Annotated in this window: 62 protein-coding genes (2 of these 62 running past the window's edge); 34 read left to right on the forward strand and 28 right to left on the reverse strand. The window is 70.5% G+C overall.

The annotated features are described in order from the left end of the window. The 3 genes in view from ABD295_RS15075 to ABD295_RS15085 are tightly spaced (at most 28 nt apart) and all read left to right on the forward strand, a layout consistent with a single transcriptional unit that may run on beyond the window. On the forward strand, positions 1 to 455 hold the 3' portion of the coding sequence (locus ABD295_RS15075; protein WP_344304604.1) for a sulfotransferase. 322 nt of this gene lie to the left of the window's left edge; only the last 455 of its 777 coding nucleotides appear in the window; the start codon falls outside the window, past its left edge; its stop codon occupies positions 453 to 455. Positions 456 to 483: 28 nt separating this feature from the next. Then, positions 484 to 1656, forward strand: coding sequence for a dTDP-4-amino-4,6-dideoxygalactose transaminase (gene rffA / locus ABD295_RS15080; RefSeq protein ID WP_344304605.1), 1173 nt, complete (start codon positions 484 to 486; stop codon positions 1654 to 1656). 7 nt (positions 1657 to 1663) lie between these two features. Further along, positions 1664 to 2365: a class I SAM-dependent methyltransferase gene (locus tag ABD295_RS15085; RefSeq protein ID WP_344304606.1), complete on the forward strand. Its 702-nt coding sequence runs from the start codon at positions 1664 to 1666 to the stop codon at positions 2363 to 2365. On the opposite strand, the gene ABD295_RS15090 is transcribed toward ABD295_RS15085, so the two are convergent. After that, positions 2362 to 3585: a polysaccharide biosynthesis protein gene (locus ABD295_RS15090; RefSeq protein WP_344304607.1), complete on the reverse strand. Its 1224-nt coding sequence runs from the start codon at positions 3583 to 3585 to the stop codon at positions 2362 to 2364. The two genes, ABD295_RS15085 and ABD295_RS15090, sit on opposite strands and share 4 nt — an antisense overlap. Positions 3586 to 3694: 109 nt before the next feature. On the opposite strand from ABD295_RS15090, the gene ABD295_RS15095 reads away from it, so the two are divergent. From ABD295_RS15095 to ABD295_RS15110, 4 genes are read left to right on the forward strand one after another with little or no spacing between them, the layout of a single operon-like run. Further along, positions 3695 to 4087 (forward strand): YciI family protein, encoded by a 393-nt coding sequence (locus ABD295_RS15095; RefSeq protein ID WP_344304608.1) that lies wholly within the window; start codon positions 3695 to 3697, stop codon positions 4085 to 4087. After that, positions 4071 to 5303: an RNA polymerase sigma factor gene (locus ABD295_RS15100; protein ID WP_344304609.1), complete on the forward strand. Its 1233-nt coding sequence runs from the start codon at positions 4071 to 4073 to the stop codon at positions 5301 to 5303. Before ABD295_RS15095 ends, ABD295_RS15100 begins: the two co-directional genes overlap by 17 nt. Before the next feature lie 50 nt (positions 5304 to 5353). After that, positions 5354 to 6424, forward strand: coding sequence for a DNA recombination protein RmuC (locus ABD295_RS15105; protein ID WP_344304610.1), 1071 nt, complete (start codon positions 5354 to 5356; stop codon positions 6422 to 6424). Continuing rightward, positions 6421 to 6873 (forward strand): DUF6542 domain-containing protein, encoded by a 453-nt coding sequence (locus ABD295_RS15110; RefSeq protein WP_344304611.1) that lies wholly within the window; start codon positions 6421 to 6423, stop codon positions 6871 to 6873. The genes ABD295_RS15105 and ABD295_RS15110 overlap by 4 nt, the downstream gene beginning before the upstream one ends. Before the next feature lie 125 nt (positions 6874 to 6998). Here ABD295_RS15110 and ABD295_RS15115 read toward each other — a convergent pair whose 3' ends face one another. Then, positions 6999 to 7625: an L-threonylcarbamoyladenylate synthase gene (locus ABD295_RS15115; RefSeq protein WP_344304612.1), complete on the reverse strand. Its 627-nt coding sequence runs from the start codon at positions 7623 to 7625 to the stop codon at positions 6999 to 7001. A 7-nt stretch (positions 7626 to 7632) separates the two neighbouring features. Beyond that, positions 7633 to 8634, reverse strand: a complete 1002-nt coding sequence (locus ABD295_RS15120; RefSeq protein WP_344304613.1) for a 4-hydroxy-3-methylbut-2-enyl diphosphate reductase — start codon at positions 8632 to 8634, stop codon at positions 7633 to 7635. A 143-nt stretch (positions 8635 to 8777) separates the two neighbouring features. On the opposite strand from ABD295_RS15120, the gene xseA reads away from it, so the two are divergent. Together xseA and ABD295_RS15130 are read left to right on the forward strand one after the other, a co-directional pair. Further along, entirely contained in the window at positions 8778 to 10016 is a 1239-nt protein-coding gene (gene xseA, locus ABD295_RS15125) for an exodeoxyribonuclease VII large subunit (protein ID WP_344304614.1), read from the forward strand. Next, complete coding sequence (locus ABD295_RS15130; protein WP_344304615.1) at positions 10013 to 10243, forward strand: exodeoxyribonuclease VII small subunit; 231 nt, start codon at positions 10013 to 10015, stop codon at positions 10241 to 10243. Before xseA ends, ABD295_RS15130 begins: the two co-directional genes overlap by 4 nt. Here ABD295_RS15130 and ABD295_RS15135 read toward each other — a convergent pair. After that, a complete protein-coding gene (locus ABD295_RS15135) occupies positions 10240 to 10818 on the reverse strand; it encodes a DUF4245 family protein (protein ID WP_344304616.1) in 579 nt (192 codons plus the stop codon). The two genes, ABD295_RS15130 and ABD295_RS15135, sit on opposite strands and share 4 nt — an antisense overlap. A gap of 35 nt (positions 10819 to 10853) precedes the next feature. Here ABD295_RS15135 and ABD295_RS15140 point away from each other — a divergent pair, with 35 nt between their 5' ends. Beyond that, entirely contained in the window at positions 10854 to 12137 is a 1284-nt protein-coding gene (locus ABD295_RS15140; protein ID WP_344304617.1) for an SLC13 family permease, read from the forward strand. Positions 12138 to 12289: 152 nt separating this feature from the next. Beyond that, complete coding sequence (glpX, locus tag ABD295_RS15145; protein ID WP_344304619.1) at positions 12290 to 13312, forward strand: class II fructose-bisphosphatase; 1023 nt, start codon at positions 12290 to 12292, stop codon at positions 13310 to 13312. On the opposite strand, the gene ABD295_RS15150 is transcribed toward glpX, so the two are convergent. Next, a complete protein-coding gene (locus ABD295_RS15150) occupies positions 13277 to 14098 on the reverse strand; it encodes an alpha/beta fold hydrolase (protein ID WP_344304620.1) in 822 nt (273 codons plus the stop codon). The genes glpX and ABD295_RS15150 overlap by 36 nt on opposite strands. A 26-nt stretch (positions 14099 to 14124) precedes the next feature. Between ABD295_RS15150 and ABD295_RS15155 the strand changes: the two genes are divergently transcribed. Next, positions 14125 to 15102 (forward strand): alpha/beta fold hydrolase, encoded by a 978-nt coding sequence (locus ABD295_RS15155; RefSeq protein ID WP_344304621.1) that lies wholly within the window; start codon positions 14125 to 14127, stop codon positions 15100 to 15102. Positions 15103 to 15201: 99 nt separating this feature from the next. Here the strand turns inward: ABD295_RS15155 and ABD295_RS15160 are convergent, their stop codons facing one another. The 4 genes from ABD295_RS15160 to ABD295_RS15175 all read right to left on the reverse strand — a co-directional run bounded on the left by ABD295_RS15160 (position 15202) and on the right by ABD295_RS15175 (position 19879). Next, the gene (locus tag ABD295_RS15160; protein WP_344304622.1) at positions 15202 to 16293 is read right to left on the reverse strand and encodes an ABC transporter ATP-binding protein; all 1092 of its coding nucleotides are present in this window, start codon (positions 16291 to 16293) and stop codon (positions 15202 to 15204) included. Between the two features lie 147 nt (positions 16294 to 16440). Continuing rightward, positions 16441 to 17364: a carbohydrate ABC transporter permease gene (locus ABD295_RS15165; RefSeq protein WP_344304623.1), complete on the reverse strand. Its 924-nt coding sequence runs from the start codon at positions 17362 to 17364 to the stop codon at positions 16441 to 16443. Next, on the reverse strand, positions 17361 to 18542 hold the full coding sequence (locus tag ABD295_RS15170) for a carbohydrate ABC transporter permease (RefSeq protein ID WP_344304624.1): 1182 nt from the start codon (positions 18540 to 18542) through the stop codon (positions 17361 to 17363). Before ABD295_RS15170 ends, ABD295_RS15165 begins: the two co-directional genes overlap by 4 nt. Further along, positions 18539 to 19879: an ABC transporter substrate-binding protein gene (locus ABD295_RS15175; protein WP_344304625.1), complete on the reverse strand. Its 1341-nt coding sequence runs from the start codon at positions 19877 to 19879 to the stop codon at positions 18539 to 18541. The genes ABD295_RS15170 and ABD295_RS15175 overlap by 4 nt, the downstream gene beginning before the upstream one ends. A gap of 200 nt (positions 19880 to 20079) precedes the next feature. Between ABD295_RS15175 and ABD295_RS15180 the strand changes: the two genes are divergently transcribed. Continuing rightward, positions 20080 to 22209 carry an alpha-galactosidase gene (locus ABD295_RS15180; RefSeq protein WP_344304626.1) on the forward strand — a complete coding sequence of 710 codons (2130 nt, stop codon included), beginning with the start codon at positions 20080 to 20082 and terminating at the stop codon, positions 22207 to 22209. Here ABD295_RS15180 and ABD295_RS15185 read toward each other — a convergent pair. Further along, on the reverse strand, positions 22189 to 22857 hold the full coding sequence (locus tag ABD295_RS15185) for a DUF1707 SHOCT-like domain-containing protein (protein ID WP_344304627.1): 669 nt from the start codon (positions 22855 to 22857) through the stop codon (positions 22189 to 22191). The two genes, ABD295_RS15180 and ABD295_RS15185, sit on opposite strands and share 21 nt — an antisense overlap. A gap of 43 nt (positions 22858 to 22900) precedes the next feature. On the opposite strand from ABD295_RS15185, the gene ABD295_RS15190 reads away from it, so the two are divergent. Beyond that, positions 22901 to 24592: a fumarate hydratase gene (locus ABD295_RS15190; RefSeq protein ID WP_425574086.1), complete on the forward strand. Its 1692-nt coding sequence runs from the start codon at positions 22901 to 22903 to the stop codon at positions 24590 to 24592. A gap of 674 nt (positions 24593 to 25266) precedes the next feature. After that, on the forward strand, positions 25267 to 25587 hold the full coding sequence (locus tag ABD295_RS15195) for a TFIIB-type zinc ribbon-containing protein (protein WP_344304629.1): 321 nt from the start codon (positions 25267 to 25269) through the stop codon (positions 25585 to 25587). Positions 25588 to 25986: 399 nt separating this feature from the next. On the opposite strand, the gene ABD295_RS15200 is transcribed toward ABD295_RS15195, so the two are convergent. Further along, a complete protein-coding gene (locus ABD295_RS15200) occupies positions 25987 to 26865 on the reverse strand; it encodes a MerR family transcriptional regulator (protein ID WP_344304630.1) in 879 nt (292 codons plus the stop codon). A 114-nt stretch (positions 26866 to 26979) separates the two neighbouring features. Here ABD295_RS15200 and ABD295_RS15205 point away from each other — a divergent pair, with 114 nt between their 5' ends. Further along, positions 26980 to 27291, forward strand: a complete 312-nt coding sequence (locus tag ABD295_RS15205) for a hypothetical protein (protein WP_344304631.1) — start codon at positions 26980 to 26982, stop codon at positions 27289 to 27291. 59 nt (positions 27292 to 27350) lie between these two features. Next, positions 27351 to 28037 (forward strand): spermidine synthase, encoded by a 687-nt coding sequence (locus tag ABD295_RS15210; RefSeq protein WP_344304632.1) that lies wholly within the window; start codon positions 27351 to 27353, stop codon positions 28035 to 28037. On the opposite strand, the gene ABD295_RS15215 is transcribed toward ABD295_RS15210, so the two are convergent. Then, positions 28007 to 28525, reverse strand: a complete 519-nt coding sequence (locus ABD295_RS15215; protein WP_344304633.1) for an SRPBCC family protein — start codon at positions 28523 to 28525, stop codon at positions 28007 to 28009. The genes ABD295_RS15210 and ABD295_RS15215 overlap by 31 nt on opposite strands. After that, entirely contained in the window at positions 28522 to 28872 is a 351-nt protein-coding gene (locus ABD295_RS15220) for an ArsR/SmtB family transcription factor (protein WP_344304634.1), read from the reverse strand. Before ABD295_RS15220 ends, ABD295_RS15215 begins: the two co-directional genes overlap by 4 nt. A 53-nt stretch (positions 28873 to 28925) precedes the next feature. On the opposite strand from ABD295_RS15220, the gene ABD295_RS15225 reads away from it, so the two are divergent. After that, complete coding sequence (locus ABD295_RS15225) at positions 28926 to 30311, forward strand: class II fumarate hydratase (protein WP_344304635.1); 1386 nt, start codon at positions 28926 to 28928, stop codon at positions 30309 to 30311. An 82-nt stretch (positions 30312 to 30393) separates the two neighbouring features. Beyond that, positions 30394 to 31101, forward strand: coding sequence for a class I SAM-dependent methyltransferase (locus tag ABD295_RS15230; protein WP_344304636.1), 708 nt, complete (start codon positions 30394 to 30396; stop codon positions 31099 to 31101). Between the two features lie 54 nt (positions 31102 to 31155). Here the strand turns inward: ABD295_RS15230 and ABD295_RS15235 are convergent, their stop codons facing one another. From ABD295_RS15235 to ABD295_RS15245, 3 genes are all read right to left on the reverse strand, one after another. Continuing rightward, positions 31156 to 31821, reverse strand: coding sequence for an aggregation-promoting factor C-terminal-like domain-containing protein (locus ABD295_RS15235; RefSeq protein WP_344304637.1), 666 nt, complete (start codon positions 31819 to 31821; stop codon positions 31156 to 31158). A 325-nt stretch (positions 31822 to 32146) separates the two neighbouring features. Continuing rightward, a complete protein-coding gene (gene phoH2 / locus ABD295_RS15240; RefSeq protein ID WP_344305455.1) occupies positions 32147 to 33439 on the reverse strand; it encodes an RNA 5'-3' helicase PhoH2 in 1293 nt (430 codons plus the stop codon). A gap of 385 nt (positions 33440 to 33824) precedes the next feature. Continuing rightward, positions 33825 to 34601 carry an isoprenyl transferase gene (locus ABD295_RS15245; protein WP_344304638.1) on the reverse strand — a complete coding sequence of 259 codons (777 nt, stop codon included), beginning with the start codon at positions 34599 to 34601 and terminating at the stop codon, positions 33825 to 33827. A gap of 70 nt (positions 34602 to 34671) precedes the next feature. Between ABD295_RS15245 and trhA the strand changes: the two genes are divergently transcribed. Both trhA and ABD295_RS15255 read left to right on the forward strand, forming a co-directional pair. Continuing rightward, positions 34672 to 35391 (forward strand): PAQR family membrane homeostasis protein TrhA, encoded by a 720-nt coding sequence (gene trhA / locus ABD295_RS15250; protein WP_344304639.1) that lies wholly within the window; start codon positions 34672 to 34674, stop codon positions 35389 to 35391. Positions 35392 to 35449: 58 nt separating this feature from the next. Beyond that, complete coding sequence (locus ABD295_RS15255) at positions 35450 to 35824, forward strand: hypothetical protein (protein ID WP_344304640.1); 375 nt, start codon at positions 35450 to 35452, stop codon at positions 35822 to 35824. Here the strand turns inward: ABD295_RS15255 and ABD295_RS15260 are convergent. Further along, the gene (locus ABD295_RS15260; RefSeq protein ID WP_344304641.1) at positions 35817 to 37790 is read right to left on the reverse strand and encodes a thioredoxin domain-containing protein; all 1974 of its coding nucleotides are present in this window, start codon (positions 37788 to 37790) and stop codon (positions 35817 to 35819) included. The genes ABD295_RS15255 and ABD295_RS15260 overlap by 8 nt on opposite strands. Before the next feature lie 127 nt (positions 37791 to 37917). On the opposite strand from ABD295_RS15260, the gene ABD295_RS15265 reads away from it, so the two are divergent. The 3 genes from ABD295_RS15265 (at position 37918) to ABD295_RS15275 (ending at position 39323) form a co-directional block, all read left to right on the forward strand. After that, entirely contained in the window at positions 37918 to 38139 is a 222-nt protein-coding gene (locus tag ABD295_RS15265; RefSeq protein ID WP_344304643.1) for a hypothetical protein, read from the forward strand. Between the two features lie 123 nt (positions 38140 to 38262). Beyond that, positions 38263 to 38628: a hypothetical protein gene (locus ABD295_RS15270; protein ID WP_344304644.1), complete on the forward strand. Its 366-nt coding sequence runs from the start codon at positions 38263 to 38265 to the stop codon at positions 38626 to 38628. Further along, complete coding sequence (locus ABD295_RS15275) at positions 38628 to 39323, forward strand: site-specific integrase (protein ID WP_344304645.1); 696 nt, start codon at positions 38628 to 38630, stop codon at positions 39321 to 39323. Before ABD295_RS15270 ends, ABD295_RS15275 begins: the two co-directional genes overlap by 1 nt. 60 nt (positions 39324 to 39383) lie before the next feature. Here ABD295_RS15275 and ABD295_RS15280 read toward each other — a convergent pair whose 3' ends face one another. Genes ABD295_RS15280 through ABD295_RS15285 form a run of 3 tightly spaced genes read right to left on the reverse strand, consistent with a single transcriptional unit; the run spans position 39384 to position 40958 of the window. After that, entirely contained in the window at positions 39384 to 40322 is a 939-nt protein-coding gene (locus ABD295_RS15280; RefSeq protein WP_425574136.1) for a class I SAM-dependent methyltransferase, read from the reverse strand. After that, entirely contained in the window at positions 40220 to 40435 is a 216-nt protein-coding gene (locus ABD295_RS21255; RefSeq protein ID WP_425574088.1) for an Eco57I restriction-modification methylase domain-containing protein, read from the reverse strand. The genes ABD295_RS15280 and ABD295_RS21255 overlap by 103 nt, the downstream gene beginning before the upstream one ends. A gap of 1 nt (position 40436) precedes the next feature. Further along, on the reverse strand, positions 40437 to 40958 hold the full coding sequence (locus ABD295_RS15285) for a hypothetical protein (protein ID WP_344304647.1): 522 nt from the start codon (positions 40956 to 40958) through the stop codon (positions 40437 to 40439). A gap of 356 nt (positions 40959 to 41314) precedes the next feature. Here ABD295_RS15285 and ABD295_RS21260 point away from each other — a divergent pair, with 356 nt between their 5' ends. After that, positions 41315 to 41464, forward strand: a complete 150-nt coding sequence (locus ABD295_RS21260; protein ID WP_425574137.1) for an SHOCT domain-containing protein — start codon at positions 41315 to 41317, stop codon at positions 41462 to 41464. A gap of 172 nt (positions 41465 to 41636) precedes the next feature. On the opposite strand, the gene ABD295_RS15290 is transcribed toward ABD295_RS21260, so the two are convergent. Further along, complete coding sequence (locus ABD295_RS15290; RefSeq protein ID WP_344304648.1) at positions 41637 to 42035, reverse strand: hypothetical protein; 399 nt, start codon at positions 42033 to 42035, stop codon at positions 41637 to 41639. Continuing rightward, positions 42032 to 42619, reverse strand: a complete 588-nt coding sequence (locus ABD295_RS15295; RefSeq protein ID WP_344304649.1) for a nucleotidyltransferase family protein — start codon at positions 42617 to 42619, stop codon at positions 42032 to 42034. Before ABD295_RS15295 ends, ABD295_RS15290 begins: the two co-directional genes overlap by 4 nt. Before the next feature lie 771 nt (positions 42620 to 43390). Between ABD295_RS15295 and ABD295_RS15300 the strand changes: the two genes are divergently transcribed. The 5 genes from ABD295_RS15300 to ABD295_RS15320 all read left to right on the forward strand — a co-directional run bounded on the left by ABD295_RS15300 (position 43391) and on the right by ABD295_RS15320 (position 46515). Then, positions 43391 to 44095, forward strand: coding sequence for a hypothetical protein (locus ABD295_RS15300; protein ID WP_344304650.1), 705 nt, complete (start codon positions 43391 to 43393; stop codon positions 44093 to 44095). 232 nt (positions 44096 to 44327) lie between these two features. Continuing rightward, complete coding sequence (locus ABD295_RS15305; RefSeq protein WP_344304651.1) at positions 44328 to 44846, forward strand: DUF488 domain-containing protein; 519 nt, start codon at positions 44328 to 44330, stop codon at positions 44844 to 44846. After that, on the forward strand, positions 44843 to 45166 hold the full coding sequence (locus ABD295_RS15310) for an MGMT family protein (protein WP_344304652.1): 324 nt from the start codon (positions 44843 to 44845) through the stop codon (positions 45164 to 45166). The genes ABD295_RS15305 and ABD295_RS15310 overlap by 4 nt, the downstream gene beginning before the upstream one ends. Positions 45167 to 45381: 215 nt before the next feature. Continuing rightward, entirely contained in the window at positions 45382 to 45936 is a 555-nt protein-coding gene (locus ABD295_RS15315) for a V-type ATP synthase subunit D (RefSeq protein ID WP_344304653.1), read from the forward strand. A gap of 162 nt (positions 45937 to 46098) precedes the next feature. Then, complete coding sequence (locus tag ABD295_RS15320; protein WP_344304654.1) at positions 46099 to 46515, forward strand: ATP synthase beta subunit C-terminal domain-containing protein; 417 nt, start codon at positions 46099 to 46101, stop codon at positions 46513 to 46515. A gap of 601 nt (positions 46516 to 47116) precedes the next feature. Here the strand turns inward: ABD295_RS15320 and ABD295_RS15325 are convergent. Further along, positions 47117 to 47512, reverse strand: a complete 396-nt coding sequence (locus ABD295_RS15325) for a VOC family protein (protein WP_344304655.1) — start codon at positions 47510 to 47512, stop codon at positions 47117 to 47119. Positions 47513 to 47546: 34 nt separating this feature from the next. Here ABD295_RS15325 and ABD295_RS15330 point away from each other — a divergent pair, with 34 nt between their 5' ends. Then, positions 47547 to 48167, forward strand: a complete 621-nt coding sequence (locus ABD295_RS15330) for an SAM-dependent methyltransferase (protein WP_344304656.1) — start codon at positions 47547 to 47549, stop codon at positions 48165 to 48167. Here the strand turns inward: ABD295_RS15330 and ABD295_RS15335 are convergent. Then, the gene (locus ABD295_RS15335) at positions 48121 to 48396 is read right to left on the reverse strand and encodes a hypothetical protein (protein WP_344304657.1); all 276 of its coding nucleotides are present in this window, start codon (positions 48394 to 48396) and stop codon (positions 48121 to 48123) included. The genes ABD295_RS15330 and ABD295_RS15335 overlap by 47 nt on opposite strands. A gap of 12 nt (positions 48397 to 48408) precedes the next feature. After that, positions 48409 to 49290 carry a mycothiol conjugate amidase Mca gene (mca, locus tag ABD295_RS15340; RefSeq protein ID WP_344304658.1) on the reverse strand — a complete coding sequence of 294 codons (882 nt, stop codon included), beginning with the start codon at positions 49288 to 49290 and terminating at the stop codon, positions 48409 to 48411. Positions 49291 to 49322: 32 nt separating this feature from the next. Between mca and ABD295_RS15345 the strand changes: the two genes are divergently transcribed. Both ABD295_RS15345 and greA read left to right on the forward strand, forming a co-directional pair. Beyond that, positions 49323 to 49724 carry a DUF4307 domain-containing protein gene (locus tag ABD295_RS15345; RefSeq protein ID WP_344304659.1) on the forward strand — a complete coding sequence of 134 codons (402 nt, stop codon included), beginning with the start codon at positions 49323 to 49325 and terminating at the stop codon, positions 49722 to 49724. Between the two features lie 182 nt (positions 49725 to 49906). Next, complete coding sequence (gene greA / locus ABD295_RS15350) at positions 49907 to 50398, forward strand: transcription elongation factor GreA (RefSeq protein ID WP_344304660.1); 492 nt, start codon at positions 49907 to 49909, stop codon at positions 50396 to 50398. Between the two features lie 65 nt (positions 50399 to 50463). Here greA and ilvA read toward each other — a convergent pair whose 3' ends face one another. Both ilvA and ABD295_RS15360 read right to left on the reverse strand, forming a co-directional pair. Continuing rightward, the gene (ilvA, locus tag ABD295_RS15355) at positions 50464 to 51687 is read right to left on the reverse strand and encodes a threonine ammonia-lyase (protein ID WP_344304661.1); all 1224 of its coding nucleotides are present in this window, start codon (positions 51685 to 51687) and stop codon (positions 50464 to 50466) included. Further along, the gene (locus ABD295_RS15360; RefSeq protein WP_344304662.1) at positions 51684 to 53006 is read right to left on the reverse strand and encodes an AI-2E family transporter; all 1323 of its coding nucleotides are present in this window, start codon (positions 53004 to 53006) and stop codon (positions 51684 to 51686) included. The genes ilvA and ABD295_RS15360 overlap by 4 nt, the downstream gene beginning before the upstream one ends. A 74-nt stretch (positions 53007 to 53080) precedes the next feature. On the opposite strand from ABD295_RS15360, the gene ABD295_RS15365 reads away from it, so the two are divergent. Continuing rightward, positions 53081 to 53704 (forward strand): hypothetical protein, encoded by a 624-nt coding sequence (locus ABD295_RS15365; RefSeq protein WP_344304663.1) that lies wholly within the window; start codon positions 53081 to 53083, stop codon positions 53702 to 53704. Here ABD295_RS15365 and ABD295_RS15370 read toward each other — a convergent pair. Then, a protein-coding gene (locus ABD295_RS15370) for a glutamate mutase L (protein ID WP_344304664.1) crosses the window boundary here: on the reverse strand, positions 53691 to 54510 show its 3' portion. It continues 557 nt past the right edge of the window; the window shows 820 of its 1377 coding nt (coding positions 558-1377); its start codon lies off the right edge, out of view — the gene reads right to left on this strand; its stop codon occupies positions 53691 to 53693. The genes ABD295_RS15365 and ABD295_RS15370 overlap by 14 nt on opposite strands.

Here is a 54510-nt window from a genome sequence, read left to right on the forward strand (position 1 = left end):
CCCGGGCGGTGTCGAACTGGCAACTGAGCACCACCCACGGGTTCGAGACGCGTCCGCTCGAGCAGGCGCTCGAGGACAACCTCGACGGACCGCAGGAGTGGGACCCCGCGAAGACGTCGGTGTCGCCGTTCGCCTACCTCGAGCGCGGTCTCTACGCCCGGCAGCTGGCACCGTGGCGGGACGCGTTCGGCGACCGCCTGCGGGTGCTCGTGCTGGAGGAGCTCCTCGCCGATCCCACGAGCGGTGCGAGCGGCCTGGCGACGACGTACTCCTGGCTGGGTGTTCACCCGGAGTTCCGTCCGCCGTCGCTCGGCAGGCAGGTCAACCGGTCCAGGGTCGAAGCACCCCGTCTAGGGTCGGTGTTGACGGCTCGCCTCCGTGGGTACTTCTCAGGAAGCGACGGGGAGCTCGAGACCTTCCTCGAGCGCCCACTGCCGTGGTCGAGACAGCAGTGAACCCAGCACGCCCCCTCGGAGGAGCCCGTTGAGCCAGTACGCGAACCCGGAATGGCCGATCCGTTTCAACGTCCCGGACTACGGCGACGCGGAGGCGGAGTACGCCCGCGAGTCGCTCCTCGGCGGAGGGAGCACCTCCGCCAACGGGCAGTTCAGCCACAAGGCCGTGGAGATCCTGCAAGCCGAGACCGGTGCTGCCGAGGTGCTGCTCACCACCTCCTGCACCGCTGCGCTCGAGCTGTCCGCGATGCTGCTCGACCTGGGTCCCGGTGACACCGTGATCGTGCCGTCGTTCACCTTCACCTCGTCGGCTCTCGCCTTCGTGCGGCAGGGCGCGCGGATCCTCTTCTGCGACATCGAGCCGCGCACTCTCGGGCCCGACCCGGCCTCGGTGGCCGCCCTGCTCGACGACTCGGTGAAGGCCGTGGTGCTGGTGCACTACGCCGGCATCGCCTGCGACGTCGAGGGCATCCGGGAGGTGCTGAAGGACCGCCCCGACGTGGCGGTCGTCGAGGACAACGCGCACGGCCTCTTCGGTCGCTGGCGCGGCGAACCCCTCGGCACGCTCGGGAGGTTCGCGACGCTAAGCTTCCACGACACCAAGAACTTCATCTGCGGCGAGGGCGGCGCCCTCGTCGTCAGCGACACCGCCGACGTCGACCGTGCCTGGGTGCACTACGACAAGGGCACCGACCGGCAGGCGTTCTTCCTCGGACAGGTCGACAAGTACTCCTGGCGCGACAACGGCTCCTCCTTCGGGCTCGCCGACCCGTTGGCCGCGGTCCTGCTGGCCCAGCTCGAGCGGCGTGAGTCCATCCAGTCCCGACGCCGGGCGGTGCACGAGCGGTACGCCGCCGCGCTGGCGCCGAACGCCGACGAGCTGGGGCTGCAGCTGCCCGTCGTGCCGGACGACGTCGAGCCGGCGTACCACCTCTTCCACGTGCTGCTGCCCGAGGCGTCGATGCGACGTGCGGTGATGAGCGACCTGAAGCGGAAGGGCATCGAGTCGGCGTTCCACTACGTCCCGTTGCACGACTCCGACGGCGGCGAGCGGTTCGCGGCCCGGCCGACGGAGTGCCCAGTGAGCATCGACGTGAGCAGCCGCCTGCTGCGGTTGCCCTTCCACAACTCGCTGACCCCGGACGAGTGCGACCGCGTGGCCGAGACGCTGCTCGCATCGGTGGCGGGCCGGCGCTCTTGATCGAGCAGTGACGCACCAGCCTGGCTCGTCGTCGGTCGAGGCGCCGGACTACTGGTGGTTCGCGGCGCGGGCCCGGTTGCTCGAGGCCGCCCTCGCTCCCTACCTCGGCGCCCCCGCGCGGCTGCTCGACGTGGGCAGCGCCGACGGACCCTCCGCCGCCTGGATGCGCGGCGACCACACGCACGTGACGCTCGACCTCGACGCGCGCGGCCTCACTGCCGGACGTGGCGTCGTCGGCGCGCTGCCCCACCTGCCGTTCGCAGACGGGTCGTTCGACGTGGTCGCCGCGTTCGACGTCGTGGAGCACGTCGAGTCCGAGGCCGCGGCCCTCGACGAGCTCGCCCGCGTGCTGTCCTCCGGTGGACGGCTGCTGGTCTCGGTGCCGGCCTACCAGTGGGCCTGGTCGCACCACGACGTCCGCGCGGGCCACTACCGCCGCTACACCCGGCCGCGCATCGTCGCCGCGGTCGAGCGAGCAGGGCTCACGGTCGAGCGGGCGACGTACGCCTTCGGCGCGGTGTTCCCGCTCTTCGCCGGCCAGCGGCTGCTGCAGCGCGTGCGCTCCGGCCCGCCGGCCGAGAGGCTCCCGTCGGTGCACCCGGTGCTCGACCGGGTGCTGCGCGGTGCCTCCGCCGCCGAGGCCCGCGTGCTCCCCCGGGTCGACCTGCCGTTCGGCTCGTCGGTCCTGCTGGCCGCGACGAGACCCTAGGGCGACGAAGGCCGGCCCGCGAGGCTGAGCCCCAGCCAGGCGACGGCCTCGACCACGACGAACGCCACCACCACGCGGTCCAGCGAGTCGTCGACGAGCGCGTACGCCGCGGCGCCGGGCACCAACGCCACCACCCACGCCAGCGCGATCGAGGGGGCGCGGTCGTGCGCCATCGCCAGCACCGTGAGGACCAGGCCCGCCACGGCGACGGTCGTGCCGACCGCGACGAGGGCGCTGGGCCTCCCCGCAAGGGCGGCGTCGGCACCGAAGACCAGCCGGAGGGCGGGGGGTCCGAGCAGTCCGCCCACCAGAGCGGCGAGCGGTGCCGCGACGACAGTGGCGGCGACGACGCCGCGGTGCAGCCGCCGCACCCGGTCGGTGCGGCCGCCCACGACGAGGTCGGTGACCCGGGTGGTCAGCGCCGACACCTGCCCCACGGCCAGGGTGTAGGGGGCTCGGAAGAGCGCCAGGCCGGCGAAGAGCGCGGTCACCTCCGCCGGCGCTCCACCACCGAGCGCCAGCACCACCGGCCCACCCGTCAGCACGGCCTGGCCGACCAGCTGTCCGCCCGCGGCCCCGCCCAGGAACGCCGCCGACGGCCGCGCGGCACCGGACCCGCGAGGCCGCCACGCGGACGGCCACGCAAGGCAAGCGGCGTACCCGGCCAGCAGGGCGAAGCCGTACGCCGCCGGCGACCGCGAGCCGACCGCGACCAGCAAGGCCGCCACCAGGCACCGCAGGGCGTTCTCGGCGACCAGGACGGCACCCACGGCGCCGAACCGTGCCCGCGCCGCGAGCAGGCCGCGCACCAGCCCCATGAGCCCCGACAGCGCCGTCACGGCGCCGACGAGCAGGGGGAACGCACCGATCCCGTCGAAGAGCGTCTCGCGGAGCAGCCACGCCAGGAGCCAGGACGCCACCGACGCCAGCAGCACGAGGAGCACGACGCGCGGCAGCGCCCCTCCGACCGGTCCCTCGCTGCCGTCGGCCGTGACGGACCTGGCCACCCAGTGCTGCACCGGGAAGGTCACGCCCGCGGCCGCGAAGCCCCACCACGCCCACAGCACCGATACCGGGGCCGCGTCGGTGGCGCCCAGCGCTCGCGTCACCACCGCGAAGAAGACGTAGGCCAGGACGCCGCTCACGATCGAGCCGACCGCCAATGCCGTGGCCCCGGACCGGGCCCGAGAGGAGGCGCTGGGCGGAGCGGAGGCGGGCATCATGGAAGATTCTTCCGCATCCGACCTCCAAGGACGTCGAACGGCGTCGCACGGCTCCGACGTACCGGGTGAGACGCCGACGAGCGGCGTCCTGACGAGAGGAACCGACGTGAAGTACGTGATCCTGATCCACTCCAACCCCCAGCCCTGGGGCCACCCGACCCAGCTGCTCACCGACGAGGGCCGTGCGCTGGGCCAGGAGTACCACGACAGCAGCGATCGCGACTTCGATGCACTGATGGAGGAGCTGTCGGCCAACGGCGAGTTCGTGTTCGCCGAGGCGCTCGCCGACCCTGCCTCGAGCACGCTCTACGCCTGGAACCCCGACGGCCACGTGGCCACCGACGGGCCGTACGCCGAGACCAAGGAGCAGCTCGCGGGCTTCTTCGTCGTCGAGTGCGCCACCCGGGCGCGCGCCGAGGAGATCGCCGCGCACTTCGCCCAGCCGGGTGGGACCGTCGAGCTGCGTCCGGCCATGTGGGGCGATGGCGACGACTCCTGAGGTCCGCCCTGCGGCGTACGAGGACGTGTGGCGCGACGCCACGCCGCACGTCCTCGCCGCCCTGCTGCGCAGGTACGGCGACCTCGAGACCGCCCAGGACGCCGTGCAGGAGGCACTGCTCGCTGCCGCGCGCCAGTGGCCCATGGACGGGACGCCGGCCGACCCGCGTGCCTGGCTGGTGCGGGTCGCGTCGCGGCGCCTGGTCGACGCCTGGCGGTCCGACACCGCGCGGACCGCTCGCGAGGAGGCGACCTGGCGGGCAGAGCCGGTGCCGCCCGGACCGGCCTCGGAGCGCGACGACTCGCTGGCCCTGCTGCTGCTGTGCTGTCACCCGGCGCTGAGCCGGCCGTCGCAGGTGGCCCTGACCCTGCGCTCGGTGTCCGGGCTGAGCACGGACACGATCGCGCGCGCGTTCCTGGTCCCCCAGAGCACGATGGCGCAGCGCCTGTCCCGGGCGAGGGCTCGGCTGCGCGAGGTGGGCGCGCCGTTCGCGGTCCCCCCTCCCGCCGAGCTCCCGGACCGGGTGGTCGCGGTGGCCCAGGTGCTCTACCTGGTCTTCACCGAGGGCCACACCGCCACCAGCGGGACCGGCCTCACCGACGTCTCACTGGCCGAGGAGGCGATCCGGCTGACCAGGAGGCTGCACGCGCTGCTGCCCGGTGAGAGCGAGGTGACCGGCCTCCTGGCCCTGATGCTGCTCACGCACGCCCGACGCGCGGCCCGCACGGCTCCGGACGGCGCGCTCGTACCCCTCGCCGAGCAGGACCGCACCCAGTGGGACCGCGCCCTGGCCACCGAGGGCGTCGCGCTCGTCGAGGCGGCGCTCCCTTCAGGACCGGTCGGGCCCTACCAGCTCCAAGCGGCCATCGCCGCGGTGCACGCCGATGCCGTGACCCCCGCCGAGACGGACTGGGCGCAGGTCGTCGCCCTCTACGACATGCTCGCAACCCTGTCGCCGAGCCCGGTGGTCTCGCTCAACCGGGCGGTCGCGGTCGCCGAGACCGAGGGAGCGGAGTCCGCCCTGGCCCTGGTCGGACCGTTGCTCGACGAGCCGGCGCTGCGCCGCCAGCACCGGGTGCATGCCGTGCACGGCCACCTGCTCGACCGACTGGGCAGGGCCGACGAGGCCAGGGCGGCGTACGCCGAAGCGGCCCGGCTCGCCACGAGCGTGCCGGAGCAGCGCTACCTGCAGGCGCGCGCGGCCTCGGGGACCTGATCCCACCCTGTCTTGGAGGACTTGTCGGTGGGCTCGTCCATGCTCGGGCCATGGACTTCTCCGCGCTGCTCCCGCTGGCTGTGGGCCTCGCCCTCGGCGCGCTCGTCGGCGTGCTGTGGGCGCGCTCGCGACCGCTCCCGGACGAGGTCGAGCGGGTCGGCGACCAGGCGGTCGTACGTGAGGGCCTCGAGCGGCTGCACGACCAGCTGCGCGACCTGGAGCACAACCGGGCGAGCTGGCAGGGCCAGCTGGCCCAGCAGGTCGACGACATGCGCCACAGCACCGACCTGCTCCGCGGCGAGACGCGCTCGCTCTCCACGGCGCTGCGCCGGCCGCAGGTGCGCGGGCGTTGGGGCGAGATGCACCTGCGCCGAGCCGTCGAGCTTGCGGGGATGGTCGCGCACTGCGACTTCAGCGAGCAGGTGCGACTCGACGACGGGGCAAGGCGGCCCGACCTGGTGGTCCATCTCGCCGGCGGCCGCGAGCTGGTCGTCGACGCCAAGGTGCCGTTGGACGCCTTCCTCGACGCCTGTGCCGCCGACGACGACGAGGCGCGGGAGACGCACCTGCGCCGGCACGTCGCCCAGCTGCGCAGCCACGTCGACCAGCTGTCCACGAAGCGCTACTGGCGGTCGTTGGCCGGCACGCCCGAGTTCGTCGTCATGTTCGTCCCGGCCGAGGCGTTCCTGTCGGCGGCGCTGGAGGTCGAGTCCGGCCTCCTGGAGCACGCGGCGTCCCGCCAGGTCGTCCTCGCGACGCCGACGACCCTGATCGCGCTGCTGCGCACGGTGTCCCAGGGGTGGAGCCACGAGGCGCTCACCGACCAGGCCCGGGAGATCCAGCAGCTCGGTCGCGAGCTCCACGAGCGCCTCGGCACGCTCTCCAGCCACCTCGACCAGGTGGGGCGCTCGCTCAACGCGGCCGTCGGCCACTACAACCACGCGATGGGATCGCTGGAGTCGAGGGTGCTGGTCAGCGCGCGCCGGCTCGGCGACCTTCCGGGCCCCCGCCAGGTGGAGTCGGCGGCGCGATCCGCGCCCGTCAGGCTCCACGCTCCCCACCACGGGCACCGGCGAGGCTCCGACGACGAGACCGGGTCCGCCCCTACGGTGGCGATGTGAGCGGCGTGACGAGCGTGCGCACCGAGCCAGGACCAGGCCACCAGCAGGCGGCCTGGCCGGCGGGGCGCGACCCCGGCGGGCAGGTCGTGGCCCTCGGCTTCGCCCTCACGCTGTCGGCCGTCGCGATCGACCTCGTGATCTCGGGCGAGCTGTCGCTCTTCTTCGACCTGTGCTTCGTCGCGTCCTGCCTGCTGCTCGCCTGGCTGGTGCGCCCCCGCGACTTCTTCACGGTGGGCGTGCTCCCGCCGCTGCTCATGCTGGGGGTCTTCATCCTGGCCGGGATCGCCAAGCCCGGCCTGATCGCGCACCCGTCCGACGGGGTGGTGCAGGCCGTCGTGTCCGGGCTCTCGGTCCACGCCCCGGCGCTCGTCGCCGGCTACGCGCTGGTCCTGGGCAGCCTGGCGTACCGCGCCCGCAAGGCACGAAGGCCCATCGCTCACTTGCTGTGACCTCGCAGCCGAGCGTGAGGAACGAGCGCTCGGCGTGGGCGAGGTCAGGTTGAGCAGCCGCACGCCTGAGCCTGCGAAGGCGTGGTCGGCGTGTCGAAGCTCGCTGCTCGACCACCGAGCTGAGGTCAGGCTTCGAAGCGGCCCGCGTCTCCCGCGCCGTACCGCAGGATCTCCGGCACGTCCTCCGACCAGTCCACGACCGTGGTCGGCTGCGGCAGCACGTCCTCCCCGGTGTCGACGACCAGGTCGACGCTGTTGTCCAGCTCCTCCTTGACCTCCCAGCCAAGGGTGCGCGGCTCGGTCTCCCCAGGCAGGATCAGCGTCGAGGTGAGCAGCGGCTCGCCGAGAGCGGCCAGCAGCGCGTGCACGAACCGGTGGTCGGGGATCCGCACGCCCACGGTGCGCTTCTTCGGGTGCATCAGCCGGCGCGGCACCTCACCGGTGGCCGGCAGGATGAAGGTGTAGGGGCCGGGAGTGGCTGCCTTGATCGCCCGGAACGCGTGGTTGCCGACGTGCACGAACTGCCCCATCTGGGCGAACGAGTCGCACATCAGGGTGAAGTGGTGGCGGTCGTCGAGCTCGCGGATGCGCAGGATCCGGTCGCGGCCGTCGCGGTTGCCCAGCTGGCAGCCGAGCGCGTAGCCGGAGTCGGTGGGGTAGGCGATCAGCGCGTCGTCGTGCAGGGCGTCGACCACCTGCTGGACCAGGCGCGGCTGCGGGTCGACCGGGTGGACGTCGACGTAGCGAGCCACGACCCGGTCAGCTCTTCGACGCGGCGCGCAGGTCGCGGCGCAGCTCGGGTGGGAGGGCGAAGATCAGGCTCTCCTCGGCGGAGTGCACCGCCTTGGCGTCGGGGTAGCCGCGCTCGGCGAGGAAGGCGAGCACGCCCTCGACCAGCTCCTCGGGGACGCTCGCCCCGGAGGTGACGCTGACGGTGCGGACGCCGTCGAGCCAGGCCTCGACGATCTCGGAGGCGTCGTCGACGCGGTACGCCGCGGCGGCGCCGGCCTCCAGCGCCACCTCGACCAGCCGCACGGAGTTCGACGAGTTGCCGCTGCCGACCACGATGACCAGGTCGGCGTCCTTGGCGATCTCCTTGACCGCGAGCTGACGGTTCTGCGTGGCGTAGCAGATGTCGTCGCTCGGCGGGTCGAGGAGCTGGGGGAAGCGCTCGCGGATCGCGGCGACGGTCTCGAGGGTCTCGTCGACCGACAGCGTGGTCTGGGACAGCCAGGCCACCTTGGCGGGGTCACGGACGACGATCCCGGCCACGTCGGCGGGCGACTGGACGAGCTGGATGTGCTCGGGGGCCTCGCCGGCGGTCCCCTCGACCTCCTCGTGGCCCTCGTGGCCGATCAGCAGGATGTCGTAGTCGTCGGCGGCGAAGCGCTTCGCCTCGTGGTGCACCTTGGTCACCAGGGGGCACGTGGCGTCGATGGTCTTGAGCGAGCGGACCTCGGCCTGGCGGTGCACCTCGGGCGAGACCCCGTGCGCGGAGAAGACGACCGTCGCTCCCGCGGGGACCTCGTCGAGCTCCTCGACGAAGATCGCCCCGCGCGCCTCAAGGTCGGACACGACGTGCTTGTTGTGCACGATCTGCTTGCGCACGTAGACGGGCGAGCCGTAGAGGTCGAGCGCCTTCTCGACGGTGATCACTGCGCGGTCGACGCCGGCGCAGTAGCCGCGCGGTGCCGCGAGCAGGACCTCGCGCTCGGCCTCGTCCGGCGAGAGGACGCGCGGCTGACCCAGGTCGATGCTCATGGTGCGAGTCTACGGAGGCCGGCCCATCCCGCCGAGTCGGCGCTACGTCGACCTCTAGGCTGCCGAGTCGGCGTGAAGTCGACCGCCGTCGCTCGACCAAGCGCCGACTCGGCTGGTCGGCGCCCGACGTTAGGGTCATGGCCGTGGCCTTGGAGACCTCCCTCGCAGCACCGGCACCGGTGCGCCAGATCGCTGCCGCGATCGATGGGTGGATCGACAAGCTGGGAGCGGTCTGGGTCGAGGGCCAGATCGCCCAGGTCACTCGCCGCCCCGGCCTGGGCACCGTCTTCATGACGCTGCGCGACGCGGTCGCGGACATCTCGATCCCGGTGACCTGCGCCCGCAGCCTCTTCGACAGCCTCGACCCGCCGGTCGTCGAGGGCGCCGGGGTCGTGATCCACGCCAAGCCGTCCTACTACCCCAACCGCGGCACGCTCTCCCTCTACGCCCGCGAGATCCGCATGGTGGGGCTGGGCGAGCTCCTCGCCCGCCTCGAGCGCCGTCGTCAGCTGCTCGCCGCCGAAGGGCTCTTCGCGCCCGAGCTCAAGCGGACGCTGCCCTTCCTGCCGGCCTGTGTCGGCCTGGTCACCGCACCCAAGAGCGCGGCCGAGCGCGACGTGCTCGACAACGCGCGCCGCCGATGGCCCGGAGTCGAGTTCCAGGTGGCCTACGCCGCCATGCAGGGCCCGCGCGCGGCCACCGAGGTGATGGAGGCGCTGGACCGGCTCGAGCGCGACCGACGGGTCGACGTGATCGTCGTGGCGCGCGGCGGCGGGTCGGTCGAGGACCTGCTGCCGTTCTCCGACGAAGCCCTCGTGCGCGCGGTCCACCGGCTGCGCACACCGGTGGTGTCCGCCATCGGCCACGAGCAGGACCAACCGCTGCTCGACCTGGTCGCCGACGTGCGCGCCTCCACCCCGACCGACGCGGCCAAGCTGGTCGTCCCCGACGTCGCCGACGAGCTGCGCGGCGTCGCGTGGGCGCGGGACCGGGTGCGCACCCTGGTCGAACAGCTCCTCCAGCGCGAGCAGCTCGGTCTCGACACGCTGCGCTCGCGGCCCGCTCTCGCCGCCCCGGTGTCGCTCATCGAGGCCCGCGAGGCCGAGGTCGACCAGCTTCGCGAGAGGGCGCGGCGCTCGTTCCGGCACCGTCTCGACCGCGCCGAGGACGACCTGGGTCACCAGGTCGCCCGCGTCCGTGCCCTCTCACCGCTCGCCACCCTGCGTCGCGGCTACTCCGTGCTGCAGGACGCCGACGGGCACGCCGTCACCTCCGTGGCCGAGCTGGCCGCGGGCTCCGGCGTCACGGCCAGAGTCGCCGACGGTCGCGTGCACGCGACCGTGACCGGCGTCGACCTGCTACCCACCGAGGAAGACAGATGACCGACGACACGACCCCTGGCACCACGGGCGACACGACGGGTGAGCAGCCCACCTACGAGCAGGCCCGCGAGGAGCTGATCGAGGTGGTCCGCACGCTCGAGGCGGGCGGCACCACGCTCGAGGAGTCCCTCGCCCTGTGGGAGCGCGGCGAGGCGCTGGCCAAGCGCTGCCAGGAGGCCCTCGACGGGGCCCGCGCGCGCCTGGACGCCGCCGCCCCGAAGGACTAGCCGCGCTCGAGGGGTGCCTGCGTCAGCTCGGTGACCAGCTGCTCGAGATCGGCGGGCGGCGCCGAGCCGAAGACCAGCAGCCACTCCCCGCCGACCTGGGCGGCGTACGCCGTGTCCCCGTCGGGGTCGGCGAACGTCCGCCACTCCCCCGCGAGGTCGCTGTCGATCGCGACGGCGTCGCCCTCGCTCGCCTCCTCGTCGACGTACGTCGCCACCAGCTCGTCCAGGTCCGTGCCGGGCTCGAGCACCTGGCGCAGGCTGACGTAACGGCCGGCGTCGGTGAGCAGCGAGATCGTCCACACCTCGCCGGACTCGACGTTGGTGGCCTCCCAGCCGCGCGGCAGCTCCGCGGGGTAGACCACGTCGAGCCCCGCGGCCTGGGCCAGCCGGACCGTGCCGAGGTAGTCAACCGGCTCGGGGTGCACCTCCGGGTCGTCGCGGATCAGGCTGCGCAGCACGACGAAGGCGCCCACCAGAAGGACCAGGACGATCATCGACCCGACGAGCCCGCCGAAGGACCGCTTGTAGCGTGCCGCGGTGCCGGTCGGCTCCTCCTGAGGCTGGGTCTGGGTCACCTCGCGATTGTCCCAGGGCCGTAGCGTTCGCGGTTGTGCAGCCCCACCTCGCCGCGTCGCTCGAGTGGGTGCCGGTCGTCGCGCTCGTGGTGCTGCTGGCCACCGCCGTGGGTCACCCGCGCGGACGGATCGAGGCCGTCGTCGCCGTGGCGGCGGCGGGCGCGACGATGGCGGCCGGCGGGCTCGACTGGGTCGGGGTCCGCGGCGTGGTCGAGCACCTCGGCCCGGTGGTGCTCTTCCTCGTCACGATCCTGGTGGTCGGCGACGTGTGCGCCAAGGCGGGCGTCTTCGTGCGCGCCGCAGGCGTCGTCGCGCGCTGGGGCAAGGGCCGTCCGGTCGTGCTGATGTCGGGAGTGTTCCTGCTCGCGGCCCTCGTCACCGTCGTGCTCAGCCTCGACGCCACCGTCGTGCTGCTGATGCCGGTCGTGGTCGGCGCCGCTGTCGCGTCCGGCCTCTCGCCCTGGCCGAACGCCCACACGAGCCTGCGGATGGCCAACTCCGCCTCGTTGCTGCTGCCCGTCTCCAACCTCACCAACCTGCTCGCCCTGCACCACCTGCGGCTCTCCTTCGCAGGCTTCGTGGCCGCGATGGCCCCGGTGCTGGCCGTCGTGCTGTTGGTCGAGTACGCCGCCCTGCGCTGGCTCTTCCGCGCCGACCTGCGCACGTCAGCAGTCGAGCCCGTGGCCGAGCCCGTGGCCGAGCCCGAGCCCGTGGCCGAGTCCGTGTCCGACCAGGAGACGGGCTTCCCGATCGTCGTGGTCGGCGTGATGCTGGCCGGCTTCGTCGTCGTCGGCCAGCTCGACTGGCACCCCTTCTGGGTGTCCGGTGCCGCCGCCGTGGTCCTCGTCGCCTGGGCACGCACCCGCGCGCTCGTCGTCGGTCGCGACGTCCTGGGCGCGGCCCACCCCGGGTTCGCCGTCCTCGTGCTGGCGCTGGGCATCGTCGTGGCGGCCCTCGCCGACGGCGCGCTCGGCGACCTGGTGCGCCACGCCCTGCCCGGCTCGACGTCGTACGCCGGCCTGCTCCTCATCTCGCTGGTCGCGACCCTGCTCTCGGCGCTGGTCACCAACCTCTCGGCGACGCTGCTGCTGGTGCCGATGCTCGAGCCGCTCGGCACCGTCGCGGTCCTGGCCGCCCTCCTCGGCCTCAACATCGGCTCCGGCCTGACCTGGACGGGCTCGCTGGCCAACCTGTTGTGGCGTCGGGGCCTGAAACGCCTCGACCTGGCGCCCACCACCTGGCACTTCCACCGCGTCTCGCTCGTGGTGACGCCCCTGTCGCTGGTCGCCGGGGTCACGGTTCTCGCGCTGCTCCACTAGTGGCCGCAATCGTTCAATTGTTTGGTTGTTGCCCCTGATCGCGCCGAAACAGGGCCGCAACTCAGCAATTGCGCGGTTGTTGCCCCCGTGAGAGGTCCTCGGCGAGAGTCCGAGGGTCCGAGGGTCCGGCCCCGGATCGCTAGAGTGCGCCCATGGAGCCCTTGCCGCCGGAGACCGTCCACAAGGAGCCGCCGGACCGCAACCTGGCCATGGAGCTGGTGCGGGTCACCGAGGCCGCGGCGATGGCTGCGGGCCGCTGGGTCGGCCGGGGAGACAAGAACGGCGCCGACCACGTCGCCGTCGAGGCGATGCGCGCCACCATCTCCGGGGTCAGCATGAGCGGCACGGTGGTCATCGGCGAGGGCGAGAAGGACGCCGCCCCGATGCTCTACAACGGCGAGGAGGTCGGCGACGGCATCGGCCCGCCCTGTGACGTCGCGGTCGACCCGATCGACGGCACGACGCTCACCGCCAAGGGCATGAACAACGCGATCGCGGTCCTGGCCGTCGCCCCGCGGGGCACGATGTACGACCCGTCCGCGGTGTTCTACATGGAGAAGCTGGTGGCCGGTCCCGGGGCCGCCGACGTCGTCGACATCCGGCTTCCCGTGGCGGAGAACATCCACGCCGTCGCCAAGGCCAAGGGCTCGGCCCCCGAGGACGTCACTGTCGTGCTGCTCGACCGTCCTCGGCACGAGCAGCTCGTCGACGACATCCGAGCGACCGGGGCGCGCATCAAGTTCATCGTCGACGGCGACGTCGCCGGCGCGATCATGGCCTCCCTGCCGGACACCGGCATCGACCTGCTGCTCGGCATCGGCGGCACCCCGGAGGGCATCATCGCCGCCTGCGCGATGAAGTGCACCGGCGGCGTCATCCAGGGCAGGCTGTGGCCGCGCGACGACGAGGAGCGGCAGAAGGCGCTGGACGCCGGCCACTACCTCGACGACGACCACATCCTCTACACCGACGACCTGGTCACCGGCGACGACTGCTTCTTCTCCGCCACCGGCATCACCGACGGCGAGCTGATGAAGGGCGTGCGCTACCGCGCGGGCGGCGCGACCACGCACTCGCTGGTGATGCGCTCACGCAGCGGCACGATCCGCTCGATCACGAGTCACCACCGGCTCTCGAAGCTACGCGACTACGCCGCCGTCGACTTCGAGCACTGACGAGGTCGATCGCAGGGCAGCCAGCACGACGTCGGCCACGCGGGGGTCGAAGGCCATCCCGGTGTGGGACGCGGTGACCTCGACGGCGCGGGCCAGAGGGTCGATGCAGGCGCGCCAGTCGACGATGCCGTCGCGCCGAGAGTAGACCGCGGTGAAGGCGACGCCCTCGGGCAGCGGCGCGCGGGCCTCGTCGAAGCTCGCCTGCGCGCAGGCGCCGGCGACGCAGTCCTCCGCCAGCAGACCCGGCAGACCGGCGCGGCTGAGCCGGACCAGCAGCTCGATGCTGCGGGTCAGCGAGGCGTGGTGGGCTGCAGGCGCGAGCATCGGGCTGCCCAGGGTGACGATCCCGGAGACCAGGTCGGGCCGGCGTACGGCGAGACCGCGGGCCAGCATGCCGCCCAGGCTGTGCCCGACGACGGTCACCTTGCTCCCCCGCCGCTCGGCGACCGACTCCAGACGCTGCTCGAGGAGCCCGGACACACCCTCCGTGCAGCCCGCGTTGACGCGGATGTGCGAGCCGTAGGTGCGGTAGCCCTCCTGCCGCAGCCGCCGCGACAGCAGCCCCAGGGACCCGTCGCCGGCCAGGAAGCCGGGGACCAGGACCACCGGCTGGCCCTCACGGGCCGCCCCGGCAGCGTACGGCTGCGAGCGGCGGGACCGGTGGTCGGCCCAGGTCCGGAGCAGGTAGCGCCCACCCTCCCCGACGACGCTCGCTTCCCGGAGCGCGGCGACCACGCCGGGGCTGCTGAAGCCCTCGGGCAGGAGGAACGGCGCGAGCGAGCTCACGCTTAGGACAGTAACCTGTTCTACCTATGGACATGCGCGCATCGAGGAAGGTCCAACCGAAGAGCCAGCCCCCGGAGACGACGGTCTCGGAGGAGCGGTTCGCGGCCGTCGCGGACGGCGTCGAGCTCTGCTACCAGACCTTCGGCACGCCACCCGGTGACGGGGGGACCGGAGAGCCGCTGCTGCTGATCATGGGCCTCGGCGGCCCGATGACCTGGTGGGACGAGCGGCTGTGCCGGCTGCTGGTCGCGCGCGGCTTCTTCGTGATCCGCTACGACAACCGCGACACGGGTCGCTCGTCGCGACTGCGGGGCCGGGTCACCCGCGCCGCGATGCTCCGCGCCTTCGCCGGGCGGCCGTTGCCGCAGGGGCCGGCCTACACGATGGACGACCTGGCCCGCGACGCCGTCGGGCTGCTCGACCAGCTGGGCCTCGACTCCGCCCACGTGCTGGGCGTGTCGATGGGCGGAATGATCGCGCAGACGATGGCCATCGAGCACCCCGACCGCGTCCGCTCGCTGACCAGCGTGATGTCCACGACCGGCAAACGCTCGGTCGGCTGGCAGCACCCGCGCCTGCTGCCGGTGCTGATCTCCCCGAGCGGCTCGAGCCGTGAGGCGTACGTCGCCCGCTCGACGCTCGTGTGGGGGTTGATCGGCTCGCCGGCGTACCCGCCCACCGCCGACGAGATCCGCGAGAAGGCGCTGACGACCTACGAGCGCGGCATCAGCGCCTCGGGGGTGCTGCGCCAGATGATGGCGGTGCTGACCCAGCCCAACCGCGGCCCGCGCCTGCGCCAGCTGAGCATCCCGACGCTCGTCGTGCACGGCACCGCCGACCGGATGGTGCACGCATCCGGGGGCCGGGCGACCGCCGCTGCCGTCCCGGGCGCCGAGCTGCTGCTGATCGACGGCATGGGCCACGACCTGCCCTCGGCGCTGTTCGAGACCTTCGCCGACGCCGTTCGGCGTACGGCTGACAGGGCCACTCCTTTCGGTGGTTGAGGAGGAGCCGCTAGCCAGGCGACGCCACGAAACCTCCGCGCACGACAGCGGCGCCCGACCACAGTGGTCGGGCGCCGCTCACGTCTCACCGGGTGTCGATCAGTCGGACAGGCGCTCGCCGGTCTCGGTGTCGAACACGTGCACGTTCTGCGGGTCGGTGGTGACGTAGATCGTCTGACCCTTCTGCACGTGGTCGCGACCGGTGACCCGGACGATCACGTTGCCAGGCGTGCCCTCGACGTCGGACGTGCCGTACACGAAGCCGTCCGCGCCCAGCTCCTCGACGACGGTGACCCGCACGGGCAGGCCGCCCTCGTTCTCGGAGACCAGGCGCCACGCCTCGGGCCGCACGCCCACGGTGATCCTGCTGTGCTGGGCGCCCAGCTGCTGGGAGGCCGCGGGGTCGACCGGCACGAGGTAGTTGCCGATCTGCGCCTTGCCGTCCTTGGAGGTCGCCTCGATGAGGTTCATCTGCGGCGAGCCGATGAAGCCGGCGACGAAGAGGTTGACCGGCTTGTCGTAGAGCTTGAGCGGGGTGTCGACCTGCTGGAGGACACCGAGCTTCATGACGGCGACCCGGTCGCCCATCGTCATGGCCTCGACCTGGTCGTGGGTGACGTAGACGGTGGTGACGCCCAGGTCGGCCTGGAGCTTCGCGATGTCGGTGCGCGTCTGCACGCGCATCTTGGCGTCGAGGTTGGACAGCGGCTCGTCCATGCAGAAGACCTGGGGCGACCGCACGATCGCCCGGCCCATCGCGACCCGCTGGCGCTGCCCGCCGGACAGTGCCTTCGGCTTGCGCTCGAGGAACTCCTCGAGACCGAGGATCCGGGCCGCCTCGGCGACGCGCTTCTTGCGCTCCTCGGCGGGGACCTTGGCCATCTTGAGCGCGAAGGCCATGTTGTCGGCGACCGTCATGTGCGGGTAGAGCGCGTAGTTCTGGAACACCATCGCGATGTCCCGGTCCTTCGGCGGCACGTGGGTGACGTCGCGGTCTCCGATGAAGATCTTGCCGTCGTTGATCTCCTCCAGGCCCGCGAGCATCCGCAGGGAGGTGGACTTGCCACATCCCGACGGGCCCACGAGGACCATGAACTCGCCGTCCTTGATCTCGAGGTCGAGGCCGGGTACGGCGGGCGCGTCGGCCCCGGGGTACCAGCGCTGAGCCTTCTCGAAGGTCACTGTTGCCATGTTGACTTCTCTCCTTCACCGGCAGGTACGTGCCGGACGATCCGTAGTGAAGTGACGCACGTCACGCTAGCGGGACGTGCTCTCCGCGCACCAGACCGCTGGGGGTGTACCCGGCGGGCCGGTGCGTGGAGAGTCTGTGGAAACCGGTCAGCCCTTGACCGCGCCGGCCGTCAGTCCCCGCACGAAGAACCGCTGCATCGTGAAGAACACGAGGAGCGGCACCAGCATGGAGATGAACGCCGCTGCGGTGAGCAGCTCCTGGCCCTGACCCTGGGTGCCGAGCAGGCCCTGCACCTCGACGATCACGGTGGAGTTGCTCGCGGACAGGAAGAGCTTGGCGATGAGCAGGTCGTTCCAGACCCACAGGAACTGCAGGATCGCGAACGCCGCCAGCGCCGGGACCGACATCGGCACGATCAGCTTCCAGAAGGTCTGGAAGTGGGTCGCCCCGTCGATCTTGGCCGACTCGATGATCGTCTTCGGCAACGTCGCCATGTAGTTGCGCAGCGTGTAGATCGCCAACGGCATGCCGAAGCCCGTGTGCAGGAGCCACACGGCGATGTACTGCCCCGAGATGCCGAGCCCGCGCGGGCCCAGCAGGTCGAGCATCGGGCCGAAGGCCACCTGGATCGGCACCACCAGCACCGCCACGATCGCGATGAAGATGACGTCGCGACCGCGGAAGTCCATGAAGGTGAACGCGTACGCAGCGAACGCCGCGAACATGATCGGGATGATCGTCGCCGGGATGGCCACCACGAGGCTGTTGATGAAGCCGTCGCTGATGTTGGTGCCTTCCCAGACCCCGCGGTAGTTGTCGAAGGTCCAGCCGCCGTTCCAGAGGGCCGTCCACCATCCCGTGGTCGCAGCGTCCTCCCGCGACCGCAGCGAGGTGACGAGCAGCCCCAGGGTCGGGACGGTCCAGAGCAGGCACAGCAGGATCATCGACACGATGGCCACGGCGCTGCGCGGACGCCCGTCCGCCATCAGCTTGCTTCCCTGCGGCCGCTTCGGCGTCGAGTCGTCCCGGGTCGTCTCCGCGAGCTCGACCCCAACCGTCTGGTTGCTCATCGGTTCGCCTCCTCTGCACGGAAGTGCCGGACCTGGTACCAGAGAACGGGCAGCACCAGGACGAGCAGCACCACCACGACCGCGGAGGCCCGGCCGGCCTGGTCGTTGGCGAAGAGCTCGTTGAAGAACAAGTTGGCGATGACGTTGGTCTTGTCCCGCCCCTGGCCCTTGAGCACGTAGACGATGTCGAAGACCTTCAGCACCAGGATCACCACGGTGATGAAGACGGTGATCAGCGTGCCCTTGATCTGCGGGACGACGACCTGCATGAAGATCTGCCACTCCGTGGCGCCGTCGATGCGCGCCGCCTCGATGGTGTCCTCCGGGACGCCCTTGATCGCCGAGGACAGCAGGATCATCGCGAAGCCGACCTGCAGCCAGATCAGGATCACCATCAGCAGGATCGAGTTGAGACGTCCTGTGGAGATGTCGAGCCAGGCCTGGGGCGACCCGCCCAGCGTCGTCCAGATCGCGTTCAGGAGGCCGATCTGCTGGTCACCGCTGCTGTAGTCGTAGACGAGGTTCCAGATCGTCGAGGCCCCCACGAACGAGATGGCCATCGGCAGGAAGATGGTGCTCTTCGAGATCTTCTCGCCGCGCGCCGACAGCTTGTCGCTGAGGACGGCGACCATGAGGCCGAGCAGAACCGTCACGACCGGGACGATCAACAGCCAAAGCAGGTTGTTGAAGATCGAGATGCGGAACTCGCTGTCGCCGAAGATGTCGACGTAGTTGTCAAACCCTATGTATTCGGTGCTGTCGGCGTTGGCGAAGGAGTAGTTGATCGTCTGCACCGTCGGGTAGAGCAGCATCAACGTGATCAGGCCCAGCCCCGGCAGCAGGTACGCATAGGGGTAGACCCGTTCAGCGGTCTTCTGCGGCAGACCCTCGATCGCCATGTTGAGGAAGAAGAACAACACGTACGCGCCGCCGACGCCGGCGACGAGGGCGATGACGCCGATCAGGATCTTGCTGTCGAAGAACCATCCGGGCTTGTAGGCGAAGGCCAGGAAGAGGTTCCCGAGGAACCAGCAGGTCAGGACCAGACCGGCGATGCCGATCGCGATCATGGCCGGCCGGGCGCCGCCGGCTGCGGACGGCTCCGGACCCTCTGCGACGGGTGCGGTCTGTCCGTCCGCTGGAGGCGGTGGCGTGGGCTTGGTCTCGACGTCGCTCATGAGGTCGGCCAGGAGTCTTCGATGGCGGTCGTCGCGTCCTCGGAGGACTCGCCGTTCAGCCACTTGACCATCTCGGTCCAGAAGGTGCCGGACCCGACGCTCTTGGGCATGACGTCCGAGGCGTCGTAGCGGAAGACCGAGGCGTTGGCGGCGATCTCGGCCACCGTGCGGGTCGTCTCGTCGGGGTAGTTGCTCGCGTCGAACGTGGCGTGCGGCGAGAGCCAGCCACCCGCTTGCGCCCACTCGGCGCCGAACTGGTCGGAGGTGAGGAACTCCATCACGGCCTGTGCGTCCTCGTCGTTGCCGTTGAAGAGCGCGGCGATGTCACCACCACCCAGCACCGGGGTGCCCTCGTAGCCACCCTCGTAGGGCGGGAAGACGAACTGGCCGACCTCCTCGTCGAGGTTCGCCTGCACCTCCTCCGGGTAGAAGCCGGTGACGAAGTTGCCCTGTCGCTCCATCCAGCACTTCGGCGGGTTGTCGAACGAGGGCAAGCCGGCCTCGGAGAACGGGGTGTTGAGGACGCCGCGGACCCCGCCGTAGACCAGGTCGGGGTTCTTGGCCAGGTCGCCGAAGATGTCGAGGGACTCGACGATCGCGGGGTCGTTGAACGGGATCTTGTGGGTGACCCACTGGTCGTAGACGTCAGGTCCGGCAACGCGGAGGACCATCTCCTCGAGCCAGTCGGTGCCGACCCAGCCGGTGGCGGCCTCGGACTCCCAGCCCATGCACCAGGGGGTCTGGCCGTCGTCGACCAGCTGCTGACTGAAGTCCATCAGCTCCTGGTAGGTCGCGAACTCCTTGGGGTAGCCCGCCTCGTCCCACGCCTTCTTGGGGTACCAGACGACGCTCTTGATCGCCATCCGCATCGGGGCGCCGTAGACTCGGCCGTTGAGCCGGGCGGACTCCAGGAAGCCCGGGACGAGGGTCTCGTCGAGCTTGTCGTAGTCGAGGAAGGTGTCGATCGCCTGGATCTTGTCCTGACCCGCCAGCTCCAGCAGACCGCCGGGCTGCGGGAAGAACCCGATGTCGGGCGCGTCGCCCGAGTTGACCTTCTGCTTGATGGTGGTGGTGAAGTCGGAGTCGGCGGTGTACTCGATGTCGATCCCGCTCTCGTCCTCGAAGGCTGCGAGGGAGGCCTCGAAGGCCTCCTGCTCGGCGCCACCGAAGGCGCCGAGGATGGTCACGGTGCTGTCCCCGTCGGGCTGTGCGTTGTCCGCGACGACGCCGCCGACACCCCCTTCGCCCCCGCCGCCGGGCTGCTGGAGGCATCCGGAGGCCCCCACCACCATGACCGCGGCAAGCCCGATACCGGCCAACCTGCGTCGCGCTGTCATCCTGACTCCTCACGATTCGTCTGGATCAATGACTGCCCCACTTCCCCCACGTGCTTGGGAGTGCCGCCGACGCTGTGGCGCAGGTCACCTCAACGCTCTGTCTACTGCACCCCCCGTCACTCTGTCCACGACGACCACGCCGCTCGCGCGCCTCGTGAACCTGCCAGCGGCGCCGGCAAGCTTCGTGGTAAGGCTGCGGCATGTTGTTCCCTGGCGCGACATCCGATCAGCGTCGTACGACGGTCGAGCTGGCCCTCCTCACCGACCGGCTCCCCGTGGTCACCTGGTGTGGGCTCGGGGGGTCCGACCTGGCCGGAGAAGCCGTGCCGCCCGTGCCCGGCGGACCCGGGATGCCTCTGCTCGGCGAGCACGCGCACGGGCTCTTCACCCGGCCGCACCTGCGCGGCCACCGGCTCGACGGGAGCGCCTGGTCCACCCGCTTCGGCACCGACGACGTGACCGTCGACGGTAACCGGCTCGTGCTCACCGCGCACGACCCGGGCGCCGGGCTGGTGCTGCGCACCGAGGCGGAGTCCCTGGTGGGAGGGGTGCTGCGGATGCGGCACCACCTGACCAACGACGGTCCGGACGACTACCTCCTCGAGGGACTCGAGGTCGTGCTGCCGGTGCCCGACCATCTCGTCGAGGTGCTCGACCTCACCGGCCGGCACGAGCGCGAGCGCAGCCCGCAGCGGCACGGGGTCGCCGACGGGGTGTGGCTGCGGGAGGGGCGCGGCGGCCGGCCGGGTCTCGACGCCGCGACGATGGTCGTCCTCGGGACCGAGGGGTTCTCGACCACGCGGGGCGAGGTCCTCGGCGTGCACGTCGCCCACAGCGGCAACTCGGTGCTCCGCGTCGAGCGAGGCGCGGCGTCCGGCACGACCGCGGGTGGCGGCGAGCTGCTGCTTCCCGGCGAGGTGGTGCTGGCCCCGGGAACGACGTACGCGACCCCCTGGGTGGTCTTCGGCGCAGCCGAGGACGGGCTCGACGGACTCGCCGCGTCCTGGCACACGTGGCAGCGATCGCTGCCGGCCCACCCGTCGTCGGTGTGGCCCGGCGGGCAGCCTGTGGTGCTGAACGTGTGGGAGGCGGTGTTCTTCGACCACGACCTGGACCGGCTGAAGGCGATCGCCGACCGCGCAGCACGGGTCGGCGTGGAGCTGTTCGTGCTCGACGACGGCTGGTTCCGGGGTCGCCGCGACGACCGCGCGGGGCTGGGCGACTGGTGGGTCGACGAGGCCGTCTGGCCGGCCGAGCAAGGCGGCCTCGGTCCGCTGGTCGAGCACGTGCGCGGTCTCGGGATGGGCTTCGGGCTGTGGTTCGAGCCCGAGATGGTCAACCCCGACTCCGACCTCTTCCGCGAGCACCCCGACTGGGTGCTGGCGGTGGGTGACCGCCTCCCGTTGGAGGAGCGCTACCAGCAGGTGCTCGACCTGACCCGGCCCGAGGCCTGGCAGCACGTCTTCGACCGGATGGACGCGGTCCTGTCGGCGTACCCCGTCGACTACGTGAAGTGGGACCACAACCGCGACCTCCTGGAGGCAGGCTCGTCGACGCGCGGCGGTGCTGCCGCGGCGCGAGACCAGGACGCGGCCTACCACCGGCTCCTGGACGCGCTCCGGGCCGCGCACCCCGGCGTGGCCTGGGAGTCCTGCGCCTCCGGCGGCGGCCGCATCGACCTTTCGTTGGTCGAGAAGGTGCAGCGTTTCTGGACCTCCGACATGACCGACGCCCTGGCCCGCCAGCAGATCCAGCGGTGGACCACGCAGCTGATCGCCCCCGAGTACGCCGGCGCGCACGTCTCGTCGCCGACCTCGCACACCACGGGGCGGACCCTGTCGCTGGACTTCCGCGCCGCGACCGCGCTCTTCGGGTCGTTCGGCATCGAGTGGGACCTGTCGTCGGCGTCGGAGGACGAGCTCGCGTCGCTGGCCGGCTGGGTGACGCTCTATCGCGACCTGCGCGGGTTGCTGCACTCGGGGCGCGTGGTCCGGCCTGAGTCGTCCGACCCCACGGTGCTGCTGCACGGGGTCGTGGCCTCCGACCGTTCGGAGGCGCTGGTGGCGCACGTGCAGCTCGACGAGTCCGCGCACAACCGCGGGGTGTGGGTCCGCGTCCCGGGGCTCGATCCGGCGGCGTCGTACTCACTCGCCTGGGAGGGCCCGGTGACGCTCAGCAAGGTCTCCAAGTCGGCCGACCTGCACCCCGACGGCCCGACGGCGGGCCTGCCGCGGACCGGCGCGGACCTGGCGAGCCGGGGCTTCTGGATGCCCCGGCGACGTCCTGAGACCGTGACGCTGGTGCGGGTGTCAGTGGTAGCGTCGCCTTAGGATCCCCCGCGGCTCGTCGCCCGGCATGGCCTTGCGGGTGACCGTCACGCCGGCCATCAGCGCGACGCCCTTGACCCGCACCACGGGCGAGTCGGGCGTGAGGTTGGCCGGCACCCGGGCCCGACCCTGGTCGAAGCCGCCCATGATGCCGACGCCCTCGACGACGACGTCGGTGTGCTCGTTGACGATGATGTCGATGCCGCCCCAGATCGCGTTGGCGTAGATGACCGTCTCGCGGGCGCTGAAGACCGCCTCGCGCAGGTCGAGGTCGACGCCTCCGCAGAACGCGAACGCCGTGTAGCGCTCGCCCACCTGCCACACGCCCCGCCGCGTCGCGCCGCTCAGCACCGCGATCGACGTGGTGTGGCTGGCGGCGCCGACCGGCACGGGCGCGGTCGCGGGACGCGGCACCGGGGCTTGCGGGCCGCCCGCGACAGGCAGGTCGACGGTGATGGGGACCAGGTCGGAGTAGGTCTTCGCGGCGTACGCCGCCTCGAGCCGCTCGTCGAGCTCGTCGAGGTCGAGGCGACCCTCGCCCGCTGCCTCGCGAAGGATCTCGGCGACCTTGTGCCGATCCTCGTCGGAGACGCGCAGGTTCGCCGGATCGCCTGGTGAGTACTGACCGCGGGGCTCGACGGGACCAGCCATGGCGGTCAGCCTACGACGGACGGCCAGCGATAATCTCGACGCCGTGACCGCCGCCGAGTTCGCCTACTCCGACCTGCTGCCCATCGGCGCCGACGACACGCCCTACCGGCTCGTCACCACCGAGGGCGTCTCGACCTTCGAGGCGGGCGGGCGCACGTTCCTCCAGGTGTCGCCGGAGGCGATCCGGCTGCTCACCGCGGAGGCCATGCACGACATCGCGCACTACCTCCGCCCCGCGCACCTGGCCCAGCTGCGCCGGATCATCGACGACCCGGAGGCGTCCGGCAACGACCGCTTCGTGGCGCTCGACCTGCTCAAGAACGTCAACATCTCCGCCGGCGGCGTGCTCCCGATGTGCCAGGACACCGGCACCGCGATCGTGATGGGCAAGAAGGGCGAGGGCGTGGTCACCGGCGCCGACGACGGCGAGGCCGTCTCGCTCGGGGTGTACGACGCCTACACCAAGCTCAACCTGCGGTACTCCCAGCTCGCGCCGCTGACGACGTACGACGAGAAGAACACCGGCACCAACCTGCCCGCGCAGGTCGAGATCTTCTCGACGCCCGGCGGTGCGGACACCAAGCCCGAGTACAAGTTCCTCTTCATGGCAAAGGGTGGCGGCTCGGCGAACAAGTCGTTCCTCTACCAGGAGACGAAGGCGATCTTGAACCCGCAGCGGATGCTGCAGTTCCTCGACGAGAAGATCCGCTCGCTCGGCACGGCCGCGTGCCCGCCGTACCACCTGGCCGTCGTCATCGGCGGTACGTCGGCGGAGTACGCGCTCAAGACCGCCAAGCTCGCGTCGGCCCACTACCTCGACCACCTGCCCACCCAGGGGAGCACGGCCGCCCACGGGTTCCGGGACCTCGAGCTCGAGCAGCAGGTCTTCGAGCTGACCCAGTCGTTCGGGATCGGGGCGCAGTTCGGCGGCAAGTACTTCTGTCACGACGTCCGGGTGGTCCGGCTGCCGCGCCACGGCGCCTCGTGCCCGGTGGCGCTGGCCGTGTCGTGCTCCGCGGACCGGCAGGCGCTCGGCAAGATCACCGCCGAGGGTGTGTTCCTCGAGCAGCTGGAGACCGACCCTGCCAAGTACCTCCCCGACCCCGCCGAGGCCGACCTCATCTCCGGTGGCGAGGTCGTGCAGATCGACCTGAACCAGCCGATGGACGAGATCCTCGCCGAGCTGTCCCGGCACCCGGTGAAGACCCGGCTCTCCCTGACGGGCCCGCTGGTGGTCGCCCGCGACATCGCCCACGCCAAGATCAAGGAACGCCTCGACGCCGGTGAGGACATGCCGGCGTACCTGCGCGACCACGCCGTCTACTACGCCGGACCGGCCAAGACCCCCGAGGGGATGGCGTCGGGCTCGTTCGGCCCGACCACGGCGGGACGCATGGACTCCTACGTCGAGCAGTTCCAGGCCGCGGGCGGGTCGAAGGTGATGCTCGCCAAGGGCAACCGCTCCAAGGTCGTCACCCAGGCCTGCGGCACGTACGGCGGCTTCTACCTCGGCTCGATCGGCGGCCCCGCCGCGCGGCTGGCCCAGGACTGCATCAAGTCGGTCGACGTGCTGGAGTACCCCGAGCTCGGCATGGAGGCGGTCTGGAAGATCGAGGTCGAGGACTTTCCCGCCTTCATCGTCGTCGACGACAAGGGCAACGACTTCTTCACCGACCCGTCGGGCGCCGTCACCGTCCCCATCACTGGCCTCAGGGTCCGCTCGGCAGAGAAGTAGGCCGCTCAAGCGCTTCGACGGCGGTTCACCGGACACCCCCGCTCGGCCAACGCCTGCTCGACCTGGGCGAAGAAGTCGTCGGCGGCAACACGCAGCCCCCGCAGTGGCAGTCGGAGGACATCGCGTTGCCTGGGGCCACGTGGTTGTGCCGCAGCGCCGGGTCTGCCTGATCTCAAGGCCGCTGACACGACGGACGCGCGCGCCGCGCGGCACGGACAAGCGGATCGGCTCGTGGGAGTAGTGCTTCAATCCCGACGCCACCAAGGCGGAGGCTCCGTCGAGGATGCCCGAGGCCCCCCCTCGAACACCGCTGCCCAGAGACGCGCACGCTCCACGGCCCGGTGTGCAGGGCAACGGACTGGGAGTGAACCCATTGCCACCTGCCTGCGCGCACCTGGGCACGTACGAGGCCGCGTGAGGCCGGCGGCGTACAGCTGCTCTCGTGCGACTACGCCCGCCTGCTCGGCCGCGAGCGCAAGCACCAGCTCCATCGGCGTCATGCGTAGAACCGTGTCTGGTCACCAGCTTTCCGCCACTGCGCCCGGCCACGCCTGTGGAGAAAGCCCGGGAGGTCATACGACTTGGCTGCTCCGACGACCGGGACGCATGGCGTTGTAGGGAACCGGGACGGTCGGCTGCTCGTTCGACCGGGTAACCGACCCCTGGAGGACCACATGCAGTGCCCGACCGACCAGACCGTGCTCGTGATGAGCGAGCGCAGCGGGATCGAGATCGACTACTGCCCCACTTGCCGAGGCGTGTGGCTCGACCGTGGCGAGCTCGACAAGATCATCGAGCGCGCGGAGGCGCAGGTGGCCCCGAGTGCCGCGCCCGCCGCGCCGCAGCCCAGCTCCTACGAGCGGGAGCGCGACGACCGGCGCCAGCACTTCGACCAGCGCTATGCCAACCCGCAGCAGGGATATCCGGCGCCGTATCAGGGTGGGCGGGCGGGTAGGAAGAAGAAGGAGAGCTGGCTCAGCGAGCTCTTCGACTGAGAAGGAGTCCTAGCTGGCTGTAGGTCACGTCAAGTCTGGGGTTGGGCGTAGGTGGTCGGCTCCGGGTCCCCGGAGCTGATGATGGTTCTTGTTGGTCGGCAGTGCCGGCTGTGGGGTGCTGGGTGCTCACGCTGACATCGGACACCCCGTGCGGGGCTTGAGCAGCGGGGTGCGCGAGGCATCCGTCACCGAGAACGCGAACTCGGTCTTGCCGACATCGATCGCAACCACGACCGTCGAGGAACACACTGGTAGAGCTTGCACAACCATCGGACCCACCTCCGGAGGGGCGCCAGAAGGCCACGGCGCAGCAGACGCCCAACCTTCAGATGAATGGAACCTGTCGGTCCCTTCCAAGCACCTCCGGAGGTGTCCGTGAAGGACTAACCCCGACCTATATCAGCCGATCAGCTGCGCGGCGAGGTCGCGCGCGGCGGGGCCGAGCTGGTGCCCGAGCGGCCGACTGCCTTCGACGCCGACATGGTCCTGGTGCCGGCCACCGAGGTGCACGGCGATGTCGGGGTACGCCGCCCGCAGCGACGCCACCGTGTCGCGGACCGCGGCGATGTCGTCGGAGGAGGGCACGCCGATCACCACGGCGTCGGGCTGGTCACCGTTGAGGGCCACGACCCAGCTCTCGGGGGGCAGGTCGCCGCCGACGTACACGACGTCGATGCCCACGCGCCGCAGCATCGCCGCGAAGGCGAGCACGCCCAGCTCGTGCCGTGAGCCGCGGGCCAGCCCGACGATCACCCGGGGCGCCCCGCTCGGCACGGGCAGCGCGTCGAGCACGCCCGCCAGGCGACGGTTCACCGTCGCGCTCACGAAGTGCTCACCCGCGACCGACACGGTCCCTCGGTGCCAGGCGTCGCCGAGCGCGTGCAGCGCCGGCATCAGCCAGCCGTCGACGACCTCCTCGAAGGTGCCGCGCCCGAAGGCCTCGTCCAGGACAGCAGCGAGCCGGGCGCCGTCGAAGCCCTCGGCGACGCGCACCAGCGCCTCGTGGTCGCCGAGCTCGCCGGAGGGTCCGTCGACGGAGTCCGTAGGGGTCGACCCACCGGTGGTCCCCGACTTGACCTGCTCGGCGGCCAGCCGCGGGGACCAGCCCGCCTCGACCAGCGCCCGCATCGCGGAGAGGCGGCGTACGGCGGCCTCGTCGTACACCCGATAGCCAGAGGGACTCCGGCCGGGGACGACGACGTCGTAGCGCCGCTCCCACATCCGCAGCGTCGCGGGCGAGATTCCGGTCATCGCGGCTGCGTGCTTGACGGTGTACACGCCTGAAGTCTAGGCCCAAACCTGGGACAAAGTCTGGACAGGGGTATGGACATCTCAGCGCGACGGAGGCAGACTCACAAACCTTAGACAAACCTTCTACATCTTGGAGCCGACATGCGCCGCACCCTTATCGCCTCAGGAGCCACCGCTGCCCTGGCCGCCGCCCTCGCGGTCGTGCCCGCTGCGAGTGCATCCGCCGCACCCGACACCAGCTGCATGCGGGCCGGCATCGCCACCCTCAAGAGCGTCGGGCTCTTCAGCGCGGTGGCCGAGGGCGGTCTGCCGATCGAGACCGCCGTGTTCTACGGCGTGGAGCCGCGCGAAGGCACCGACGTCGCGTCCCTCCCCGACCCGCTGCCCTTGAGCGTCGTGCTGGCGGACCACCGCGCGGGCCAGGACAGCCTCTTCAAGTACCCCTGGTGCTGAGGGCGACCGGCTCCGGGGCACTCCCGGCCCCGCAGCCGGATCCCCCTAGGGTCGACGGCGTGGAGCACACCGAGGTCGCCCGTGCCGAGTCCGAGCGTGGTGAGCTGGTCCTGCGCGAGCGCCGGCCGGACGAGGGCGGTGCGCCGGTGCTCGAGCTGCGGGCCAACGGCGTCTTCGTCATGGACTCCGCCGAGACGACCAGCGAGGTGGCCCTGGCCGCGGCGGCGCTCGAGCTGGTCGCCGAGCCGCGCGAGGTGCTCGTGGCCGGCCTGGGACTGGGGTTCACCCTCCAGGCGGTGCTCGCCGACCCACGCGTCGAGCGCTGCTCGGTCGTCGAGATCGAGCAGCCGCTCGTGGACTGGATGCGCGACGGCACCATCCCCCACGGACAGACGCTCCTGGCCGACGAGCGCGCCAACGTCGTGGTCGCCGACGTCGCCTTGGCGCTCGCCGAGGCCCGCGAGGAGTCGTACGACCTGGTGCTGCTCGACGTCGACAACGGCCCGGCGTACCTCGTCCACGACGGCAACGCCGCGCTCTACGCAGAGCCGTTCCTCGGGCTGACCCGCCGGGTCCTGCGTCCTGGAGGCGCGCTGGCCATCTGGTCGGCCGCCGAGGCCCCGGATCTCGAGCGCACGCTCAAGGGGGTGTACGACGACGTCGAGCCCCTGTCCTACGCCGTCGACCTGCAGGGCCGCGAGGAGACCTACTGGCTCTACGTCGCCCGGGCGAAGGCCGCTCGGTAGAACTCTGCCTGCGCTGGGTAGTAGTCCTCCCACACCAGGTCGGCGGGGTCGCGTCCGGCTTCGACGGCCACCAGCCGGTCGAGGTAGTACTCCCATCCCGGCCCCACGTTCTCCGCGATGTCGGGGTCGTCCATGATCTGGGCGAAGGTCAGGGTGGTCACGCCGTCCACCTCGTCGAGGTCCAGCTCCAACCGCCAGACGAAGTCGTCGCCGCCCGGGATGGTGTGCCGGGTGGCCAGCCGCCGCGGCGGGTCGCACTCGTCGATCGTCATCGGCTCGTCAGGCGCATCGTCACCCTCGAAACCCATGCGGAACTTCACCTCTCCCGTCCTGGGGTCTCCGGTCCAGGTGCCGATCCAGCGCGACATCCGCTCGGGCTCGGTGACCGCGGCCCAGACCGCCTCGATCGGCGCCTCGAAGGAGCGTTCGAGGACCACGTAGCCGGTGCCGCCGCGCCACTCTCGTCGTCCGGTGGGTGTCGCTGTCATCCGGTCTGCTCCTTCTCGTCGGGTTCCTTGCGGTGGTCGCGAACGGTGCGGCGTACCTCGATGTCGAGGGCATCGAGGGCGGTCGCCGGGATGGGGGGAGGGGCCAGTGTCGCGAGCAGGTCGTGCACCGGCGCGAGGCCTGCCGGCCGCAATCGGTAGTGGCGCTCGCGGCCGCGATCCTCGGCGTCGGCGAGGCCGGCCTCGGTCAGCACCCGCAGGTGCCGGCTGATGGCGGGCCGACTGATGGGGTGCACCGCCGCGAGGTCGACCACTCGCGCCGGCCCAGCAGCCAGCCGCCCCACGAGGTCGCGGCGCACCGGGTCGGCCAGGGCGGCGAAGACGTCCACCACTTATTGGTAACAGATCAGTTACCAGTTTGTCGAGAGGTAGCGTCGGACCGGTGGACTACCGCACCGAACACGACTCCATGGGCGAGGTCCGAGTGCCCGCCGAAGCCCTGTGGCGCGCGCAGACCCAACGCGCCGTCGAGAACTTCCCGATCAGCGGGACGCCCCTCGAGCCCCGCCTGATCCACGCGCTCGGGCTGGTCAAGGCTGCGGCCGCCCACGTGAACGGCGAGCTGGGGGTGGTCACCGAGGAGCAGGCGCGCGCGATCGCGGCCGCCGCCGACGAGGTGGCCGCCGGTACGCACGACGCCCACTTCCCGCTCGACGTCTTCCAGACCGGCTCGGGCACCTCGTCCAACATGAACGCCAACGAGGTCATCGCGTCGCTGGCCAGGAGGTCCGGCGTCGACGTGCACCCCAACGACCACGTCAACGCCAGCCAGTCCTCCAACGACACCTTCCCGACCGCGATCCACGTCGCCGCGACGCTCGCCGTCGTCGAGGACCTGCTCCCCTCCCTCGACGTCCTGCGGGCCAGCCTCGCCGCCAAGGCGGGCGAGTTCGCCGACGTCGTGAAGTCCGGCCGCACGCACCTCATGGACGCCACGCCGGTGATGCTCGGCCAGGAGCTCGGCGGGTACGCCGCCACGCTGGCGTACGCCGCCGAGCGGCTCGACGGCGTACTGCCCCGGGTGCGCGAGCTCCCTCTCGGCGGCACGGCCGTCGGGACCGGCATCAACACCCCGCCGGCCTTCGCGGAGCGGGTGATCGCACGACTGGCCGAGACCACGGGCCAACCGTTCACCGAGGCCCGAGACCACTTCGAGGCGCAGGGCACCCGCGACTCCCTCGTCGAGCTGAGCGGCGTGCTCCGCACCATCGCGGTCGGCCTCACCAAGATCTGCAACGACCTGCGCTGGATGGGCAGCGGCCCGACCACCGGGCTCGCCGAGCTCCACCTGCCCGACCTCCAGCCGGGGTCCAGCATCATGCCCGGCAAGGTCAACCCGGTCCTTCCCGAGGCGACGCTGATGGTCTGCGCGCAGGTGATCGGCAACGACGTGACCGTGACGACGGCCGGCGCCGCCGGCAACTTCGAGCTCAACGTGATGATGCCGGTGCTGGCGCGCAACCTGCTGGAGTCGATCCGGCTGCTCTCGACCTCCACCCGGCTGCTCGCCGAGCGGTGCGTCGACGGCCTTACCGCGGACATCGAGCGGATGCGACGCTACGCCGAGTCGTCGCCCTCGGTGGTGACCCCGCTCAACAAGCACATCGGCTACGAAGCCGCCGCCAAGGTCGCCAAGCAGGCCCTGGCCGACGGCGCCACGATCCGCGAGACCGTCCTCGCGATGGGCTTCGTCGAGCGCGGCGAGCTCACCGAGGAAGAGCTGGACCAGGCGCTCGACGTCGAGAGGATGACCCGTGGCCACGGGTGATCGACCGCAGCCCACCGGTGATCGACCGCAGCCCACCGGTGATCGACCGCAGCCCACCGGTGATCGAGCGCAGTCGAGATCCATGGCCGACCCCACCCACGTGCGCGAGCAGTACGCCACCGAGGACAACCTCGAGACCCGGCGCTCGGTGTGGCAGCCCGACCCGGTGCTCGGCGACCCGGTCGAGGTGGCCCTCGAGGCGGTCAGCGCGGCCCTCCCCGGCGGGAAGTCGATGCCCGACGTCCTCGAGGTCGGAAGCGGCCCCGGCGTCTTCGCCGCACGCTTGCAGGAGCGGCTCCCCCACATCGCCCTGCTGGCGACCGACCAGTCGCCGCGGTTCGTGGAGCTGGCCCGCGAGCGCGGCGTACCCGCCCAGCTGATGGACGTGCAGCACCTGCTGCCGGGTGACGACTCCTACGACGTGGTCGTGGCGATGTGGATGCTGTACCACGTGCCCGACCTGCACCGCGGACTCGCCGAGATCCGCCGGGTGCTCCGCCCCGGGGGCACGTTCGTCGCCGTCACCAACGGCGACGAGCACGTGGCGGGCCTGCGGCGCGACGCCGGCGGTGCGGGCCTGGTCACCCACTTCAGCAGCCAGATCGGCGAGGCCGCCCTGCGGGAGCACTTCGACACCGTCGAACGCGTCGACCTCCGCCCCAGCGCGCTCTTCGCCGACCACGCCGCGGCGCAGGCGTACCTCGACTCGTCCGACGAGGGCCTGGTCATTCCCCACTTCGAGGGCTCCCGCGAGTACGCCGGCGAGGTCACCGTCTTCACTGCGAGGTAGGTCAGGGGGTCTCGTGACGGTCGCTGCGCGACCTCCTCGACCACCGGCGAACGCTCAGTACCAGCCGTGGCCTTGCTTGAAGGACCAGGCGTTGCACGGGGTGCCGTAGGAGCGCTCGATGTAGTCGAGGCCCCATCGGATCTGCGCCTCGGCCGAGGTCATGTAGTCGGCGGGCAGGTCGTGCAGCTGAGTGAGCGCCTGCGGGATGCCGTACGCCGACGACGTGGGGTTGTCGGCGTTCACCCGCCAGTTGGACTCCGAGACGTAGAGGGAGTCCAGGCAGGTGAACTGCTCGGGCCCGAAGCCGTACTCGGCGATCAGCGCTCGGCCGATCTCGCGGGGGTCCCCCTCGGAGACCACCTCGTTGGCCGACATCGCCTGGCCCTGGTGCGTGTCGAGCGCCGCCGCCTTGGCGGCCTGGACACCGCCGGACTCGCGCCGGTCGGAGCGGGTGACCCGCGCCTCCGCGCGCTCGCCCAGCTGGTCGGCCAGCGCAGCGTCGTCCGAGAGCTCCGCGCTCGTCAGGACGGCGTCGCTGCGGGCCGAGACCGCGTCGATGACGTCGCTCGCGCCGTCGGGCAACGAGTCGGCGTTCAGCACGCCGCCCGAGACGCTCATGCCGGTCGTGGCGACGGCGAGGCCGCCCATCACGACGGCACCGCGCAGCATCCGCGGGGCGGCCCGGGGCGCGCCACGGTGCTTCGCGCTGTGCTTCGGCACGTACTTCGGGGTTTTCGACACAGGGGATCTCACGAGACGACGACAAGGGACAGGGGTGCCGATCGGCCTAGGCGAGGACGAAAGACGTCGACCTCTTCGGGATCGCGCATCAGGTCAGGGGAACCGGGTGTCAGGTCACGAAAAGGTCTCGACCACCCTGACGGACAGGCCGCCGAGGTGCAAACCTTCGACGAAAGTCGTGGGACTTTCACCGACCTGTTGCGCTATGTGGTGTCCCGTCCGTCACATCCGCACCTCTGAACACGCGAGTGCTCAGCGGTCACGGTGATGGTCTGGACAGCTCAACTCCCCCTCAGGGCACTCCCTACAGAGTGACGTTCTCCAGCATCTCCGTCACCAGGGCCGCGATCGGGGAGCGCTCCGAACGAGTCAGCGTGACGTGCGCGAAGAGCGGGTGGCCCTTGAGCTTCTCCACCACGGCCACCACGCCGTCGTGCCGTCCCACCCGCAGGTTGTCGCGCTGCGCCACGTCGTGGGTCAGCACGACCTTGGAGTTCGCGCCGATCCGCGACAGCACCGTCAGCAGCACGTTGCGTTCCAGCGACTGGGCCTCGTCCACGATGACGAACGCGTCGTGCAGGGAGCGGCCGCGGATGTGGGTCAGCGGGAGCACCTCGAGCATGCCGCGCGCCAGGATCTCCTCGATCACCTCGCGCGAGGTGACGGCGCCGAGGGTGTCGAAGACCGCCTGCGCCCAGGGCGACATCTTCTCCGACTCCGAGCCGGGCAGGTAACCGAGCTCCTGGCCGCCCACGGCGAAGAGCGGGCGGAACACCACGACCTTCTGGTGCTGACGGCGCTCCAGGGCCGCCTCCAGTCCGGCGCACAGCGCGAGAGCCGACTTGCCGGTGCCGGCCCGGCCGCCGAGCGAGACGATGCCGACCTCGGGGTCCAACAGCATCTCCAGCGCGATCCGCTGCTCGGCCGACCGGCCATGGATGCCGAAGGCCTCGCGGTCCCCGCGCACGAGGTGGACCTGCTTGTCGGGACCGACCCGGCCGAGCGCGGTGCCGCGGTCGGAGATCAGCACCAGCCCGTTGTGGCAGGGCAGGTCGCGGGCCTCGTCGAGGTCGAGGGTGCCGTCGGCGTACAGCTCGTCGAGCTCGGCGGCGGTGACGTCGAGCTCGGCCATGCCGGAGTAGCCGGTGTCGGAGTCGCTGATGGACTCGGCGCGGTACTCCTCCGCCTCAAGGCCGACCGCCGAGGCCTTGATGCGCAGCGGCAGGTCCTTGGAGACCAGCGTGACCGCGTGCCCCTCGTTGGCGAGGTTGCACGCGACCGCCAGGATGCGGGTGTCGTTGTCGCCGAGGCGGAAGCCGGAGGGCAGCGCGGTGGGGTCGGTGTGGTTGAGCTCGACCCGCACCGAGCCGCCGGACTCCCCGATCGGCACGGGCTCGTCGAGGCGACCGTGGGTGATCCGGAGGTCGTCGAGCGAGCGCAGGGCCGTCCGGGCGAAGAAGCCCAGCTCGGGGTGGTGGCGCTTGCCCTCCAGCTCGGTGATCACCACGACCGGCAGCACCACCTCGTGCTCCGCGAACCGCTTGAGCGCCCCCGGGTCGGCCAGCAGCACGCTGGTGTCGAGGACGAAGGTCCGCACCCCCGGCGCAGGCTTCGGCGCCGGACGGGGCGCGGTGCGCTTGCTGCTGGTGTCTGCGGCAGTCCTGCCAGGAGCGACGGTCTCGTTGTTCGGCACGAGGAACCCCTCACCGACCGGTGCGCTCACCCTCGCCCGGCCTTGCTCAACTCACGGTGGTGGACCGGGTCGGCCGAGGACCGGGGTGCCGGCCCCCTCCCACGCGCGACGTCGTACGACGCCTCGGCGTGATCTGGTCGTGAACGCTCACGAACGGCCCTCCCGGTGGCGGCGAGCTTCCCCACTCTCCGCTATCGCGAAAGTACGCCGCGATTCTCACCCGTCCCGACCGACACGCCCGAACCACGGGTGACGGTCAGGTGAACTGCTCGACCGGCCGCCGAAACGGTCAGGCGCCGAGCCGGCGCTCGCGCTGGGTGTAGGCCCGGATCGCGCGCAGGAAGTCGACGCGCCGGAAGTCCGGCCAGTAGGCCTCGCAGAAGTAGAACTCCGACTTCGCCGACTGCCACAGCAAGAACCCACCGAGGCGTTGCTCGCCCGACGTGCGGATCACCAGGTCGGGATCGGGCTGGCCGCGGGTGTAGAGGTGATCGGCGATGTGCTCGACGTCGATGAGTCCGGCCAGCTCCTCCAAAGAGGTGCCCTTGGCGGCGTGCTCCTGAAGCAGCGAGCGCACCGCGTCCGCGATCTCCTGGCGACCGCCGTAGGGGACCGCGACGTTGACGAGCATGCCCTCGACGTCGCTGGTGCGCTCGGCGGCGTACTTGAGCCGCTCGGCGACGGATGCAGGCAGCAGGTCCAGCGCGCCCACGGGGTTGAGACGCCAGCGTCGCTGGTCGGCGAGGGAGTCGACCGCGTCGGTGATGATCTCGAGGATCGCCGCGACCTCCTTCGGGTCGCGCCCGTCGAGGTTGTCGGTGGAGAGCAGCCACAGAGTGACCACCTCGATCCCGACGTCGTCGCACCAGCCGAGCAGCGGCTCGATGTTGGCCGCGCCCGCGCGGTGGCCGTGGGCGGTGTCGCGGCCCACCGCCTTGGCCCAGCGGCGGTTGCCGTCGAGCATGATCCCGACGTGCTGGGGGACGTTCGCCGGCATGGTGCGCAGCATGCGCTGCTCGTAGAGGGGGTACAGCGCGCGCCGCACCGCCTCCTTCCACCTCGCCACGCCCTGATGGTAGTCCCGGGCTCCTTCGATATCGCGTCTTCGATTGGGGTACTGCCGTACCGTGACAGAGGTGAACGACATCGTTCGCGATGCACTCGACGACTTCCACGAGAGGGTCGACGAGGTGATCGCCGAGGTGAAGCCGCGGCTGCGCGGCTGGCTGCACCTCGCCATCGTGCCGCTCACGCTGGCCGCCGGGATCGTGCTCATCTCCCTGTCGCCGACGACGGCGACCCGCGTCGCGTCAGCGGTCTTCACCGCGAGCGCGCTGCTGCTCTTCGGCGTGTCGGCGATCTACCACCGCGGCACGTGGTCGCCGCGCCTCCACCACTTCTGGAAGCGCTTCGACCACGCCAACATCTTCGTGCTGATCGCAGGCTCCTACACGCCCTTCTCGCTCATCCTGCTGGACGGCACGGAGCGTGTGGTGATGCTGAGCGCCGTGTGGACGGCTGCCGTGCTCGGTGTGCTGTTCCGGGTCTTCTGGGTCGACGCGCCACGCTGGCTCTACCTGCCGATCTACATCGGCATGGGCTGGGCCGCCGTCTTCTTCCTCCCGGGCTTCATCGACGGGGCGGCTGGTCTCGGCGTCGGCGTCGGCGTCGCGACCCTCGTGCTGGTCGCCAGCGGCGGGGTCCTCTACACGCTGGGCGGGGTCGTCTACGGCTTCAAGCGGCCTGACCCCTGGCCGCAGTGGTTCGGCTTCCACGAGGTCTTCCACTCGTTCACGATCCTGGCGTTCATGACGCACTACGTCGGCGTCTCGCTGGCGACGTACTCGCTGCGGTAGTCGGGTGAGCCTGCTCACGTAGGGCAACCCTCGGGCCGGCTCGTTCGTCCTACCCTCGATGTCCCCAGAAGCCCCCGCTCCCCGCACCATCGACCTGTCCGTCCCCCAGCTGGTCGGCGGCTCGGTCGCAGCCGCCACCGCCGCCGCGCTGAGCACCCGTCTCGGCCTGGTGGGCACGATCGCCGGCTCCGTCGTGGCCAGCGTCGTCAGTGCCGTCGTCGCCGCGTCGGTGTCAACCTGGCTGCACCGCGCCGGCCGGCTGGCCGTCGACCGCGAACCCACCCGGATTCGCAGCGTCGTCATCGGCGTGGCGGCCGTCGCCCTCGTCGCGCTGGCCGCCCACACCGGCGTCAGCCTGGTCAGCGACCTGCCGCGCGACGCGTTCGTGGCCAGGTGGCTGGCCCAGATGGGTCAGGGGCTCGGCGTCAGCTGAGCGCAGCCGGGTCGGTGACCGGTCGCGCGCAGACGTGGTGCCGGCACACGTACGCCGCCGGGCGACCCTCGACCGAGACCCGACCCGTCAGCAACGGGATCGGGTGCACCCCCGGTGACTCCTCGGCCACGACGACCACTGCGCTCGGGTCCCGCCGAGCGGCGCCGGCCAGGGCCTCGCGCGCGTCGCCCGCCGGCCCCACCACCGCGATCTCGCGGGGACCGTCGAGCAGCGCCACGGCCGCCGCGAGCGACCATCCCGTGAAGCGCGGCGCGTGCGCGGCCAGCGCCGCCGCGGTGGACAGGGCCGCCTCGGCGGCCTCCCGGTGCAGCGACGAGCCGGTCAGCGCCGCGTAGGCCGTGAGCGCGTGGATGGCCGACGACAGACCCGAAGGGCTCGCGTTGTCCGAGGGGTCGCGGGGCCGGGAGACCAGCGCCTCGGCGTCGTCCGCGGTGTCGTGGAAGCCGCCGTCATCGGCGCGGAAGTGGTCGAGCGCCGCGTCCAGCACCTCGCCCGCCAGCGTGAGCCACCGGGCATCCGCCGTGGCCTGCGCCAGCGAGAGGAAGCCGCTCGCCACGCAGCCGTGGTCCTCCAGAACCCCGGCGTGCGGGCCGGCGACGCCGTCGCGGGAGACGCGCAGGAGCCGTCCTCCGTCGAGGTGCACCCGCGCCAGCAGCTCGCCGGCCCGGACCGCCGACTCCAGCAGGTCCGGCCGGTCCTGGCGGACGGCGACCTCGCAGAGCCCGGTGATCGCCAGGCCGTTCCAGGCCGCCACCACCTTGTCGTCGCGGGCGGGGCGCACGCGAGCCTTCCGGGCCTCGTGCAGCCGGTGGCGTACGCCGGCCCAGCGCTCCGCGTCGGCCGGTCCCTCGGGGTCCGCGCGCAGCTGCAGCGTCGACGCCCCCTGCTCGAACGTGCCGGCGTCGGTCACCGACAGCAGCCGGGCCGCCCACGTCCCGTCGTCCGCACCGAGCACCTCGACCAGCTGGGCCGGGGTCCAGACGTAGAACCGCCCTTCCTCCCCCTCGCTGTCGGCGTCGAGCGCCGAAGCGAAGCCCCCCTCGGCGGTCCCGAGCTCGGTCACCACGAAGTCGGCCGTCTCGCCGGCCACCCGCCGCAGGAGGGGGTCGTCGCGCCGGGCGTAGAGCGCCATCAGCTGGGCGTTGTCGTAGAGCATCTTCTCGAAGTGCGGCACCACCCAGCCCCGGTCTACGGCGTACCGCGCGAAGCCGCCACCCAGCTGGTCGTAGATGCCGCCGCGCGCCATCGCGTCCAGGGTCGCGTCGAGCATCCGGGCCGCCCGGTCGTCGGGCCCCGTCGAGACGCGGAGCAGGAACTCCAGCACCATCGAGGGCGGGAACTTCGGTGACGACCCGAAGCCGCCGGCGGTCTGGTCGAAGTCGCGCTCGAGCCCGTCCAGCGCAGCCTCGACCACCTCGCGGTCGAAGTCGCCCGTCGCCGACGGCGCGGCCCGGTTGAGGTGCTCGCGCAGCTGGGTGGCCACGCGCTGCACCTCCTCGCCACGCTGGGTCCATGCCTCGGTGACCGCCTCCAGCACCTGCCGGAACGACGGCTGACCGTGCCGCGGCCGGTCGGGGAAGTAGGTGCCGGCGAAGAACGGCCCGCCCTCGTGGTCGAGCACGACGGTCATCGGCCACCCGCCGTGCCCGGTCATGGCGGTGGTGGCCTCCATGTAGACCGCGTCGACGTCCGGCCGTTCCTCGCGGTCGACCTTGATGCTGACGTAGTGCTCATTGAGGTACGCCGCCGTCGCGTCGTCCTCGAAGGACTCGTGGGCCATCACGTGGCACCAGTGGCAGGCGGCGTACCCGACGGACAGCAGGACGGGTACGCCGCGGCGCTTCGCCTCGGCGAACGCTTCGGGTCCCCACTCCCACCAATCCACCGGATTCTCCGCGTGCTGGAGCAAGTAGGGGCTCGTCGCGTTGGCAAGGCGGTTGGCCATTTCCTATGACTCCTGACGAGTGGCACGTGCATTACTCCTTCCTGAGTGATGCACGAGAGTGATGCACGAAGGCAGATTCTCGGAAGCCTGATGCGACTCCCACCCGTCCAGCCTAGGAGGGACGCCGGTGGCAACTCGAAAGAAGCCCACGCTGCTCGCGCAGGGCAAGCCACGCACCCTGGGCGGCAGCGGACGGCCGTGGCGCGTGCGCCTGTATGCCCCTGAGAACGGCGGCACGAAGTATCAGGTGATGTTCCGAGCGCCGGCCTGCGAGGGCGAGCCCTGGAAGCGGGTGCTCCGCCGAGCGAACTCGGAGGCCGAAGCACGAAAGATCTTCGCCCAGGCATAGGCAGCGCTGGACACCGAGAGGGAAACCCCCGCCGGTGCCGACGTCCGCGCCTCCCGCACGATCCGGATTCTCGGTGAGGCGTACCTGGCCGACAGCATCGAGCGCGGCAAGCAACCACGGACCATGGAGCAGCGCGTATCCCGCCTCAACGCCCACATCCTGCCCACCATCGGCGACGCGCCGGTGACGAAGTGGCGCGTCGAGCACAGCCGCAAGGTGATGGAGAAGGGCAGCAAGACGCTCTTCTCCCAGCGCGGCCGCGAGGACCTGCGCGGCCAGCTGTCGGCGATGCGCAAGCTCGCGTGGCGGCTGGGCTGGCTCGACCGCAGCATCGACCCGCTGGACGGCTTGGAGATCGGCCGGGCGAACGTGCTGCATGGGGCGACCGCTACGTACGTCGACCCGCGGCTGCGCCCCGAGACCCGTCAGGTGAAGGCGATGGCGGCCGCTGCCGACAGGTTGTGTGGCCCTGAGGAACCGACCCGTTGATGACTCGGCTCCCGCTGTTCGGCACCAAGATGCGCGTCGCCGGCTTCGGCGGCCTCCGCCTCGGTGAGCAGAACGCGCTACGTGCGATCGATGTCTTCTTCGAGCACGGCTACGTCCACGTCAACGGCTCGTGGATCACCCCGCGCAGCCAAACAGGGTTCCGCGGCCCGGTGAAGAACCACACCCTCCACGAGGTACCACTGCCCAAGTCGCTGATGCAGGACGAGCTCCTCCCCCGGGTCAAGGAGTTCTTGGGCCTACCTGCCAAGGCGTCACTCCAGCAGGTCGTGAACGCGCAGGAGGCCGAGCGCCAGCGCCGGGCTGCGCTGGAGGCCCGCGACAAGGACAAGAACCTCGCCTGGTGGAACTACCCCATCCCGCCCGCCGACGAGTGGAGGCTCTTCATCGACACCGCCACCGGCCTTCCCGTGAAGCCCGAGATGCACAACGAGCGCTGGCACCGCGTCCGCGCGTGGGTCGAGGCGAACGACCCCGACAACGCCTGGCCGCGCACGATCGTCTACCGTAACCTCCGCCACCACGCCGCCACCAAGTGGTTCCACGACGAGCTCGGCGAGCCGTGGGAAGTCGTCGCCCAGTACCTCGGCGATAAGTTCACCACCGTCCTCAACCACGACGTCCGCGCCGGCGAGGACGCCCTGCGGAACTCAGTCAGCAAGCTGACTGATCGCTAAGCCCAACGCGGGGGCGCCCGTCGACATGCCAAGGTGGAGTCACGACGCGCTCCACAGCGATCATTCCATCGGCTTGACCTTGGCCTCGATGAAGGCGATCTCCTCGGCGTCGAGCCCGTACTTGGCGTACAACTGTGCGTCGATCTCGGGGATGGTCTTGGTCCAGTCGATGTCCGAATCGCTCGTGAAGTTCTGCGCCGGAACGAACTTCCACGTGCTTCGCGGGTTGTGCTGCGTGACCTTTAGGACGCCGAGCATCGTCCTGGCGAACTTGGACTTGAGATACGTCAGGCACGCCTGGGCCTCGGCTGCGGTGTCGAACGAGCCAACGGTGATGAACGTCTGTGTGACCGCGACCCCTGGCCCAACGACAGTCGGGTTGTTCAACGCGACGCCGAAGAAGTCAGTTGTCGAGCCTGACCCATTCGCAGCCGGGACCGAAACCTTATACTTGTCAAAGCTATCGGGCCCGGTGATGTATTCGCTGCGGAGCCACTGGGCCGCGCGCTTGTTCTTGAGCACCCCGAGGAGCTGCACGTACTCGTCGCCGTCATCCGGTCGGGTCTCGTGAAAGAGGAACGGGAGCTGCTCAAAGGCGTTTGTGCTGACACGGACCTGCGCGTCACTCGACATCGCGCCCGACGCCTCCGGGAAAGCGTCGTGCATCGCCGGCGTGAATGCATATGCACGTCCGCTCGACACGTCCCCGTCGATGAAAGCCGTTCCCGACTCCCGGACCTTGCGCAGGATCGCATTCAGCTCGGGGTGCCCGGTGAAGAAGCTGATGGGGCCAAGTTTGCGCTTCGAGTCGCGGTACGTGACTGCAATGCCGCCCTTGATGGGGTCCGTAAGGCCTGGAAACAGTCGCTTTGAGTCTGGCTCGTAATGAGCCACGCTCAGGTGCAGGTCCGCCAGCATCTTCTCGTTCCACGCCTTCGGCGTGAAGCCTGCGTTGAATAGAAAGCGCGCGGGCGTGATGAGCACAACCTTGTCGCCCACCTCGTACGCGGCGTCCATAAACAGGTGGTAATTGGGGTGTCACGGGTGCCGCCACCCTGGGCCTCCTCCTGGTAGGGAGGGTTGCCGATGACGACGTCAAACTTCTTGGTCATGTCAGCTGTCTCCCAGCATCTCGGCGATGGTCTTGTCCCGTTCTTCGGACGTCATGTGGGCGAGGTTCCCGACCTGGAAGTGACCAGAATCCACGAGCCACGCCCGGCGCTCCGGCACGCCGCCGCTGACGGCCTCCAGCGTGTTGTCGTGCAGGATCGCGTTGTGGCTCATCTCGAACACCTGCCGCGTGAGGATGTGCCGCAGCCTCTCGTCCTGGTCAGGGATGGCGTCGGCCAGGCCCTTGTCGAGCCGGCGCACGAGCTCCATCAGGAACAGGCCGGCCGTCGAGAATAGGTCGGCGAACGTTCTGTCGGGATCGGAGAAGATGCCCGGATTCTGAGCCTCCAGCGCGTCAGACATCATCTGCACCACCGGCTTCGGCGTGAACACGAGCGTCGCGTCTGGTGAGCAGCCCGAGCGCCCGAGCGCCGCGAACGCGCGAGCCCAGATGGCCGCCAATCTGCGCGGCGGGGGAATCACCGCGAAGACGCCGTACGAGAAGTTGCGGTCGATCACGTTCACGCCATCGGAATCAGATCGGGCCTCGCAGGGCAGTTCGGGTCTCGAGAGCGCGATCGGCCCCGCCGTTGCGGGCCTCCTCAAGGGCACGAAGCATCTGATGAAGGCCAGTGCACCGGGTCTGGCGGCCGCCGGGATTGCACACGTCGCAAGCCAGGGGTCCCGCACCTCCTACCTGACGATCACTACCGACCGTCAGATCTACACTCTCTCCAACCAGATCCCGAACAAGTGTGGGACTCAAGACCGCCCAGAAGAGCCACGTCGACGTCGGGCGGGCGCTCGAACCCGCGGGCAACGCCGTTCTTGGCGTCGACAGTTCCTCGACCGCGGACGCCGGAGCAGCTGCCCTTCCGTCAGTGGTCGAGCCCGAGTCAGCGACTACGGGTCAGACATCCGCTCCGACTCTGGCGGACCGCCTCCGCGAACTAGCCACACTCCATCAGGAGGGGATCCTGTCTGACGAGGAGTTCGCGAGTGCGAAGGCCAAACTGCTCAGCGGACTCTGATTGGCGCTCTACCGCGTGGACAGCGGGCCACAATTGCCGCGCAGCAGGGGTCACGCCGTGCGGTTTGCTCCCGAGATGCCGATGAATGGCTGACGCCACCCCCGGCTACCGCCGGCAAGGTTGTCTTTTTTTAGATCCGACGAGCCGTCAACGACCCTGCGAAGCTCAGGGATCAGGGACGCCACACCAACTCATTCGCGATCTCAACGAGCACCATCGCTCGCCGGACGAGAGGCTTCGCCTTGGCGAGCGAGATGAGCGTGGCGCCGTACTCGACTTCGCCCTTCATCGAGATCAGTTCTCGCAACGCCTTCTCGGCCGCGGCGGCATCGCGGTGAGCACCGAGCGCCTGGCGCAACTCCTTCGCCGCCTTGGCGTGGTCCTTCGCCTTGCTGGTCTGCCCGGTCAAGGCCGTCACGATCGCGTCCTTAGCACTGATGCCGGCATGGATCGCATCCCCAGCGGCCGGTGTCGCGCGCTCCAGATCGAGATTGTCCTGAGCCGAGTCCAGGTACTCCTGCGGCTTCTGGAGGAAGCTCTTGGAGTGGTTCCTGCTCTCCATGTTCGTCATGACGCCACCCGACTCCGACGCGGCATCGTGCCGACTAGGGCGATCCCGTCGAGGAGGATCTCGGACACGACCGGTTCGCGGTCCTCTGGAGCGAGCTTGAAGTGGTCGCCGGTCAGGTGCAGGACGTCGCAGCCATTGCCGAGGCGCTCTTGGACTGCCTGTTGCAGTTCGACCCGACCGTCCCACGTCGCGGGGGCGATCACGGCGAGGTCGACGTCGCTGTCTGCGTGGGCCTCTCCGCGAGCAACTGATCCGAACACGATGACGGCTTCGACGTCTCGCACGGTCTCCTCCACGACGCGGGTCAGCATCTCGATCGGGCTGGCCAAGAAACGCAATGGGGCGATGGCAGCATGGCCTTCGTTGATGCGGTGCACACCGGCACGCCCGATGGCCTCCGTGGTGATCAGCCCCAGTCGATCGAGGTCTCGCAGCGCCTGCTGCACGGCACCCAGACTGTGGCGATCGGCGATCAACGCGTGCACGCGCCGCCCAGTCAGGGGCGCGCCAGTGCGCAGCAGAACGGCGAGCGCCGCACCGCGCGCTCCCGGCATCAGGCCGCCGAAGGGCTCACCGAAATCCATATGAACAGACTACTGCTCATGTGAGCAGAGATCTAGTCATAAGCCTCAGGCGCAGACTCCTGAGAAGGTCGACCGGAACGTCTGCAAACTCCTTGACAACGTGCAGGCTCCCGGCTGCGGCGGCGATCGTCAGTGCTCCGAGGACGGCCAGAAGCCCAAGCACGAAAGTCATGACTCTCTCCGTTCAGTTGCCCATTGATGTCGCGCGCCCGCTGGAGGCACGGAAGAGGCACGCATCGGCCTCGGACGAAGCTCCGCGTTGCCGCCCCGGTGTGGTGGCAACGTTTCCGCGTGACGAGTGTCGGGGGAATGCTCGCGACCGGATCGGTTGGCCCCTGTGCTTGCCGATCCCCGGCAAGTCACGACTCAGCGGTCGACGGCGCGCAGCAAGTCGGCAAGTGCCGCTGCCTGGCTCAGGTCGCGGTGTCTGGTAGCCGTGCGCAGCGTCAACCGGTCGTGGAAGGCCATCAGCCGCAGATGTCGTAGGGCGGAGGCCGCGGGCGGAGCTGCTGCGTCAGCAAGTCGCCCCGCGCCGTTCCAGCACACGTCGATCTCGGATTGTCAGGGGCCAGCATTGCCGGCGTCCCTGGTCGGAGTGGCATCGCCCGGCTCCCGCATGGTTGCCGATTACCGGCAAGGCACCCAAGCCATTGTCGGCCGATGTCGAGCGATGACGAGGGGTGCACACCGCGTCATCGTGGGCGCTTCAGCTCGATCGTTCAGCGGACAGCTCGGTGTTCGTGGCGTGGCACACGGGAGGAGGCGGAGTCCATGAAGACCTATCGAATCCTGTGGCTAAGCGTCTGCGCCCCTTTGGGCGCAATCGGCGCAGCCGTCGGCCTCATCGTCTCCCCGGGGGCCGTGGCGTTCTTGTTCATCGTCGTCGGCTCCGTCGGAGCCCTGCTGACGTTCTGCTTTCTCGACGCATACTGGGAGCGCGGCCCGGCGGGCCGGCTAGGGCTTCTGACCGGCGGGGCGCTGGTGGCAGGAACTGGCGTCGGCGCCTTCGTCGGGTACGCCTCGCTCCTGGGTCCGGGGGTCCTCCTGCTCGCAACCCTGGTCCTGGCGGGGTCGCCGCACGCGGTGAAAGCCTGCGGTCGCTGGTTCAGATCGCTCCGCACCCCCTCCACGGACCAGCTGGACGCCTTGGCGCGTGCCTTTGACTACGCCAGCCACGAGTTTGTGCAGTTCCGGGCGCCGGGGCTGCGCGACCTCACCGACGAGCAACTCTGCAAACGCTGGCGGACCAGCTACCGGGCCTCCCAGCGACAGCAGTCCTCAGCGGTGAAGCTGATCGCGGCCGTCGCGGAACGGCAGATGTTCCTCGACGAGCTCGAACGCCGCAACAGCGTCGGGTTCGCGGCCTGGCTGGCCGCAGGCCCCGAAGCGGCCGAGGACCCCCTGCCGTACCTCCACGGGGACAGTGTCGACGCCCCGGCCGTCGACTGGGACGAGCTGACTCGCGGCCAGGGCTAGGGGCCGCGATGCCCAGCCGGCCCGATCTCCAACGATTCAAACATCGGAGCTCGCGTCGCGGCTCCGCGGTTGAAAGCACACGTGGCGGAGACCCTTGCCGACGTCTCCCGACTGGTCTGCTAGAGATGGGACAGCGTCCATCACCTTGCGGACCTATGACTACGACAACACTGGCCTTCGCCGTGCGACACGACCCAGCGCTTGCCAACGGTGTGGACGATGGGACCGTTCAATGACCACTGTCTTCACGCTCGGACATTCCGACCGCGGCTTCGACGAGGTCGTGCAGATGATGCGCGCGCACGAGGTTGAGCAGTTGGTCGACGTACGACGGTTCCCGCGTTCACGAACCCACCCGCAGTGGAATCAGGCGGCCATCGTCGAAGCCTTGCCGACGGGAATCGGCTACGCGTGGCTCGCCGAGCTGGGCGGTCGCCGCTACACCAAGGTCGGGGTCAAGTCCCCCAACGGCTGGTGGAAGGTCAAGGCGTTCCGCGACTACGCCGACTACATGACCAGCAAGGAGTTCGCACACGGACTTCGTCAGCTCCTCGACCTTGCGCGGAGCCGGTCCACAGCCATCATGTGCAGCGAGGCGGTTCCCTGGCGCTGCCACCGCAGGCTCATTACCGATGCCCTGCTCGCAAACGGGCTCCACGTGCAGCACATCATCTCGAAAACGAGGACCGAACCTGCCGTGCTCACCCCCGCCGCGCTGGTCCATGACGGACACCTTGAGTACCCGTCATGACCGGATTCCGAATCGAACAGGATCGTGCAGCTGTCATCGGCGACGTCCGGGATGCGATCTCTGCCATCCCACGCGGTTCGGTTGCCACCTACGGCGACATCGCTGCCCGTGTGGGGCTCGGCCCAAGACAGGTGGGGCGCCTGATGGGAGTGCTTGGCGATGGGGTCCCCTGGTGGCGCGTGGTGCGCGCCGACGGCACTGCAGCGAAGTGCCACGACGGGACGGCGTCGCAACGGTTGCGCGCCGAGGGAGTCGGGACGCGCGGGGCCAAGGTCGACCTCCTCGCGACACGGGTGGGACAGGAATTCCTCGTCGAATGACCGCCATGACGTGGCGGCGTCTGTAATGACAAACCGCACAGGGACGAGCGCCCGATCCGACGTCTCCTAGCCAGACAACTCCTCAGCGAACCGGAGACTCGATTGCTCGCCTCCGGCAACGAGCGCGACTGAAGGTTCGCCGACCAGGTCACTCACGGCTGAGGTCGCCCCACCGTCAACGTTGGAGGCAGCCGAACCACAAACCGGGAGGTGTCATGCAGTCCCTTGTCGCCACCCGAAGCGAGCTGCTCGACCGGCGTCGCCGAGCCGTTTTCGTGTCCCAGGGCCGAGATCTGCTCAAGGACAAGAGGACCGCGCTTGTCCGAGAGTTCGGCCGACACCAGGCCAAGCTCCTCAGCGGCCTGGAGCTGTTGAGGAACCGTTCGGTCGAAGCCCGTCGCCGTCTTGACGAGGGTGTCGCGGTCTGTGGACCGGAACCCCTGGCGTCGGGCGCCCTCTCCGCGGCAACCGGCATCAGCGCGCAGCTGACATCCCGGACCGTGGCCGGCGTCCGCGTCCTCGAGCTCCGTCACGGTCGGGTCCGCAGCGACCCACCCGGCCGCGGGTGGGCTCCTGCGCTGGCTTCGGTTCATCTCGACAGCGTCGCGACGGCATACGAGGAACTGTTGGACTCGTTCCTGGACCTGTGTGCGGTCGAGCTGAGCGTCCGTCGTCTGGCCACGGAGATCGCGCAGGCCACCAAGCAGGTCAACGGCCTGGAGAACATCGTGCTCCCCGGTTGCACGATGAGGCTCGCCAGATCGCGCTGACTCTCGACGAGCGCGAGCGCGAGGAACACACCCGACTGAGGCGTGCCCGCGCCCGCCGCGCATCCCGGGACGCCTCGACAACGAGCTCCGACGAGGGGGGAGATGTGCATGAGCCGAACACCGCATGACCCCTCAGCGAGTGGGGCCACTCCCCACGAGCTGGTGCTCCAGCTCGAAGCGTCGATCGAGGCCCGGCTTACCGCCGCCGAGCAAGCCCGCGCCGAGGACGTACTGCCCTCGCTCTCCCGCCTGATGAACGCAGGCGTTGGCGTCGGGAAGACTCGCGAGGACCATCGCTGTCTCGCCGACCAGCTCTACGCTTGCTACGCGCGTGGCCGCGAGGTCCGACGCCTGATGTCCATCGTCGGCGAGAATGGTCTGCCGCAAGAAGACCAGCGCTACCTGGCCTTCGCCGCTCGATTCGAGAACACCTATCTCGACCAAGGCGACACGAGGCGGACCCTTGCCGAGACCCTCGACCTCGGATGGCGGCTACTGGACCCCTTCCCCGGCACCGAGCTGAAGCGGCTCACGTCCGATCAACTGGCGAAGTACCACCGGTCCGAACCTATGCCGTGACCGCAGAACGGAGCTGCTGACCCGCGACGTCACCTGCACCAGCGCAACCTGGCCACCCCTCCGGTGCGCTTGGCGACGGTGAGGAGGACAACCGAGTCCTCCACAGCTGCGAGTGCGTGCCGGGAGTCCGGGATAGGAGATCTCGGCGAGCCGTTCCATCGGTTGTCGCCCACAACGAGCGTCACGCGACCATGGAGCTCCAGAGCACTCGCGGTCCGGGCGTGGTCTCGGACCACCCCGACCCAAGGGCGGCGCGCGGCAGCCGCGATCGATGGCGTCGGGGGCCCCAGGACAGATATTCGGGACAGATATGGCCCTGAGCTCCCCGAAGTCACCCGTGGTCACGTTGTCGACGACGCTCGAGAACGAGGCCACCAAGACAGATTGGGTGGGTGCGTGCCACGTCGACGCCGAATGGCTCCGAGCGGAGGTCATGCAGCTGTGCAGCACCATCCCGGACGCCATGGAGGCCGAGCTCGAGCCCTACGCGTCCAGCCACGCAGACCTGCGTGACCACCTGCTCACGGCCGTTTCGCCCCCGCGCACGCGCGCGCCCGGGTCCGCATCGACGTCAGGACGACTGAGTCACGCCACCGCGGGCTCAGTCCCAGACGGTCGCGTGCTCGTCGAAGGACGCTCGGTCGGACTGCACCGGCACCACGCAGAAGACCAACCCGCCCGGGTCGTTGAGCACCACGAAGCCGTCGGGGCGCTCGGCGACCGTGGCGCCGAGGTTGGTCAACCTGGCGACCTCGGCCGCGACGTCGTCGGTCTCGATGTCGAGGTGGACTCGGGGCGGGGTGCCCGAGCCGGTGCGCTGGAGCTCGAAGAGCACACCGCCGGGCAGCCTCTTCAGCGACTCGTAGGGCTCCGCCGGGTCCGGACCCTCGCGACTCGGTGGCTCGGACCCGGTGGCAGCCGCCCAGAAGCCGGCGGCGTCGGCGTACGACTCCTCCGGGTGGTCGATGAGCACGACGGCGACGCGGCTGCGATGCATCCACCCACCGTAGAGCCCGACCTACGATGACGGCATGGATGCAAGCGCGTGGGACGAGCGGTACGCCGCCGCGCAGCTGGTCTGGTCGGTGGAGCCCAACCAGTTCGTGGCCCGCGAGTGCGCCGACCTGACGCCCGGCCGAGCGCTCGACCTGGCCGCCGGTGAGGGCCGCAACGCGATCTGGCTGGCCCGGCGAGGCTGGTCCGTGACAGCGCTCGACTTCTCAGCGGTGGCCCTGGACAAGGGCCGAGAGCTGGCGGCGTCGTCGCCCATGGACGGCGACATCGAGTGGCTGGTCGCCGACGCGACCACCTGGCGACCCGACCGCGACTACGACCTGGCCGTGCTCGCCTACCTCCAGCTCGCGGCCGAGGAACGCCGGGCAGCCGTCCGCACGGCGTTCGGCGCACTCGTGCGCGGCGGCACCTTCCTGCTGGTGGCGCACGACACGACCAACCTGACCGAGGGCACCGGCGGCCCCCAGGACGCGTCGGTCCTGATGACGTCCGACGACGTGCTCGGGGACCTCGCCGACCACGACGTGGTCGTCGAGCACGCCGGCCGGGTCCAACGCCTGGTCACCGCGAACGACGACCACGGTGGCGAGGTCAGTCGGACGGCGTACGACTGCCTGGTGCGTCTGCGCCGGGGGTGACCGGCGGCTGGTCGTCGTCCTCCGGCTCGACCGGTCCGAAGACGCCGGCTTTGCGGGCCCGCTCGGTCTTGCGCAGCTGCTTGACGAAGCTGAACATCAAGACCACCGTCGCGGCGATGAGGAGCAGGAAGACCAGCAGCCCCCACGGACCCGCGGTGACGTCGTCGGCCTCGGGCGCGGGGTCCTGCTGGCCGGCCGAGACCAGAGCGACGAGAGCGACGGTCTGCATGCGTCCAGTCTCTCAGGCGAGCCCTTGGGCGGACACGTCGATCCCCGCGAACAGGTCATCCTCCGGCAAGGTGGTCTCGACGTGGCTGGTCACGAGCTCGAAGTCCTCCGTCGGCCACACCTCCTCCTGGAGCGACCGGGGGACCGCGAACCAGAAGCCGTCGGGGTCGATCTGGGTCGCGTGCGCCAACAGCGCCTGGTCGCGGACGCCGAAGTAGTCGGCGCACGGCACCCGCGTGGTGATCCGGGCGTCCCACTCGGGCTCGGGCTTCCACTCCTGCAGGCGCTCGGCCCACGGCGACTCGAGCCCGTGGGCGATCATCGCCTCGTGGATGGCCTGCATGCGGGGCCGGTTGAAGGAGTGGTGGTAGTAGAGCTTGAGGGGCTGCCACGGCTCCCCGAGGTCGGGGTAGCGCTCCGGGTCACCCGCAGCGGCGAACGCCTCGACCGAGATCTTGTGGCACATCACGTGGTCGGGGTGCGGGTAGCCGCCGCGCTCGTCGTACGTCGTCAGCACGTGCGGCCGGAACTCCCGGATCAGCCGCACCAACGGCGCGGCTGCCTCCTCGAGCGGCACCAGCGCGAAGCACCCCTCGGGCAGCGGCGGCTTCGGGTCGCCGTCCGGCCATCCCGAGTCGACGAACCCCAGCCAGTCCTGCCGGATGCCGAGGATGTCGCGGGCTCGCTCCATCTCCTGGCGGCGCACCTCGGAGATGTTCTCGAGGATGTCGGGACGGTCCATCTTGGGGTTGAGGATCGAGCCCCGCTCGCCGCCGGTGCAGGTCGCCACGTGCACGTCGACGCCCTCGGCGACGTACTTGGCCGTCGAGGCCGCGCCCTTGCTCGACTCGTCGTCGGGGTGGGCGTGCACGTGCATGAGACGCAGTCCAGACATGGTGTCGATCCTAGAGCGGCACAATGGGCGGCATGAGCGCGTCGACCGTCCCAGGCCTCGCCGACCGGTACGGCGCCGCGCGACCCGGCCGCAAGAGGCTGGTGAGGATCGGCGCCGGCCTCGTCGTGGTGGCCTTCCTCGGGTGGCTGGCGTGGGCCGCCTGGGCGCAGTCGACACCGCCCGTCGACTCCGAGCTCCACGGCTTCACCGTCGTCGACGACGCGACGGCCGAGGCCTTCGTCGACGTCGCGGTGCGCGACGACGTGACCGCGCGCTGCGTGGTGCGCGCGTTCGCGGACGACCACAGCCTCGTCGGCGAGGTCGCCTTCGAGCCGACCGACGGCCGCAACGACATCGCCATCCGCACCGAGCGGCGGGCCACGTCGGTCGAGCTCGTGGGGTGCACCGCACCCGGCCAGAACCGCCCGCGCTGAACTCTTGATCTGCGTTCTGCCCATTCGGACGCTAGACTTGTCCTTCTACCTGTTCCGCAGGCTGCCCCTACCGAGTGACTCAGTTACTCGGCGGGTACTACTCGCACCACCCCACCGCGGGACCTCTCACGAGCACCAGCTGCCGTTTCGGCATCACGTTTCGGCACTACAGGAGTTATCCGATGACGCAGATCGAGCACGACACCATCTGGCTCACCCAGGAAGCGCACACCAAGCTCCAACAGGAGCTGGACGAGCTGCGCGGTCCGGTGCGCCAGGAGATCATCGAGCGGATCAGCGCCGCCCGCGACGAGGGCGACCTCAAGGAGAACGGCGGCTACCACGCCGCCAAGGACGAGCAGGGCAAGGTCGAGGACCGGATCCGCACGCTCGAGGACACGCTGCGCCGGGCAGTCGTGGGCGAGGCCAAGGACGACGGCACCGTCTCACCCGGCATGAAGGTCTCCTACTCGTTCGTCGGTGACGACGAGGTCGAGGTGCTCCTGCTCGGTGCGAAGGAGAACGAGGACGGCAACATCCAGGCCGTCTCCCCGCAGAGCCCCCTCGGCTCCGCGCTCATCGGCGCCAAGAAGGGCGACGTGGTCAGCTACGAGGCGCCCAACGGCAAGACCATCGAGGTCAAGGTCGTCGACGCCGAGCCCTACTCCGGCTGACCGGCCTCGACTGGCCGCTCGCTGCGTTCGCCGCTCGACCACCAGTGGTCGAACGCAGTCGAGACCTACACGTTGACCCGGTAGCCCCTCTCGGCGAGCATCTCGCTCAGCTTGGCGGCGTGCTTGGGACCGCGCGTCTCGAGCTGCAGGCTCACCTCGACCTCGTTGAGGTTGAGGTGCGGCGAGATGCGCTCGTGGGCCACCTCGATGACGCTCGCTCCGGCCTCGCTGATGTCGGTGAGCAGCCCGGCCAGACCGCCCGGCAGGTCGGAGATGACCACGCGCAGGTAGTGGAAGCGGCCCGCCGCCGCCATGCCGCGCTGGATGACCTTGCCGAGCAGCAAGGGGTCGACGTTGCCGCCGGACAGCACGGCGACCGCAGGGGTCTCGAACCCGTGGGGGTCGTCGAGCAGCGCGGCGACGGCCGCGGCCCCGGAGGGCTCGACGACGTACTTGGCCCGTTCGGCGACCGCGAGGAGCGCCCGCGCCATCGACTCCTCGGTGACGGTGATGACGTCGTCGACGAGGTCGCGGATGGTGGCGAAGTTGAGGTCGCCGGGCACGCCGACCGCGATGCCGTCGGCCATCGTGTTCATCCGGTCGAGCCGGACCGGGTGGCCCGCGGCGAGCGACGGCGGGTACGCCGCCGCGTTCTTGGCCTGCACGCCGACGATGCGAACGTCGGGCCGCGACGCCTTGATCGCGATCGCGATGCCCGACAGGAGGCCGCCGCCGCCGGTCGGCACCAGCACCGTCTTCACGTGGGGCGACTGGGCGAGGATCTCGAGGCCGGCGGTGCCCTGTCCGGTGATGATGTCGACGTGGTCGTAGGGGTGAATCAGCACCGCGCCGGTCTCGGCCGCGAACTCGAGGGCCCGCTCCATCGCGTGGTGGAGGTACTGCCCGTGGAAGATCACCTCGGCGCCGTAGCCCATGGTGGCGTTGACCTTGGGGATCGGCGCACCGTCGGGCATGAAGACGGTGGCCTTGACGCCGAGCAGCTTCGCCGAGAGGGCAACGCCCTGGGCGTGGTTGCCGGCCGAGGCGGCGACCACGCCTGCCGCCTTCTCCTCGTCTGAGAGCCGGGAGATGCGGGTGTAGGCACCGCGCATCTTGAAGGAGCCGGTGCGCTGGAGGTTCTCGCACTTGAGGCGCACCTCGCCGCCGCAGAGGTCCGAGAGCCAGCGGGCGCCGTCCATCGGGGTGTAGATGGCGACGCCGTCCAGCAGCCGCGCCGCCTCCTCGATGTCCGCGAGGGTGACAGGCCCGTGATCGGAGTGGGCGGTCATGACGTCTCCTGGGGTGTCTCGTGGTCGTCCGGCTCGGGCCTGAGGTCGGGATGCTCCTCCCGATCGTCCGCGCCGAGCTCCTCGAAGTCCTCCTCGAGCTCTTCCTCCGGATCGTCGTCGCCGACGTCGGTGAAGCTCGCCAGGTGCTGGACGACGGCGTTGACGGTCGCCGCCAGCGGGACCGCGATCAGCGCGCCGGCGATGCCCGCGACGAGCACGCCGCAGCCGATCGCGACGATGACGGCCAGCGGGTGCACGGAGACCCAGCGACCCATGAGGAACGGCTGCAGGATGTGGCCCTCGATCTGCTGGACCAGGATCACGCCGCCGAGCATCAGGAGGGCGGTGATCGGCCCCTGGTCGACCAGGGCCACCAGGATGGCGACGGTGCCGGCGATGGTCGCACCGATCATCGGCACGAAGGCGCCGAGGAAGACCAGCACTCCGATGGCGAGCACGAACGGCACGCCCAGGATGGCGGCGACGATCGCGATTCCGAGCGCGTCGACCAGAGCGACGATGACGGTGGCTCGGACGAACTGGGTCAGCGACACCCAGGCGACCCGGCCGGAGCTGTCGACCCGCTCACGGGCCGCGCGCGGAGCGAGCCGGACCAGCCACGCCCAGATGCGGTCGCCGTCGGAGAGGAAGAAGTACGTCGAGAACAGCACGATGAAGAAGCCGGCGACCACGTGCCCGATGGTCGAGCCGACCTCGCTCACCTGCGCCAGGATCTCGCCGTCCTTGGACCGCTCGGTGATCGCGTCCTGCGCGCTCTGGATGTAGGCGTTGATCTGGGACTCGCTCGCGTTCAGCGGCCCGGTCTTCAGCCAGTCCTCGACCTCGCCCAGGCCGGCGACCACCTGGTCGGCGAGGTCGGAGGCACCGTTGGCCACCTGCGCACTGACGAAGGTGAGCAGCAGGACCACGACGCCGATCCCGCCGATGACCACCCCGAGCGCGGCGATGGCGCGGGGCACGCCGACGTCGGTCGCCAGTCGCACCAGCGGTGCGGTGAGGGCCGAGATCAGCAGTGCGACGACCACCGGGAGGACGATGACGGAGAACATCGCGAGCGCCTTGAGGACGACGAGCCCGGCGGCGACGATGACGATGAACCGCCACGACCAGGCCGCGGCGAGGTCGAGGGCCCACGGGACCTGGGCCCGACTGAAGTTCGACGGGCCGCCATGGGCGACGGCGGGCACGGCAGGCGCGCGGTCCCGGCGCAGCGCGGCACGAGACTCGGCGAGACGCTCGCGGAGCTGCGCGAGCCGGGACTCGTGCTCGGGATGGCTCTCAGCGGCGTCGGGTGGCACGCGGCACAGGCTAGTGCCCGTCATGGGCACGGCAGTACGTTGCGGCTCTCTCGTGAGCAGAAGGGGCCATGCCCGTGTCGACACTCCGTTCCCTGCGTCCCACTCCCTCGCTGGTCATCTCGACGTTGGCGCTCGCTGTCGCACTCGGCGGCGGCGCGTACGCCGTCGCGGCCGACCGCGGTCCGACGTTGCCGAAGAACTCGGTGGTCTCCAAGACCGTCAAGAACGGCTCCCTCAAGGCCAAGGACTTCAAGGCCGGACAACTGCCGGCGGGACCCGCTGGACCTCCAGGCCCGGTAGGACCCCAGGGCGTGCCGGGACCCTTCGTCGACACGCTGCCGAGCGGCAAGACCCTGCGGGGGAGCTACTCCTTCGGCAGCTACTCGCCCACCTCCGGTGGATACGGCAGCACGGGGATCACGTTCGCCTTCCCGCTGTCCGCGCCGCCGACTCCGCACTACGTCGCAATGGGCAGCACCGCCCCAGCCGCTTGCCCGGGCACCACCGCGAGTCCGCAAGCCCTGGCCGGACACTTCTGCGTCTACGAAGGCTCGATCGGCTCCGTGTCCGAGAGAGGGATCTCCAACAGTGAGACCCTCACGAACAAGACCGACACGTTCGGCGCGATCATCTACGCGTTGAGTGGTGCCGGGGACGCCTTCAACGTCGCGGGGAGCTGGGCGGTCACGGCTCCGTGAGGGTGCGCGCCAAGCGGTGTGCCGCCTCCGGCTGCTGAGCCGCCAGCAGCCCGATCGCGGCCAGGGCGTACTCGCGGTCCACGACGATCCGCGGCGCCCGCGGCAGCTGCCACCCGCCGTCGATGTGCTCGCCGGTGCTGCCGGCCAGCACCCGGTCCACGACGCCGGGGCGCCCGTTGCGCAGGATCCCGCCGGAGCCGACGAGGAGGTCGACCTCCCGCAGGTCCTTTCCGGTGCGCTCGACGACCCGGCCCTCAGGGCTCACCACCACCCGGCTGCGACCTGCGTGCCGGCGCAGCGCGAGACCGACAGCGGCGCGGGCGATCGCCTCGTCGAAGTCCGTCTCGGCCTCGCTGTCGGGGAGGTACGCCGGGTCGGCGTGCCGTCGTTGGGCGGCCTCCTTCAGCTCGTCGAGACCGGCCGCGGCGACGGTGCTGACGGCCGACCACCGCATGCCGAGGTCTCCTTCGACCGTGCGGCTCACGGGGGTGGTCGCCACGACCTCGCGTGAGAGCCCGTCCTCGGTGAGGGCGGTGTCGGGGTCGACCTGGACGACGGAGTGCACGTCGGTCGTGGCGCCGCCGACGTCGACCACGACCACGTCGCCCACTCCCTGGGCGAGGGTCTCGACGCCGGTGAGGACGACGTCCGGTGTCGCTCCTCTCACCATGGTCAGGAAGTCGGCGCGCTTGCTGAGGTGCTTGCCGCCGATGACGTGGGCGAGGAACATCTCGCGGATCGCCGCGCGCGCCCCGTCGGGCGCGAGCACCCCGATGCGGGGGACGACGTTGCCGGTGACGACGTGC

The sequence above is a fragment of the Nocardioides bigeumensis genome (genome assembly GCF_039531755.1).
Classification (GTDB): domain Bacteria; phylum Actinomycetota; class Actinomycetes; order Propionibacteriales; family Nocardioidaceae; genus Nocardioides; species Nocardioides bigeumensis.

Bases quoted from the DNA above. Each gene is read 5' to 3' on its own strand.
- ABD295_RS15175 (WP_344304625.1), bottom strand. From the start codon at position 19,879: ATGACAGCGCGACGCAGGTTGGCCGGTATCGGGCTTGCCGCGGTCATG.
- ABD295_RS15270 (WP_344304644.1), top strand. From the start codon at position 38,263: ATGGAGCAGCGCGTATCCCGCCTCAACGCCCACATCCTGCCCACCATC.
- ABD295_RS15170 (WP_344304624.1), bottom strand. From the start codon at position 18,542: ATGAGCGACGTCGAGACCAAGCCCACGCCACCGCCTCCAGCGGACGGA.
- ABD295_RS15315 (WP_344304653.1), top strand. From the start codon at position 45,382: ATGCAGTCCCTTGTCGCCACCCGAAGCGAGCTGCTCGACCGGCGTCGC.
- ABD295_RS15160 (WP_344304622.1), bottom strand. From the start codon at position 16,293: ATGGCAACAGTGACCTTCGAGAAGGCTCAGCGCTGGTACCCCGGGGCC.
- ABD295_RS15090 (WP_344304607.1), bottom strand. From the start codon at position 3,585: ATGCCCGCCTCCGCTCCGCCCAGCGCCTCCTCTCGGGCCCGGTCCGGG.
- ABD295_RS15295 (WP_344304649.1), bottom strand. From the start codon at position 42,619: ATGGATTTCGGTGAGCCCTTCGGCGGCCTGATGCCGGGAGCGCGCGGT.
- ABD295_RS15165 (WP_344304623.1), bottom strand. From the start codon at position 17,364: ATGAGCAACCAGACGGTTGGGGTCGAGCTCGCGGAGACGACCCGGGAC.
- ABD295_RS15255 (WP_344304640.1), top strand. From the start codon at position 35,450: ATGTCCCCAGAAGCCCCCGCTCCCCGCACCATCGACCTGTCCGTCCCC.
- ABD295_RS15120 (WP_344304613.1), bottom strand. From the start codon at position 8,634: ATGAGCATCGACCTGGGTCAGCCGCGCGTCCTCTCGCCGGACGAGGCC.
- ABD295_RS15130 (WP_344304615.1), top strand. From the start codon at position 10,013: ATGACCGACGACACGACCCCTGGCACCACGGGCGACACGACGGGTGAG.
- ABD295_RS15105 (WP_344304610.1), top strand. From the start codon at position 5,354: ATGGACTTCTCCGCGCTGCTCCCGCTGGCTGTGGGCCTCGCCCTCGGC.
- ABD295_RS15335 (WP_344304657.1), bottom strand. From the start codon at position 48,396: ATGCAGACCGTCGCTCTCGTCGCTCTGGTCTCGGCCGGCCAGCAGGAC.
- ABD295_RS15215 (WP_344304633.1), bottom strand. From the start codon at position 28,525: ATGACAGCGACACCCACCGGACGACGAGAGTGGCGCGGCGGCACCGGC.
- ABD295_RS15155 (WP_344304621.1), top strand. From the start codon at position 14,125: ATGGACATGCGCGCATCGAGGAAGGTCCAACCGAAGAGCCAGCCCCCG.
- ABD295_RS21255 (WP_425574088.1), bottom strand. From the start codon at position 40,435: ATGACCAAGAAGTTTGACGTCGTCATCGGCAACCCTCCCTACCAGGAG.
- glpX (WP_344304619.1), top strand. From the start codon at position 12,290: ATGGAGCCCTTGCCGCCGGAGACCGTCCACAAGGAGCCGCCGGACCGC.
- ilvA (WP_344304661.1), bottom strand. From the start codon at position 51,687: ATGACCGCCCACTCCGATCACGGGCCTGTCACCCTCGCGGACATCGAG.
- ABD295_RS15185 (WP_344304627.1), bottom strand. From the start codon at position 22,857: ATGGCTGGTCCCGTCGAGCCCCGCGGTCAGTACTCACCAGGCGATCCG.
- ABD295_RS15300 (WP_344304650.1), top strand. From the start codon at position 43,391: ATGAAGACCTATCGAATCCTGTGGCTAAGCGTCTGCGCCCCTTTGGGC.
- ABD295_RS15260 (WP_344304641.1), bottom strand. From the start codon at position 37,790: ATGGCCAACCGCCTTGCCAACGCGACGAGCCCCTACTTGCTCCAGCAC.
- ABD295_RS15195 (WP_344304629.1), top strand. From the start codon at position 25,267: ATGCAGTGCCCGACCGACCAGACCGTGCTCGTGATGAGCGAGCGCAGC.
- ABD295_RS15345 (WP_344304659.1), top strand. From the start codon at position 49,323: ATGAGCGCGTCGACCGTCCCAGGCCTCGCCGACCGGTACGGCGCCGCG.
- ABD295_RS15310 (WP_344304652.1), top strand. From the start codon at position 44,843: ATGACCGGATTCCGAATCGAACAGGATCGTGCAGCTGTCATCGGCGAC.
- ABD295_RS15205 (WP_344304631.1), top strand. From the start codon at position 26,980: ATGCGCCGCACCCTTATCGCCTCAGGAGCCACCGCTGCCCTGGCCGCC.
- ABD295_RS15180 (WP_344304626.1), top strand. From the start codon at position 20,080: ATGTTGTTCCCTGGCGCGACATCCGATCAGCGTCGTACGACGGTCGAG.
- greA (WP_344304660.1), top strand. From the start codon at position 49,907: ATGACGCAGATCGAGCACGACACCATCTGGCTCACCCAGGAAGCGCAC.
- ABD295_RS15330 (WP_344304656.1), top strand. From the start codon at position 47,547: ATGGATGCAAGCGCGTGGGACGAGCGGTACGCCGCCGCGCAGCTGGTC.
- ABD295_RS15325 (WP_344304655.1), bottom strand. From the start codon at position 47,512: ATGCATCGCAGCCGCGTCGCCGTCGTGCTCATCGACCACCCGGAGGAG.
- ABD295_RS15100 (WP_344304609.1), top strand. From the start codon at position 4,071: ATGGCGACGACTCCTGAGGTCCGCCCTGCGGCGTACGAGGACGTGTGG.
- ABD295_RS15290 (WP_344304648.1), bottom strand. From the start codon at position 42,035: ATGACGAACATGGAGAGCAGGAACCACTCCAAGAGCTTCCTCCAGAAG.
- ABD295_RS15305 (WP_344304651.1), top strand. From the start codon at position 44,328: ATGACCACTGTCTTCACGCTCGGACATTCCGACCGCGGCTTCGACGAG.
- ABD295_RS15275 (WP_344304645.1), top strand. From the start codon at position 38,628: ATGACTCGGCTCCCGCTGTTCGGCACCAAGATGCGCGTCGCCGGCTTC.
- mca (WP_344304658.1), bottom strand. From the start codon at position 49,290: ATGTCTGGACTGCGTCTCATGCACGTGCACGCCCACCCCGACGACGAG.
- ABD295_RS15230 (WP_344304636.1), top strand. From the start codon at position 30,394: ATGGCCGACCCCACCCACGTGCGCGAGCAGTACGCCACCGAGGACAAC.